The 57671-nt window shown below is 55.7% G+C and carries 53 protein-coding genes and 1 pseudogene (1 of these 54 only partly in view); 44 read left to right on the forward strand and 10 right to left on the reverse strand.

The genetic code is table 11. The features are described from left to right. The 8 genes from JUE67_RS05825 to lepB form a co-directional block, all read left to right on the forward strand. On the forward strand, positions 1–1265 hold the 3' portion of the coding sequence (locus tag JUE67_RS05825; RefSeq protein WP_203626500.1) for an ABC transporter permease/substrate-binding protein. The gene continues 265 nt to the left of window position 1, outside the view; only the last 1265 of its 1530 coding nucleotides appear in the window; its start codon lies beyond the left edge, outside the window; the stop codon is at positions 1263–1265. After that, positions 1265–2275: an ABC transporter ATP-binding protein gene (locus tag JUE67_RS05830; RefSeq protein ID WP_203626499.1), complete on the forward strand. Its 1011-nt coding sequence runs from the start codon at positions 1265–1267 to the stop codon at positions 2273–2275. The genes JUE67_RS05825 and JUE67_RS05830 overlap by 1 nt, the downstream gene beginning before the upstream one ends. Further along, positions 2272–3594 (forward strand): dihydrolipoyl dehydrogenase family protein, encoded by a 1323-nt coding sequence (locus tag JUE67_RS05835; protein WP_203626498.1) that lies wholly within the window; start codon positions 2272–2274, stop codon positions 3592–3594. Before JUE67_RS05830 ends, JUE67_RS05835 begins: the two co-directional genes overlap by 4 nt. A 731-nt stretch (positions 3595–4325) precedes the next feature. Beyond that, complete coding sequence (gene trpS, locus JUE67_RS05840; protein WP_203637055.1) at positions 4326–5342, forward strand: tryptophan--tRNA ligase; 1017 nt, start codon at positions 4326–4328, stop codon at positions 5340–5342. A 92-nt stretch (positions 5343–5434) separates the two neighbouring features. Further along, on the forward strand, positions 5435–6025 hold the full coding sequence (locus JUE67_RS05845; protein ID WP_203626496.1) for a LemA family protein: 591 nt from the start codon (positions 5435–5437) through the stop codon (positions 6023–6025). A gap of 17 nt (positions 6026–6042) precedes the next feature. Beyond that, positions 6043–6978, forward strand: a complete 936-nt coding sequence (locus JUE67_RS05850) for a TPM domain-containing protein (protein ID WP_203626495.1) — start codon at positions 6043–6045, stop codon at positions 6976–6978. 287 nt (positions 6979–7265) lie between these two features. Beyond that, positions 7266–8645, forward strand: a complete 1380-nt coding sequence (locus JUE67_RS05855) for an MATE family efflux transporter (RefSeq protein WP_203626494.1) — start codon at positions 7266–7268, stop codon at positions 8643–8645. A gap of 187 nt (positions 8646–8832) precedes the next feature. Next, complete coding sequence (gene lepB, locus JUE67_RS05860; protein ID WP_373300900.1) at positions 8833–9372, forward strand: signal peptidase I; 540 nt, start codon at positions 8833–8835, stop codon at positions 9370–9372. A gap of 193 nt (positions 9373–9565) precedes the next feature. Here the strand turns inward: lepB and JUE67_RS05865 are convergent, their stop codons facing one another. Beyond that, positions 9566–10486, reverse strand: a complete 921-nt coding sequence (locus tag JUE67_RS05865) for an aldo/keto reductase (RefSeq protein WP_203626492.1) — start codon at positions 10484–10486, stop codon at positions 9566–9568. Positions 10487–11031: 545 nt separating this feature from the next. Between JUE67_RS05865 and JUE67_RS05870 the strand changes: the two genes are divergently transcribed. The 9 genes and pseudogenes from JUE67_RS05870 to JUE67_RS05910 all read left to right on the forward strand — a co-directional run bounded on the left by JUE67_RS05870 (position 11032) and on the right by JUE67_RS05910 (position 20973). Next, entirely contained in the window at positions 11032–12558 is a 1527-nt protein-coding gene (locus JUE67_RS05870; RefSeq protein WP_203626491.1) for a Ppx/GppA phosphatase family protein, read from the forward strand. Further along, positions 12555–14729, forward strand: a complete 2175-nt coding sequence (locus JUE67_RS05875; protein ID WP_203626490.1) for an RNA degradosome polyphosphate kinase — start codon at positions 12555–12557, stop codon at positions 14727–14729. The genes JUE67_RS05870 and JUE67_RS05875 overlap by 4 nt, the downstream gene beginning before the upstream one ends. Then, positions 14722–15655 (forward strand): annotated as a pseudogene (gene ppx / locus JUE67_RS05880) (exopolyphosphatase). Before JUE67_RS05875 ends, ppx begins: the two are co-directional and overlap by 8 nt. 397 nt (positions 15656–16052) lie before the next feature. Then, complete coding sequence (locus JUE67_RS05885; protein WP_125698356.1) at positions 16053–17039, forward strand: DUF1002 domain-containing protein; 987 nt, start codon at positions 16053–16055, stop codon at positions 17037–17039. 498 nt (positions 17040–17537) lie between these two features. Further along, positions 17538–17969 (forward strand): DUF2712 domain-containing protein, encoded by a 432-nt coding sequence (locus JUE67_RS05890; RefSeq protein ID WP_203626489.1) that lies wholly within the window; start codon positions 17538–17540, stop codon positions 17967–17969. Positions 17970–18235: 266 nt separating this feature from the next. Then, complete coding sequence (locus JUE67_RS05895; RefSeq protein ID WP_203626488.1) at positions 18236–18898, forward strand: hypothetical protein; 663 nt, start codon at positions 18236–18238, stop codon at positions 18896–18898. Continuing rightward, positions 18885–19688, forward strand: coding sequence for a hypothetical protein (locus tag JUE67_RS05900; RefSeq protein WP_203626487.1), 804 nt, complete (start codon positions 18885–18887; stop codon positions 19686–19688). The genes JUE67_RS05895 and JUE67_RS05900 overlap by 14 nt, the downstream gene beginning before the upstream one ends. Beyond that, positions 19685–20314, forward strand: coding sequence for a hypothetical protein (locus JUE67_RS05905; RefSeq protein ID WP_203637056.1), 630 nt, complete (start codon positions 19685–19687; stop codon positions 20312–20314). The genes JUE67_RS05900 and JUE67_RS05905 overlap by 4 nt, the downstream gene beginning before the upstream one ends. Next, positions 20314–20973, forward strand: a complete 660-nt coding sequence (locus JUE67_RS05910) for an ATP-binding cassette domain-containing protein (protein ID WP_203637057.1) — start codon at positions 20314–20316, stop codon at positions 20971–20973. The genes JUE67_RS05905 and JUE67_RS05910 overlap by 1 nt, the downstream gene beginning before the upstream one ends. Before the next feature lie 135 nt (positions 20974–21108). On the opposite strand, the gene JUE67_RS05915 is transcribed toward JUE67_RS05910, so the two are convergent. Next, positions 21109–21720 (reverse strand): DUF975 family protein, encoded by a 612-nt coding sequence (locus tag JUE67_RS05915; RefSeq protein WP_203626484.1) that lies wholly within the window; start codon positions 21718–21720, stop codon positions 21109–21111. A gap of 90 nt (positions 21721–21810) precedes the next feature. Here JUE67_RS05915 and JUE67_RS05920 point away from each other — a divergent pair, with 90 nt between their 5' ends. Next, positions 21811–22266 (forward strand): GNAT family N-acetyltransferase, encoded by a 456-nt coding sequence (locus JUE67_RS05920; RefSeq protein ID WP_203626483.1) that lies wholly within the window; start codon positions 21811–21813, stop codon positions 22264–22266. A gap of 22 nt (positions 22267–22288) precedes the next feature. Here JUE67_RS05920 and JUE67_RS05925 read toward each other — a convergent pair whose 3' ends face one another. From JUE67_RS05925 to JUE67_RS05935, 3 genes are all read right to left on the reverse strand, one after another. Next, a complete protein-coding gene (locus JUE67_RS05925; RefSeq protein WP_203637058.1) occupies positions 22289–22597 on the reverse strand; it encodes a hypothetical protein in 309 nt (102 codons plus the stop codon). Between the two features lie 188 nt (positions 22598–22785). After that, the gene (locus tag JUE67_RS05930) at positions 22786–23316 is read right to left on the reverse strand and encodes a dihydrofolate reductase family protein (protein ID WP_125698348.1); all 531 of its coding nucleotides are present in this window, start codon (positions 23314–23316) and stop codon (positions 22786–22788) included. 229 nt (positions 23317–23545) lie between these two features. Then, positions 23546–24727, reverse strand: a complete 1182-nt coding sequence (locus tag JUE67_RS05935) for an NADH-dependent flavin oxidoreductase (protein ID WP_203626481.1) — start codon at positions 24725–24727, stop codon at positions 23546–23548. A gap of 141 nt (positions 24728–24868) precedes the next feature. On the opposite strand from JUE67_RS05935, the gene JUE67_RS05940 reads away from it, so the two are divergent. Next, positions 24869–25240: a winged helix-turn-helix transcriptional regulator gene (locus JUE67_RS05940; protein ID WP_203626480.1), complete on the forward strand. Its 372-nt coding sequence runs from the start codon at positions 24869–24871 to the stop codon at positions 25238–25240. Between the two features lie 3 nt (positions 25241–25243). Here the strand turns inward: JUE67_RS05940 and JUE67_RS05945 are convergent, their stop codons facing one another. Further along, entirely contained in the window at positions 25244–25753 is a 510-nt protein-coding gene (locus JUE67_RS05945) for a YbhB/YbcL family Raf kinase inhibitor-like protein (RefSeq protein WP_203626479.1), read from the reverse strand. Between the two features lie 80 nt (positions 25754–25833). Here JUE67_RS05945 and JUE67_RS05950 point away from each other — a divergent pair, with 80 nt between their 5' ends. The 5 genes from JUE67_RS05950 (at position 25834) to JUE67_RS05970 (ending at position 30075) form a co-directional block, all read left to right on the forward strand. Beyond that, entirely contained in the window at positions 25834–26610 is a 777-nt protein-coding gene (locus JUE67_RS05950; RefSeq protein ID WP_225877889.1) for a PHP domain-containing protein, read from the forward strand. Positions 26611–26619: 9 nt separating this feature from the next. Beyond that, positions 26620–27570: a hypothetical protein gene (locus tag JUE67_RS05955; RefSeq protein WP_203626478.1), complete on the forward strand. Its 951-nt coding sequence runs from the start codon at positions 26620–26622 to the stop codon at positions 27568–27570. Positions 27571–28055: 485 nt separating this feature from the next. Next, positions 28056–28757: an NAD-dependent protein deacylase gene (locus JUE67_RS05960; protein WP_203626477.1), complete on the forward strand. Its 702-nt coding sequence runs from the start codon at positions 28056–28058 to the stop codon at positions 28755–28757. Positions 28758–28831: 74 nt separating this feature from the next. Further along, positions 28832–29419: a TMEM175 family protein gene (locus JUE67_RS05965; protein ID WP_203626476.1), complete on the forward strand. Its 588-nt coding sequence runs from the start codon at positions 28832–28834 to the stop codon at positions 29417–29419. 242 nt (positions 29420–29661) lie between these two features. Next, a complete protein-coding gene (locus tag JUE67_RS05970; protein ID WP_203626475.1) occupies positions 29662–30075 on the forward strand; it encodes a VOC family protein in 414 nt (137 codons plus the stop codon). A 312-nt stretch (positions 30076–30387) separates the two neighbouring features. Here the strand turns inward: JUE67_RS05970 and JUE67_RS05975 are convergent, their stop codons facing one another. Next, entirely contained in the window at positions 30388–31536 is a 1149-nt protein-coding gene (locus JUE67_RS05975) for an ABC transporter ATP-binding protein (protein WP_203626474.1), read from the reverse strand. Positions 31537–31721: 185 nt separating this feature from the next. Between JUE67_RS05975 and JUE67_RS05980 the strand changes: the two genes are divergently transcribed. From JUE67_RS05980 to metG, 4 genes are all read left to right on the forward strand, one after another. Beyond that, a complete protein-coding gene (locus JUE67_RS05980; protein ID WP_203626473.1) occupies positions 31722–32186 on the forward strand; it encodes an NUDIX domain-containing protein in 465 nt (154 codons plus the stop codon). After that, a complete protein-coding gene (locus JUE67_RS05985; protein ID WP_203626472.1) occupies positions 32183–33016 on the forward strand; it encodes a DUF72 domain-containing protein in 834 nt (277 codons plus the stop codon). Before JUE67_RS05980 ends, JUE67_RS05985 begins: the two co-directional genes overlap by 4 nt. A 717-nt stretch (positions 33017–33733) precedes the next feature. Then, on the forward strand, positions 33734–34372 hold the full coding sequence (locus tag JUE67_RS05990) for a TetR/AcrR family transcriptional regulator (RefSeq protein ID WP_203626471.1): 639 nt from the start codon (positions 33734–33736) through the stop codon (positions 34370–34372). A gap of 1744 nt (positions 34373–36116) precedes the next feature. Next, positions 36117–38093 (forward strand): methionine--tRNA ligase, encoded by a 1977-nt coding sequence (metG, locus tag JUE67_RS05995; RefSeq protein ID WP_125698522.1) that lies wholly within the window; start codon positions 36117–36119, stop codon positions 38091–38093. A 110-nt stretch (positions 38094–38203) separates the two neighbouring features. Here the strand turns inward: metG and JUE67_RS06000 are convergent, their stop codons facing one another. Further along, positions 38204–38965, reverse strand: a complete 762-nt coding sequence (locus tag JUE67_RS06000; RefSeq protein WP_203637059.1) for a DeoR/GlpR family DNA-binding transcription regulator — start codon at positions 38963–38965, stop codon at positions 38204–38206. Positions 38966–39329: 364 nt separating this feature from the next. Between JUE67_RS06000 and JUE67_RS06005 the strand changes: the two genes are divergently transcribed. The 13 genes from JUE67_RS06005 (at position 39330) to JUE67_RS06065 (ending at position 51418) form a co-directional block, all read left to right on the forward strand. Beyond that, positions 39330–39647 (forward strand): hypothetical protein, encoded by a 318-nt coding sequence (locus tag JUE67_RS06005; RefSeq protein ID WP_203637060.1) that lies wholly within the window; start codon positions 39330–39332, stop codon positions 39645–39647. 60 nt (positions 39648–39707) lie between these two features. After that, positions 39708–40289 carry a hypothetical protein gene (locus tag JUE67_RS06010; RefSeq protein ID WP_203626469.1) on the forward strand — a complete coding sequence of 194 codons (582 nt, stop codon included), beginning with the start codon at positions 39708–39710 and terminating at the stop codon, positions 40287–40289. A gap of 607 nt (positions 40290–40896) precedes the next feature. Next, positions 40897–41676: a TatD family hydrolase gene (locus tag JUE67_RS06015; RefSeq protein WP_203626468.1), complete on the forward strand. Its 780-nt coding sequence runs from the start codon at positions 40897–40899 to the stop codon at positions 41674–41676. Further along, positions 41673–42239, forward strand: coding sequence for a ribonuclease M5 (gene rnmV / locus JUE67_RS06020; RefSeq protein ID WP_203637061.1), 567 nt, complete (start codon positions 41673–41675; stop codon positions 42237–42239). Before JUE67_RS06015 ends, rnmV begins: the two co-directional genes overlap by 4 nt. Beyond that, positions 42232–43119 (forward strand): 16S rRNA (adenine(1518)-N(6)/adenine(1519)-N(6))-dimethyltransferase RsmA, encoded by an 888-nt coding sequence (gene rsmA / locus JUE67_RS06025; RefSeq protein WP_203626466.1) that lies wholly within the window; start codon positions 42232–42234, stop codon positions 43117–43119. Before rnmV ends, rsmA begins: the two co-directional genes overlap by 8 nt. Before the next feature lie 140 nt (positions 43120–43259). Next, positions 43260–43511: a Veg family protein gene (locus JUE67_RS06030; protein WP_125698266.1), complete on the forward strand. Its 252-nt coding sequence runs from the start codon at positions 43260–43262 to the stop codon at positions 43509–43511. A 215-nt stretch (positions 43512–43726) separates the two neighbouring features. Beyond that, positions 43727–44575, forward strand: a complete 849-nt coding sequence (ispE, locus tag JUE67_RS06035; RefSeq protein WP_203626465.1) for a 4-(cytidine 5'-diphospho)-2-C-methyl-D-erythritol kinase — start codon at positions 43727–43729, stop codon at positions 44573–44575. Between the two features lie 176 nt (positions 44576–44751). Continuing rightward, positions 44752–45630, forward strand: a complete 879-nt coding sequence (locus tag JUE67_RS06040) for a cation diffusion facilitator family transporter (protein ID WP_203626464.1) — start codon at positions 44752–44754, stop codon at positions 45628–45630. A gap of 110 nt (positions 45631–45740) precedes the next feature. Beyond that, positions 45741–45935, forward strand: coding sequence for a hypothetical protein (locus tag JUE67_RS06045; protein ID WP_203626463.1), 195 nt, complete (start codon positions 45741–45743; stop codon positions 45933–45935). A 21-nt stretch (positions 45936–45956) separates the two neighbouring features. After that, complete coding sequence (locus tag JUE67_RS06050; protein ID WP_203626462.1) at positions 45957–46613, forward strand: response regulator transcription factor; 657 nt, start codon at positions 45957–45959, stop codon at positions 46611–46613. Next, positions 46591–47601, forward strand: coding sequence for a sensor histidine kinase (locus JUE67_RS06055; RefSeq protein WP_203626461.1), 1011 nt, complete (start codon positions 46591–46593; stop codon positions 47599–47601). The genes JUE67_RS06050 and JUE67_RS06055 overlap by 23 nt, the downstream gene beginning before the upstream one ends. A gap of 785 nt (positions 47602–48386) precedes the next feature. Further along, the gene (locus JUE67_RS06060; protein WP_203626460.1) at positions 48387–49052 is read left to right on the forward strand and encodes an ABC transporter ATP-binding protein; all 666 of its coding nucleotides are present in this window, start codon (positions 48387–48389) and stop codon (positions 49050–49052) included. 5 nt (positions 49053–49057) lie between these two features. Further along, positions 49058–51418 carry an ABC transporter permease gene (locus JUE67_RS06065; RefSeq protein WP_225877893.1) on the forward strand — a complete coding sequence of 787 codons (2361 nt, stop codon included), beginning with the start codon at positions 49058–49060 and terminating at the stop codon, positions 51416–51418. A gap of 126 nt (positions 51419–51544) precedes the next feature. On the opposite strand, the gene JUE67_RS06070 is transcribed toward JUE67_RS06065, so the two are convergent. Together JUE67_RS06070 and JUE67_RS06075 are read right to left on the reverse strand one after the other, a co-directional pair. Then, positions 51545–52306 carry an ABC transporter permease gene (locus JUE67_RS06070; RefSeq protein WP_225877888.1) on the reverse strand — a complete coding sequence of 254 codons (762 nt, stop codon included), beginning with the start codon at positions 52304–52306 and terminating at the stop codon, positions 51545–51547. Continuing rightward, positions 52296–52955, reverse strand: a complete 660-nt coding sequence (locus JUE67_RS06075) for an ABC transporter ATP-binding protein (protein ID WP_203626457.1) — start codon at positions 52953–52955, stop codon at positions 52296–52298. The genes JUE67_RS06070 and JUE67_RS06075 overlap by 11 nt, the downstream gene beginning before the upstream one ends. A gap of 219 nt (positions 52956–53174) precedes the next feature. Here JUE67_RS06075 and purR point away from each other — a divergent pair, with 219 nt between their 5' ends. The 3 genes from purR (at position 53175) to glmU (ending at position 56710) form a co-directional block, all read left to right on the forward strand. Beyond that, positions 53175–54023: a pur operon repressor gene (purR, locus tag JUE67_RS06080; protein ID WP_125698290.1), complete on the forward strand. Its 849-nt coding sequence runs from the start codon at positions 53175–53177 to the stop codon at positions 54021–54023. Then, complete coding sequence (locus JUE67_RS06085) at positions 54023–55189, forward strand: VanZ family protein (RefSeq protein WP_203626456.1); 1167 nt, start codon at positions 54023–54025, stop codon at positions 55187–55189. The genes purR and JUE67_RS06085 overlap by 1 nt, the downstream gene beginning before the upstream one ends. A gap of 132 nt (positions 55190–55321) precedes the next feature. Continuing rightward, complete coding sequence (gene glmU, locus JUE67_RS06090) at positions 55322–56710, forward strand: bifunctional UDP-N-acetylglucosamine diphosphorylase/glucosamine-1-phosphate N-acetyltransferase GlmU (RefSeq protein WP_203626455.1); 1389 nt, start codon at positions 55322–55324, stop codon at positions 56708–56710. Positions 56711–57671 lie beyond the last annotated feature (961 nt).

Genomic DNA, 57671 nt, shown 5'->3' on the forward strand with positions numbered 1-57671 from the left:
TGATCTACGCACTCCTGCCGATTTTTCAAAATACCTATGTGGGCTTGGACGAGATCGATCCGGCGTACAAGGAGGCGGCCGAGGCATTTGGCATGTCGCGCTGGCGCAAGCTCGTCAAAGTCGAGCTGCCGCTTGCGATGCCCGTGATCATCGGCGGCATTCGGACCGCGATGGTGCTGATCATCGGCACCGCCACCCTGGGCGCGTTCATCGGCGCAGGCGGGCTGGGCACGATGATCATGACCGGCATCAACGCGAACATTCCCGCGATGACCTTCATCGGGGCGCTGGCCGCGGCCTTGTTGGCGCTGGCTTTTTCGGCGGGCCTGAGTGTTTTGCAAAAATTGCGGTGGCGGCAAGTCCTTCTTGTGCTCGGCGCCGTGGTCGTCGGGTTTGGCGGCTATGGCGTGTACCAGGCGGTGGCGGCGCCCAAGGATGAGATCGTCATCGCGGGCAAAATGGGCAGCGAGCCCAGCATTTTGATCAACATGTATAAACTGCTGATCCAGCAAGCGGATCCGAGCGTGCAGGTGACGCTCAAGCCGAATTTTGGCCAGACAAGTTTTCTTTATAGCGCGGTGCAAAACGACAAGATCGACCTCTATCCGGAATTCACCGGGACGGTGGTCACCAGCCTCGTCAAGCCGAGCAAGGCGCAAAACGCGGCGATCGCGGCGGGCAGCGATTCCTATCCGATCGCCAAAAGTCTTCTGAATAAAGAGGGGCTGACGCTGCTGACGCCGATGAAATACAACAATACTTATGCGGTGGTGGTCACGCAGGCCTTTGCCAAGGCGCACAACATCAAGACGATCTCCGACCTTGCGCGTGAACGCGGGCTGATCGCAGGCTTTGATGTCGAGTTCAACAATCGCCAAGATGGTTACAAGGGATTACAAAAATTATATGGGCTCTCGCTCAACGTGAAGACCATGTCCCCGGACCTGCGCTACTCCGTTATTCACAGTGGCAAGATCCAGGTCACGGATGGGTATTCGACCGATTCGCAGATTCGCCAATACAATCTGCTCGCCCTGCAAGACGACAAGAAGCTGTTCCCGATCTACCAAGGGGCGCCCCTGATGAAGGCCAGTTTTGCGGCGAAGCATCCAGCGCTGGTCAAAGCGTTGAACAAGCTGGGCGGCCGGATCACGGAGACCCAGATGCAGAAAATGAATTACGAAGTGAACGTGCAGAAGCGCTCGGCGGCCTCGGTCGCGAAGGCATTTTTGCTGAAGCAGGGCTTGTTGAAGGAGGCCAAGTGATGGGTGAGATGATCGAATTTTCCCATGTGACCAAGCAATTTGCCGACAACACCGCGGTGGCGGACCTCAACTTGGCCATTCGGGCGGGCGAATTGTTCGTGCTGGTCGGCACCTCTGGCTCGGGCAAAACAACGACACTGAAGATGATCAACCGCCTCGTTGCCCCGACCAGCGGAACCATCACCTTCGATGGCAAGGCGCTCGGTGACTTCAACCTGCGCCGGCTGCGCTGGGACATCGGCTATGTCCTCCAGCAGATCGCCCTTTTTCCTACCATGACTGTGGGTCAGAACATTGCCCTGATTCCCGAGATGAAAAAATGGCCGCGGGCAAAAGTCAAACAGGCCGTCGATGAGGGCCTGCGTTCGGTGGGCCTCGATCCAAAAACCTACCGCGACCGGCTGCCGAGTGAGCTGTCGGGTGGCGAACAGCAGCGCATCGGCATTTTGCGTGCATTGGTCGCACGGCCGCCGGTGATCTTGATGGACGAGCCATTTTCCGCGCTGGATCCACTGTCACGCACGCAGCTTCAGGACCTGGTGCTCGAGCTCCACGCGCGGCTGGGGATGACGATCGTGTTCGTCACCCACGATATGAACGAAGCCATGCGCCTGGGCGATCGCATCGCCGTCATGAAGGAGGGCCATCTCCTGCAAGTCGGGACGCCGACGGAAATTGCCGAGGCACCCGCGAATACGTTTGTCGCCGACTTTTTCGCCTCGGCGCAACGCTCCCCGCTCAGCGTGGCCGTCGCGAGCTTGGCGCCATATGGGACGGCAGTGGCCGAAGCGGGTGAGGGACCTGGCGACAGCGATGCAGCACAGCGGTCCGGCGCGTCCTCAGCAAAGTCAGCGCCTGTCGTTTCCGGCCAAATGACGCTCAGCGAGTTGTTGCCCGAGCTCGCCGAGTCAAATCACGTGACAGTGAAGGCCCAAGAAGGTAATTTTGAATTGAGCGCAAGTGCGGTCCTGCGATATCTTGCGGACAACGAGAAGGAGCAATCAAAATGAAACAATACGACGTGATCGTGATCGGCGCCGGCCCCGGTGGCCTGGCCGCCGCGTACCAGTTGGCCGACAGCAAAAAAGTGTTGGTGGTCGAGCGTGATCTGTGGGGCGGGACGTGTCCCAATGTCGGCTGCGACCCCAAGAAAATGCTGTATTCCGCCGTTCAGGCCAAGGACCAAGCTGGCCGCATGACGCGCGCTGGGCTGGAAGGCATTCCGGACATCAATTGGCCAAACCTGATGGCCTTTAAGCGCGGCTACACTGACACCGTGCCAAGCGGGACGTTGGCCGGCTTGAAAAATGCGGGCATCGATACTGTTCACGGGGCGGCCCGCTTCCTTGATCCGCGCACCGTGGCTGTCGCCGGTGAGACCTACCGCGCGACCAATTTTGTCATCGCCACCGGCCAAGCGCCAGCGCTGCCGAAAATTCCGGGTGCCTCGCTTCTGAAAACCAGTAGCGATTTTCTCAACCTCGATCAGTTGCCCATGACCCTCGCCTTTATTGGTGCCGGGTATGTCGCGCTTGAACTCGCGAACATCGCCGCGGCGGCCGGCGCGACCGTGCACCTGATCAATCACAGCGCCCGCGCGCTTCGCAGTTTTCCCGAGGACGCCGTGGCGCAGCTACTGGCCGCGATGAAGGACCGCCGCATTATTTTCCATGACAACGTGGCCCTGACCGGCGTCATCTCAAGCCCCCGCGGCGTGATTCTGCAGGCGGCCGATTTTTCCCTGGAAGTCCAAACCGCCTTTTCCGCCGTGGGCCGCGTGCCCGCTGTGACGCTGGGCCTCGGCGACGCTGGCGTCCAAGTCGGCGCCCGCGGCATTCAAGTGGACGACCACCTGCGCACCACCAACCCGCACATTTTTGCCCTCGGGGACGTGATCGCGAAAACACAGCCGAAACTCACCCCAGTGGCGAGCTTTGAAGGCCGCTACGTCGGCGCCACCATTCTGGCCGACCGCGGCCCCATCGACTACCCAGCCCAGCCAGTGGTCGTCTACGGCACCACCGAGCTCGCCCAAGTCGGCATCTCACTGGCCGACGCCGAAGCCGCCCCGGACCGCTACACCATCAACACCCAGGACGTCTCCCGCTGGTACACCTACAACCGCCTGAAAGACGACAGCGCCACCGTGACTGTCATCACCGACAAAGCAAGCGGCGAGATCGCAGGCGCCATTGTCGTCTCAACCATCGCAGAAGAACTCATCAACTACCTGACTCTCCTAATGGACACCCACGTCCCAGGAAAAGTCGCCGCCAAACTCATCTACGCCTACCCAACCCCGGCAAGCGACCTGCAGTATTTGGTGTAAGCAAAAGCGGACTGACTGGCGCGGGAGGCTGAGCTGGGAAGTTGCAGGCAGGCAAAGCAAAATGGGCAACGCTGGCGTACCACTTCACGCACAGGCGAAAATTGCGAAGTGCAAGTTCAAAATGCAAGTGCAAAGTTCGAAGTGCAAGTACAAGTTCGAAGTGCAAGTACAAGTTCGAAGTGCAAGGACAGTAAAACCAATAACGGCAGTGCTGGATGTGAGGGCGGGCGTCGGCCAGAAACGGCTCAGCCCCCTCGTCGGTGTTAGCGGCTGTGCCGCTTACACCGAAAGTGAGCTTTAAGACCGCGCACTCTGCGGGCTTAAAGTCACTTGGGAGCGTTCCAGCCAGTTTCTGGCCGACGCCCGCCCGGGGGAGCACCATGTGCGACACTCCGCATACTGCACTGACACGACACTTGCAATCGCACCCACAGTTGATTAGACTTTCAGTAGAAGCGATGCGCGTGATGAGTAACCGCCCCTGTGGCGTTCAGGAAGCTGCCTGCACTGAAACGGCAGCCGCCTGGTGCGGTGAATTGGCTCACGCAAGCGGATAAGGTGGGTGCGCCGTAAGCCAAAAGTGGCCGCGATCGCGGCAAATTAGGTGGTACCGCGCATGAGCCGTCCTATGTCTTTGACATGGGGCGGCCTTTTTTGCGAGATGCCCGCCCAATCCAGCCAATTTTCACCTCACCCCAACCGCAGTCGACAATTTAGGAGGAACTATTGATATGAGTAAAAAAGTGATTCTGACCGGCGACCGCCCAACTGGCCGCCTGCACATCGGCCATTACGTCGGCAGTCTGCAAAATCGCGTTAAGCTACAAAATTCCGGAGATTATGAAACTTATATCATGATCGCCGATACCCAGGCGCTGACGGACAATGCCCGCAATCCGGAAAAGATCCGCAATTCCCTGCTTGAAGTCGCGCTGGACTATTTGGCGGTCGGCATCGATCCGGCGAAGTCGACGATCTTGGTGCAGTCCGGTGTGCCGGCCTTGGCCGAATTAACAATGTATTATCTGGACCTGGTCACCGTGGCGCGGCTCAACCGCAACCCAACGGTCAAGACCGAGATCAATCAAAAGGCGTTCGGGGAATCTGTCCCGGCTGGATTTTTGATCTATCCCGTCAGTCAGGCCGCCGACATCACCGCCTTCAAAGCGGATACCGTGCCGGTCGGGGATGACCAGGAGCCGATGCTCGAACAGACCCGCGAGATCGTGCGCACCTTCAACCGGGCCTACAACACGGATGCGCTGGTTGAGCCTGAAGGGTATTTTCCACCAAAAGGGGATGGCCGCCTGCCGGGTATCGATGGCAACGCGAAGATGAGCAAATCGCTGGGCAACGGGATCTACCTCGCCGACGACGCCGACATCGTGCGCAAGAAGATCATGTCGATGTACACCGACGCAAATCACATTCATGTTGAAGACCCAGGCCAGATCGAAGGCAACGTCGTCTTCACCTATCTCGACGTGTTCGATCCGGACAAGGACAAAGTTGCCGAATTGAAGGCTCAATATCAACACGGCGGCCTCGGCGATGTGAAGATCAAGCGCTACCTGGTCGACGTGATGGAAAACCTGCTCGCGCCGATTCGTTCGCGGCGTGAAGAATACGCTAAGGACATGGGCGCTGTCGAAGATATTCTGAAAGCGGGCACGGCGCGGGCCAACGAGGTCGCCAACCAGACGCTGGAAGAAGTCCGCGAAGCCATCGGATTTAATTATTTTAAATAAATCATTTAGCTAAAATTATCATTCGTAAGACTGAGGTCGCAGCCGGGGCTCATGGTAAAATATAAGTATTCAGAATGGAGTGAATACGTTATATGAATACCATTAAAAAGTTGAGTCCGACTGCGATCACGGCCATCATCATCGGCGTTGTCGCCGTGATCGTCGCGATCTTCAGCATCTCCACTTATAACGACTTGGCCAAACAGGACCAGGCTGTCAAAGCGAAGTGGAGCCAGGTCGAGAACGTGATGCAGCGACGCGCCGATTTGATTCCTAATCTCACCGCGGCCGTAAAAGGGTCCATGAGCCACGAGACAAAGATCTTTGATGATATTGCGAAAGCTCGCCAAAATTATTACAATGCTGATTCCACCACGGCTAAGGCCAGCGCGGACAATGAGGTCAACAAATCCGTCGGCACCTTGCTGAATGTCATCTCCGAGAGCTATCCGACTCTAGCCTCCAACGACAACGTGAAGACCTTGATGACCCAACTTGAAGGCAGCGAAAATCGCATTTCCGTTGAACGAAAACGTTATATCGAGGCGGTTCAGGATTATAATTCAAGCTTGGTCACTTTCCCACGGAATTTGTTTGCTAATCTGATGGGCCTCAAAGAGAAACCGGAATTCAAGGCCGACCCAGAGGCGTATAACGTGCCGAAAGTGGACCTTTCTGAGTGAAGAAAGTAGGGATGGGGATGCACAAACGCAGATGGGGCTGGCTGGTCGCATTGATCGGCGTGATCGCGCTTTTGTTTGCGGCGACACCGGTCCATGCCGCCAGCAACCTCCCCGCTGACCCGCAAGACCACGCCTATTACGACGGCATCAACTTGCTCGACAGCCAGACGCGCCAGCTGATCGACCAGAAAAATAGTTTTTACAATGAGCAAAGCGAGCGGCCCCAGATCAAAGTGGCCGCCATCAAATCGACAGACGGCGAAGCGCTTGGCGAATACGCCCCGGACCTGTTTGAGAAATGGGGCATCGGGAAAAAGGGTGAGGATAATGGTGTCCTGATTCTTTACGCCGACAATGACGGCAAGCAGAACATGCGCATCGAAGTCGGTTACGGCCTGGAAGGGGAGCTGACCGACGCGCTGTCCGGCCAGATCCTCAACCAAAATCTCGACGACATCAAGTCTTCTAATAAGGCCGACGTCAACAAGGCGATTCGCAATGTCTTTAACGCGGTTGCAACGGTCATCGACAAAAAATACGATTATCCAAAAGATGATAATACCGTCAGCGATGACACCATGAGTGATTATGAAGAAACCAATGACGAGCCGTTCGGAGATTACGATGATGATGATTCAAGCAATGGTATTTTTACCATGGCGCTTGTGATCTTCCTGGTCGTGATCATCATCTCGATCTTTGGTGGCGGTGGTCCGCGTGGTGGCGGACGCCGGCGCGGCGGAAATTGGTGGCTGTTGTGGCTACTGTCGGATCTGTTAAGCAGTGGCAGCCGCTATGGCCGCTATGGTCGCGGCGGCCGTGGCGGTTTCAGCGGCGGCGGGGGCTTTGGCTCCGGTGGCGGCTTTGGTGGCGGCGGTGGATTCGGCGGCGGTGGCGGCGGCGGCTTCGGCGGCGGAGGCGGTGCCTCTGGCGGGGGCGGCGCCGATGTCTAACCGGGACCACGCCGGATGCTTTATCCAAGACGCAGACTGCGGAAGTGAACAGAGACGCAACGAACCGGATCAACGCGCAATGCAGGGCGTTGGGCCGGTTTTTGTTTTGCCTGCAGATTGGCCAAGCAGTTGAGCGGGTAGACCAGTTGCTGGTGGGGGGCGCCGATTTTCTTTACAGTTTGTCAACATCATGCGGCCAGACAGTGGGAAGCGGTCCCAAAGTGTGATACAGTATTTCAGATATGGACAGTCGCAGACGCGGCCGTCACGCGAGAGGAGGCTGCGCGTTGCACACGCTGACCAAGGGCAATCCCCTGAAACTTGTTTTCTTCTTTACCATTCCACTTCTGATCGGGAATGTCTTCCAGCAACTATACAGCTTCATGGATACGCTGATCGTTGGGCGGACCATCGGCAAGGCAGCGCTGGCCGCTGTCGGTGCGACGGGCAGTATCAACTTTTTGATCATCGGGTTTGCGCAGGGCACCACCGCCGGCCTGTCGATTCTGACCGCTCAGGCCTATGGGGCGCGTGATTATCAAAAGCTGCGCCGGTCCTTTGGCGCCAGCATCTGGATCTCCCTAGCGATGACCATCGTGTTGACCGCGCTGTCGGTCACCTTCACCCGGCCAATGCTGGAGCTGATGCAGACGCCGCCGGAGATCATCAACGATTCCGTCTCGTTCATCCGGATTATTTTCATGGGCATCGCGGCCTCGATGGCGTTCAACCTGCTCTCAAATATGATGCGCGCGCTGGGCGACTCACGCACGCCGTTGATATTTCTAGTCATCGCAACGATCATCAATATTATTTTGGAATTGATCTTCATCCTCGGCCTGCACTGGGGCGTGGCCGGCGCCGGTATCGCGACCGTGAGCGCCCAAGTCATTTCGGCGCTGCTTTGCTGGTTTTATATTCGCAAACATATTCCGCTTCTCGTGATTCGAAAAGAGGATCTGAAATTTGATTGGGCGAATATTCGCCACCACATCGCAGTCGGCCTGCCAATGGGTTTTTCCATGTCCATCATCGCGATCGGCTCCGTCATTTTGCAGATCATGCTCAACACCCTGGGCACCGACGCCGTTGCGGCTTACACCGCGGCCGGCCGAATCGACCAGCTCGCGACACTGCCGGCCTCCTCATTTGGCGTGACCATGGCGACCTATGCCGCCCAGAACCTCGGCGCTAAGGAGTACGGCCGCATTCGCAAAGGGGTGCATCAGACCCTGATCCTGAACGTGGCGATCTCCGCCGTGCTTGGGGCGTTGATCATCATCTTTTCCAAGCCGCTGGTCAACCTGTTCCTTGGCCCGAACCAGCCGCACGTCACCGCGCTGGCCCAGATCTACTTCAAATACAACGCCAGCATGTATTGGCTCCTCGCAATTCTGTTCACAATGCGTAATCTGCTTCAGGGCCTCGGCCACACCTTGGTCCCGACCGTCGCTGGCTTCTTCGAACTGATGATGCGCTCCTTCGCTGGCCTGTTCCTCGTGTCGCGCCTGGGCTTCACCGGCGCGTCCATGGCCAACCCGCTCGCGTGGATCGGCTCCGTCTTCGTGCTCGTCAACGTCTACTTCCGCACCATGAAGCACATCCGCCAGAAACAGGATGAACAAGCCGGCAAGCTGGAGGAGGTGCCAAACGATGACCAAGGATAAAGACAAGCAGTCAACCAAGCCGACCAAGGGAAAACAGAGCGCCCAAGCACCCACCGACGCCGCCCAAACGGCAACACCGAATCAAGCGGCCACTGCGGAAAGTGCCACAAGCGGCCACCATGCCGCCGCGCCGTCTGAATCCGCTAAAAAAGGCGGCGGCCTCCGCGACCTCTTCAAGTGGGTCGGCATCACCATTGTGTTTGTCGCCATCGCCGTGTTGGGGGTGCAATATTTGACGACTGAAGTGATCGGTAACGATACCGTGGTCGGGACCTCGATGAACCCGACCCTGGCGCCCGACGACAAGGTGATCATCTTGCGCCATAAAAAGATCACCCGCAACGCGATCGTTGTCCTGGACGCCCCAGATGAACCGGGCAGCTATTACATCAAGCGTGTGGTCGGCTTGCCGGGTGAGACCGTCGAAGTCAAAGACGAAAAGCTCTATATCGATGGCAAGCAAGTCGCCCAGCCGTATCTGAATGACGCCTTCATGCGCCAAGCCGTCAAAGCCTGGCAGACGACGCACGACACGGTCGGCCAAGGCGTCAGCTTCACCGACAACTTCAAGCTGAAAGAAAAGGTGCCAGCCGGCCACTATTTTGTGCTCGGCGATGATCGCCGTGTGTCGCATGACAGTCGGGACTTCGGCTTCGTCAAGAAAAGTGCGATTCGCGGCGTGGTGGCCTTGCGCTACTGGCCACTCAATCACATGAAGTTCTTCTGATTCGCACCGAAATTGTCGGCGAAAATCGACGTCAAACCCGCACCACAACTGAGCTTAAGACGACGGTCGCCGTTTTTTTCTTCTATTAAGTAGGCAATACAAACAGGCATCTCACACTAGGCCGCAGCCCAGCGTGAGATGCCTGTTTGGTTCCTGACCGATCTGGGGGAATCGGGGAACTATTTTTGCCAAATCACGGCAGATTGTTGCCAGCCGCGAAGTAGACGTCGTACCATTCTTGCTTGGTGAGCTTGAAGTCGGCCGCTTCGGCGATCTGAGCGATCCGGTCCTTGTTCGTGGTGCCCGCGATGACCTGGAAGGCGCCTGGAATGCGCAGGATCCAAGCCGCTGCGATCGCGTTGACGTTCGTGTTGTACTTGTCCGCCAAGTCATGCAGCTTCTTGTTGAGTTCAGGGAACTTCGGGTTGTCGATGAAGACGCCTTCGAAGAATCCGTACTGGTAAGGGCTCCATGCCTGAATGGTCATGTTGTGCAGACGGGAGTATTCAAGAATGCCGCCGTCGTGATCAATGGAGCGCTCGTCGGACATGTTGACGTGAATGCCGTTGTCGATCATGCCCGTGTGCATCACGCCGAATTGCAACTGGTTGGCGATCAGATTCTGCGGCACCGCCGACTGCAACAACTCAACTTGACTCGGGTTGAAGTTCGACACGCCGAATTGACGGACCTTGCCGCTGTTTTGCAAGGTGAGGAAGGCTTCCGCGACCTCATCAGGCTCCATCAGTGGATCTGGCCGGTGCAGCAGCAGGACGTCAACATAATCGAGGCCCAGCCGTGCAAGTGACCCATCGACCGCTTCAAGGATGTGTTCCTTGGAAAAATCGTAGCGTTGGCCCGGCACAATGCCGACCTTCGTCTGCACGATCACATCATCGCGCGAGAAGCTGGCTTTCTTTAATGCGGCGCCAAAAAGCGACTCCGCCTTGCCACCATCATAAATGTCGGCATTATCAAAAAAGTTGATACCCGTATTATAGGCTGATTCCAAAAGTGCAACGGCACCGTCTTCATCAAGTCCAGTAATACGCATCACACCTAATGCGACTTCAGAGGCCTTAAGCCCGGAGCCGCCAAGATCGATCTGACGCAAAACAATCAGCTCCTAACTGTGTTTGTTTATTGGATCCATTGTCTAGCGTAGCATATTGCCAGCCGCCATGAAAGCGCACACGGCTGGTAAATTGGACCAGAATTTCGCGGGAAATACGCACGGAAATTACTGTGGTGGCGTGGCTTCTCATTGGTTGGCTGCGCGTCATGTGAGGCTGGTTTCTGGATGGGCCTGCCTGGCGAAATAGAGAACAACGATTGTGACGCCATCACACGATTGTTGCGGCCGCACCAGGGCACGCCTCTTGCAACGTCTGGACTCGGGGTCCGCAGATCTTGCCGACCCCCAGGATGCTTGAGATCAAGTTGTGTGATGGCGTCACACCGATGTGGACTTCTTTGGCCCAAGTTGCAAATATGAAACTCGTTTTACCAAAATATTGACAATGACTATTTTTTTCACTCGTTTAAGTAACCTCGTACAAGCTTGTCATCTCTAAGCGCTTTTCGGTTCATGAACAGCCTTCTGCGTGCTATGATTAAAGCGCAAGAGTCGCAGATACGACAGGAAACGAGGAGAGAAAGATGGCATCCGAGCAAGGGTTTATCGTGATCGGCGCGCAGAACATTTTTTTCAGCATCACGAATTTGCGTCATCTCGAAGAAGTAGAACGGGGACAGTATCCAGTGCCGATCGGCGAGGATATTTTTGCGACGAAAGAGATTCAGCCTGAGACCGTGGACACCGCGGTCGATGCGCTACAGGCGATCTTCCAGCTCTTTCGCGATTATGGGGTGCATCACTATGACGCGGTCGGCAGCTACAGCTTTTTTGAGGCGGCAAACGCCCAATTCGTGGTGGATCAGCTGTATAGCCGCACGGGGCTGATGGTCGCGCCGCAGACCTTGGCACAGGAGTCGTTTTACCGGACGCAGGCGGTGTTCGCGCGGTTCCCGCATTTTAAGGAGATCATCAAGGACGGCACGGTGCTGATCGATATTTCCTCTGGGTCGGTGGAGCTGACGGCGTTTCGCAATGGCAAATTCGGATTTTCGCGTAATTTATCCATTGGTCCCCTTCGCGTGTTCGAGGTGATGAGCGACGTCCAGGCGACCGTGCCGAATTATGTCGATGTCCTCCGCGACTATATCGACAGTCGGCTGCTGGATTTCATGCGCCTGTTGCCCCGAGATGTGCATTACACCAACGTGATCTTGATGGGCAGCGCGCTCAGCTTGTTTGAACGGCTGATTCCGGTGGGCGAGGCCACGGTCGAAACGGATCGTGAGGGCTTTGACCTCATTTATAATGAAGTCACGCATGCCTCAGATCAGTATCTCAGCGACGAATATGATCTGCCGATGAGCCAGACGTCGCAGGTGTTGCCGACGGTGCTCCTGCTGTATCGTTTGATCAAAAATCTGAACAGCGACAAGGTCTGGATCTCGAACCTCAACCTGCTCGATGGGCTGGAAGTCGACCGGGCCGCAGATAAGGGCTTCATGCACGCGGGCTTTGACCCCGACGAGGAGATCGTGGTGTCGGCGCAAAATCTGGCCGAGCGGTACCGGGTCGATCCGAAGCACCGCGATGCCACCGTCCAATTTTCCCTGCAGCTGTTTGATCGGTTGAAAAAGTTGCACGGCATGGGCAAACGGGAGCGCCTGTTGTTACAAATTGCGGCGACCGTCAATGACGTGGGCAGTTATATCGATACGCATCATCACTTTATTCATTCCGAGTATATTATTCAGGCGTCCGAGCTGATGGGCCTGACCTCGACCGAGCAAAAAATGGTCGCGACGATCGCTCGCTATCATTCCTCGGATCAGCCGCAAACGGATCTGTCGGATCTCGCGGAGCTCAATTCCGCGCGGCGCCTGACGATCGCCAAACTCGCGGCGCTTTTGCGGGTGGCGGACAGTCTGGATGCCTCCCGCCAGCAAAAGATCGAGTCGCTGCGGGTGTCGGTCAAGCCGGATGAGGTGTTGTTGACCGCAACGGCCAATGACGATGTGGAACTGGAACGCTGGACGCTGGCGCGCAAAGGCCGCTTTTTCGCCGCGGTGTTTGGACTGCCAATTGAACTGAAAGGGCGGACACAAGCATGAGTCAAAATCAGATCGCCGCAACTTATACGAAACCGGAATATTATACCAACCGGGAGCTGTCCTGGCTCGCCTTTAATGACCGCGTGCTGGAAGAGGCCCGTGACCACGATAACCCGCTGCTGGAGCGTGTGCGGTTCCTCGCCATTACGCAAAGCAACCTGGATGAATTTTTCAATGTGCGGGTCGCATCGCTGCGGAAAATGGTGGCCGTTGGGTATCTTGAGCCAGATGCGGCCGGCATGACGGCGTCCCAGCAACTGGCCGCGATCGCGACGCAGGCCCATGCGATGGTGGATAAGCAATACACCACCTGGACGCGCTCGCTGCGGCCGCTGTTGGCGGAGCTGTCGATTCAGCTGAAAACAGCTGAGGAGCTGAGCCCAGCCCAGGCGGATTTCATCGATGATTATTTTCATGAAGAAGTTTATCCCGTCCTGACTCCGATGGGCGTGGACCCGACGCGGCCGTTTCCGTTTTTGGCTAACAATTCGCTCAACCTGGCGCTGCGTGTGGAGCGGACCGAGGAAAAAGAGGCGGATAAGGGTCGTTCGTTTGCCTTGGTGCAAGTGCCGGATGTGTTTCCGCGAGTCGTGCGGCTGCCTGATGCGCCGAATGATTTTATCTTGCTGGAAGACGTGATTCGGCATTATGCGCAGGAGCTGTTCGTCGGCGCGACAATCAGGGAAACGGCGCTGTTCCGCGTCACGCGGGACATGGATCTGGATGTGGCCGAGGAAGACGCGTCGGATCTGATGAAGGAGATTCAGTCCCAGCTGAAAAAACGCCAGCGCGGCAAGGTCATGCGGCTGGAGATCGACGCGGGGATGAGCAAATACCTGAAGAAGCGCCTGACGCGCGGGCTGGACGTTAAGGACGACGCCGATATTTATACGATCAAGGGGCCGATCGACTTGAACATGCTGAACAAGCTGGTCAAGGGCGTGCAGGGCCACGAAGATGAGCTGTATCCGCCATACACGCCGTATCTGAATCCGGCGCTGATGGCAGGCAGCCTGTTTGATCAGATCCGCGACCACGACATTTTCATGCAGCATCCATACGACAGCTTCACGCCCGTGGTGGAATTCATTCGCCAAGCCAGCGTGGATCCGGCGGTGCTTGCGGTGAAGATGACGCTGTACCGCGTTTCCAGCAAATCACCGATCATTTCCTATTTGAAGCAGGCCGCGGAAAATGGCAAGCAGGTCACCGTTTTGGTCGAGCTCAAGGCGCGGTTTGATGAGGAAAATAATGTGCATTGGGCCAAGGAGCTTGAGCGTGCCGGCTGCCATGTGATCTATGGGCTGGTCGGCTTGAAGACCCACAGCAAGTTGGCCCTGGTGGTGCGCCGCGAAGAAGGGGGCATCCGCCGCTACATGCACATGGCGACCGGCAATTACAACGACGTCACGGCCCGCGTGTATACCGACATGGGCCTGTTCACGGCGAATGCCGAAATGGGGGCGGATGCGTCCAATATTTTCAACATGTTGTCGGGCTTTGCGGAGCCAGCGTATTTTCACAAATTGGTGATTGCACCACTGGGCATCCGCGAGTTCCTGGTCGACCAGATCGAAGGCGAGATCCGAGCCGCACAAGCCGGGCGCAAGGCGCAGATCCGGATGAAGATGAATTCGCTCAGTGATGCGGACATGATCGCCGAACTCTACAAGGCCAGCGCCGCCGGGGTGCAGGTCGAGCTGCTCGTCCGCGGCATTTGTGATCTCAAGGTCGGCATTCCGGGCATTTCGGAAAACATCACCGTGCATTCCATCGTCGGCCGCTTTTTGGAGCACAGCCGGATCTTCTATTTCTTTGCGGATGGCGAGGCGCGTGTGTTCCTGTCGTCGGCGGATCTGATGAAGCGCAACTTGAGCCGGCGCGTGGAGCTGTTGTTCCCGATCTTGCAGGACGATGTGCGCGAACATGTGCTGTCGATCTTCGACACGCTTTGGCAGGACAATGTGAAAACGCGTGTGCTTCAGCCGGACGAAACCTGGGAGCGCGTCGATCGGCGCGGGAAAGTCTTGCTGGCGGCGCAGGAGACGTTTTTGCAAGAGGCTGCCGCGAAGATCAAACACCTGGGCGACCTCACCGAGGCGGACGACCCACGCCAAACAAGGCGGTTCACCCCGATGAAGGCCCCGGAAGACGAGGCGGACAATGACTGAAGCCAAGCATTTTGCCGTGATCGACCTCGGCAGTAATTCCGCGCGCCTGACCGTGTGGGCGATCGACGCGGCCAATCAGCCTCGCGAGATCGTGCGCCTCAAGGAAATGGTGCGCCCTGTCGGAAGGCATGGGCGAGGAAAAAGTGTTACAGCCGGCCGCCATGGCGCGCACTATTGCGGCCTTGGCTGGCTTCCAGCAACAACTTGCCACCTTGCCCAATGTCACCTTGCGCGCCGTGGCCACAGCGGCGGTCCGCCAAGCGGTGAACCAGAAGGAGTTTCTTCGCCAGGTCAAAAAGACGACCGGAATCACCATCACCGTCATCACCGGCGACGAGGAGGCCACGCTGGATTACACCGGCGTGATCAACACGATGCCGATTCAAAACGCCCTGATCATGGATACCGGCGGCGCGTCCACCGAATTGATCCTCGTGCAGGAGCGAAAACTTCGCCAAGTCATTTCCCTGCCATTTGGCTCGGTCAATCTCTCGGAGCGTTTCTTGTCCTCCGACGTGGTCTCGGCCGCCGAGCTGTTTGACCTCGTCACCTTTGTGGAAAACACGCTGAATGGCGTCTGGTGGTTGCGCAAGGCCCAGAATTTGCCGATCGTCGCGCTGGGCGGCTCAAACCGGACCCTGGCGAAAATTCAACGGCGACGCGAGGCCTTTTCGAACTTTGAAGACATCCACGGCTTCCGCATGTCAACGACCGCGGTGAATGCGATCTTCCGCGACGTTTTGACGAAAAACCTGACCGAGCGCCAGGCGATTCCGGGCCTCGCCCGCGAACGCGCCGACATCATCATCGCCGGCCTGATTCCCGTCGTCACCATGATCCGCTACCTGGACTGCGACCGCCTGACCTTCTCCCAATACGGCCTGCGCGCAGGCACACTTTACAATTATCTCAATACCCCAGCATAAGAAGCAGTTAAGAATACGCCGGCCCCTAGGGAAAAGGGACCGGCTTTGTTATAACTAGGGTGCGGAGGCCCGCGGGATGGTGGGGCAGTTAGTTCGGCCTGGGTGTTTGATGGCGCACTTTGCCATCAGGCGACCGGGACGACTAAATGACCCCACCATGCGCACCGGAGCCCAACTGGAAAAGGGTGCGGAGCGCGGCGTTCAGGTCTGAGCAGCTAGTGCGGCCTGGGCGCGAATGGCGCACTTGGCCATGCGGGCCGAAGCCCAACTGGAAATCGCAGTCCCGCGCAAGGCCCAACTCAGAGGCCAACACCTCCGCAATAACCCCCCAAAACCCCAATCGACAAATCCCGCTCTCTCTATTTTCCCCAATAACGTACACGAATGGAGTCAAACAATGAAAAAACTATTCTGCTTCGCCGGTGCCTTGGCACTTGCAGTTGGCGTTTTCGCCGGCCGCACCGCAACGGTAAAAGCTGCTGATACGACTTGGCAGCCGGTCGCCACGCTTGGGGTCTCGTTGACGGACGCCCAGCGCAGCGGCACGCTGTCCACGCTGGAAAAGGCGGCCGGCCTCTCATCGCCGACCACGCTCACGGTCAACGGGAGCACGCTGGTCAAATACCTCAATCCCTCCGGCAGCACCTTCACCGCCAATTCCGGTGTGTGGTCCAGCGCGCTGGTCCAGAAGACGTCCACCGGCGGCATCAACGTGACCATCGTGCCGTATGATGGCAAGAACAACATCACCACGATCACCGAGGACCAGTACCGCAACGCCGCAGTGACGGCCGGCGTGACGAACGCCAATCTGTTCATCACGAGCGCCACCCCGATCGACGGCTCAGGTGCGCTGGCGGGCGTGTATGCTGCCTTCGCGGAAAATGGGGAGACGCTGGATGCCAGCCAGATCAACGCCGCCCAGGATGAGGTCGATACCTTGTCCAAGATCACCGACGCCAACAAGGATAAGGACGGCTATTCGGACAAACTCCTCAACAACGCCGTCGCCGGCATGAAATCCGATATGGCCAGCCAATCCAACAGCGGCAGTCAGACCTTGTCGCAAAATCAGATCGGCAACATCGTCGATTCCCAGCTTGAGAAAAATAATCTCGGGACGATCATCAACAACAATCAGCGCACCCAGATCATCAATTTACTGGTGACGATTCAAAAGTCCGGCGCGCTTCAAAGCAGCGGCTTCAAGCAGCAGGCGGAAAAACTTGCCGACAGCATTCAAGACAGTGCCAAGAGCTTGTTCTCAGATCTCAAGACCAAACTCAACTCCGAGGACACACGCAATTTCTTGCAAAAAATTTGGGATGCGATCGTCGATTTCTTCACCAGTCTGTGGAATTGGGTCGTGGCACAGTTTAACTAAAGCAAATCAAAAAAGATGTTGCTTTATCATGGCGGGACAACGTTTGCGCAATGCAAATATTGTCCCTTTTTGGATTGAGAACTCTATGTGTGTGGGTGGACCCAACGACAAACCGCAAAGGTCAGAGGTGTTCAAGACAGTAGGCGGCTTGGAAGAGGATTATCACATGAGCTATTTCGGCTATCATACGTCAACTTTTGAGATTATAATTTTTAATAATTGGGTAGTGTATAACGTTCTGATAAAAACGTCATCTAGGGTGCAGATTGTAGACTAATATTATAGAAATAAAAATAGGAGAATTTGTGGACCGAATATTGATTGACCGAGGCCATGATAACGGTTACAATATGCTTAACTATATGTGATGTAGCCATACTGAATACGGGCATTCAGTAAAGGGGGGAATGCTGGCGAAAGATGGGTGGTCATGTCCTTGCACATGTCTTTTTGTCTCGAGTAAGAAAGGGAGAAGTAAGTATGTAGAAAAGTTTGCTAATGATCTTTGGTGCGCTCTTTGCTGGCGCTATTGCGATCCAAGAAGTGGCAACGCCTGTGTCTGCCTTCACTGATTATACGATTGGCGTTCCAGCAACGACCAAGACTGCAAAACCGAATAGTAAAGATTTAAATAATCCGGAGATGGTTTCTAACCCTGCGAGATCTTTCGCTGTATGCGTACTTATGACCACTGAAGGTAGTGGCAAAGGCACTATCACAACCCTTTGGATGGAGTATCAAAATGCGACGATCAACACATCCTATGGCGCAAACGACAAACAGTCGAACGAAATAGAATATCAGTTGCGCGCGCACAAAAACCAGGGTTTGATTAAGGGGACCTGGCATAATGTAACTGCAGAAAACAATAATTATAGCGCAAAGGCATTTGTTGCAAAAGGCTGGTGGAGTGCGGATAACTCAAAATAAGGGGATATTTTGAGTATACTGGTTCATGGTCTTGGGAATTGAGCTAACTGGACTGGTATCTTTGCAGTCAAAATTTTGTCGTGGAGGTGCTTGGCACGGTAAAGCTCTGTGCTGAGTGCCTTCTTTATGTTGGAGGGGATCAAATGCTTCGCAGCTTGGGTTATCGTTTTTTTTATAGCTACCGAGTGTACATATTTCTATTGCTCGTGCTTGTTCTAGTGTCATATGACGTTGTGCTTAACATTGGCAACTTTAGAGGAGCCCCTTTGCTTGAGCAGCGAATGTTACTGTCTTCCACGTCTCAGGGACATATTGTTGTCATCGCCTTGTTCTGGGTCTATCCGCTCTATGTCCTGTTGGTGTCAGGTGAACGGGTCTTATTGGAACAGCACCAAGGCATTGACCTGATTGAGAAGACGCGCTTACGTGATCGCAAAACAATCGATCTAAGCGGCCTTGTTGAAAGCAGCTGGACTGCGCTGATCGTCTGCCTTGGACTTCTAGTTAATAGTGCGCTGGTCCATCTTCTTATCCATGACGTCGCAGGGCCAAGTAAGGTCGACAAGCAATTTATGGACATGATCGAGCTCTTTAAAAGCTGGCATTGGATGGGCCACTGGGTGTTTACCCATCCTGCATCCGCTTATCTCGTCTATGTCTTGCTTCTATTCTTTATCTTGACCGCGATTGGCTTTTTTACATTAAGCCTGATTCGGTGTTTTCCAGATCGCAAAATCGCGTACCCAATCACCTTCATTTACTGGTTAGCTTGGTGGTTCACGCCGCTTGACTTATCGATGGCGATGCAACCCTTCACGGAATATGGCTTGAGCTACGCGGTGACCACGACTGGGCTTTTCTGTGGATTGACATTATTACTGGCCTTCGGGGTCCTTTTCGTTCGGAGGTGGCATAATGATCAGATATGATCGACGAAAATTTGGTATCGCCGGTATCCTGCTCATGTTGATCTTCATTGTGATGGCGTATAACGGCTACCAAGGTTTTGGCACATTTTGGCCCGCAGTCTTGAAAGCAAAAATAGAAACGGATAAAGTCGCTTGGATGCAGTCGCTTAGTTTGGGGTTTGTTTGGGTGTCGGCACTCGACTCGCGGGTCCATGGCATCTTTCTTGCTTTGATCTTTGCGCTCTCCATTGATGTCGTTGGTGTCGAGACAACAGATATTTGGATCGCGAGGCTGAGCCGGCGGGCACTGCTCACGCGTGATACGAAGCGCGCCATGCTGCTTGTGCTACTTAATTCTGTGATGATGATGGTCCTGCTTGTTGTTGAGACCGCACTCTGGTATCCCATTGCTTTCGACAACCTTGGGAATTTTCTTATCAACTTGGTAATTGTTGGTGCCGGGTTTACAGTCTTTTATCTTTTCGTTGCGATTCTGGCCCAGACTTGTCGCTATCTCTTTATGTCAAGAGGGCTCGGATTCGTCGCGTGTGCTTTTTTCTTAGTAGGAGACTTTTACCTGCCGACAGTTTTTCATATTAACGAGATGTGGTCTGCTACCAACATTTTGGACACTTTATATCTCTACACTTTGAATCTACGCCCACAGAATGGTTTCGTCCCATCGCTATCTCAACTTGCTGATCCGGCCGCAAATGCTGGGTTTTTGTTGATCGTCATCGTTGCGTTAGTCATTGCCAGAAGAGAGATCGTTTTGCATCGCGATATGGTCTTCACGGAGGAACGCAAATGAAACGCAACTTCTTAATCTGCTGGCTTGTTTTGCTTGGCTATCTGGGACTACTTGAAGTAAGCGGCCTTGGTGCGCACACATATGGTGATAAGATCAGCGGTGTTTCGTTCTATGGCAATGCGGGCTACCCGGCCCTGTTGGCATTTACTTTTCAGGCCATGTTTACGATTCTGATATTCGATCGATCGAGAGAGTTTTTTTATCACCGCAACATTGTTCAACTCGTGAGGTATCGCTCACGAGTTCAGCTATTCTTGCGTCTGGTGCGCAATAACATTCTCGCAATTGTCTTACTCGATGTGGCACTGGCGGCTTGTAATTGGCTTGTTTATCCCGCAACACCAAGCAGGGGAGTGCTTCTTCAACTCCTGATACAGATGAACGGGTTATGCCTCTATGGGCTCGTCCAGACAATTCTTGAACTTAAAGTCTCGTCGACGTTTGCCTTGATAACAACTATGATCGGTGCGGCGGCTTTTGAACGGCTTAATTGGCTGCCGTCCCAACTCATTCACACAAGCCGGCTCACTGCCAACCCTGGAACGACATTGATTGGCGCCGCGATAGTGCTGATCTTGCTAGTTGTGCTTGGGGCGTCGCTTATTCGCAAACAGGAGATTGTGTAATGAAAATACAAATTGAGCATTACAACAAAACGATTCGGCGCCACCAGGTTCTCGAAGACGTGTCGGCGACATTTGTCTCTGGCCACGTGTATGGGCTGTACGGTCGCAACGGGAGCGGGAAAAGTATGCTGCTACGCGCGATCAGTGGGCTGATTCGGCCGACAAGTGGGAAGATCATGATCGATGACAAAACGTTGGGCGTTGATTTTGATTTTTCAGAGAGCCTCGGTTTGATCATTGAAAGCGTGCGGCTTCAGCCCTCATTTACGGCCCAACAAAATCTCGAGATTCTTCGCGACATTCGCAAGACCGCAAGCGATGAAGATATTCGATGGGCCTTGGACGCTGTAGGGTTAGCCGATTCGAGTCAAGTCAAGGTACGCGAATTTTCCCTTGGGATGAATCAGAAGCTCGCGATTGCTCAGGCAATCTTTGAACATCCCGCCATTCTACTGCTAGATGAGCCGACGAATGCACTGGATTTTCAATCTGTCCGAGAATTTCAAGATCTAATCGCGAAGTTGCGGGATCCAGACCGCATCATCATTGTGGCTTCGCATGCAAAGGAGGATCTATTGACCATTGCGGACCAGTTCCTCGAAATGGATGCGGGGCATCTCTCAGTTCGGCAGCGCGATGATCTGGCCATGTTAGCGTAGGAGTCTGATTCATCAAGCTTTCAAGAGAAACAAAAAAAGAGGTCACATGGCCTCTTTTTGATTCGTACTAGTCTTGAACTGGACGGCATGCGCTCAAACGCGCATAGTGGCGAGGAGGATGCCGTCTATTTTTCCTTAATAGGCAGGCTCGTCCGTCGCTTCCGTGAAGTGCGCGCCGACCAGGTTGCGGTAGTAGACCGCGTTGGTGGTGTGGATGTACGGGGCGAGCCAGAAGAGGCCGATGCCGAGGGTCGGGATGCACAGAAGGGCCCAGCCGATGAAGCTCAGCTGCAGGACGAAGTATTCCATCTTGTGGCCGACCATCAGCTCGCGGCTGGCGGTGATGGCATCGGTCGCGTCGATCTGGCGGCCCGCGGCGATCCAGTCGCGCAGGATGTAGTTGGCCTGCGAATAGCTAAGCCCCTTGATGATCCCCGGCACGAAGAACAACAGGGTCCACAGGAACGTGAAGACCTGGGTGAGCAGGGTGGTCAGAAAAACGGCCATCGCGTTGCCACTGGTGAAGCCGGAAAACATGCCGTTGATGATGCCATTTGGGCGGCGCTGATCGACCAGATCCAGGAAGGAAAAGGCGATACCGGCGTCGATCATCAACGCGACGATGCCGATCGTGATGCTGCCGATCAAGCTGGCCATGATGCCACCGACGAAGACGATCAGGACCCCCCAGCCCCAATTGCCGCGGAGTGACGCTTTTGCTTGTGCTTTGATTTCTGCGCGTGTCATATGAAGATCCTCCAAGTATTGAATTTAGGGCGATAATACCATAATTTAGGTTCGAATAACAGAAAAACGTTGTGCGAAAGGGTTAACGACATGAAGATGAGACCAGTGAGGCCGGGCGATGCGGCCATTCTAACAGAATTGAGAGAAAAAACGTTGGCCGCGTTGACCTTAGCGCCAGAAGTCCAGGCTTTTATCGCCCACACTGAACCGGTTGACGAGCGGGTGCTGGCCCGTGATCTGGTCGGGCGGGTGCTGATGGTGGCGAAACGCCCGGTCGCTTTTTACCGGGTGACGGCGCAGGACAGCGCGACCGCGGTGTTAGACGAGCTGTTTGTGGACCCCGCCTTTCAGAACCAAGGCATCGGCCAACTGCTGTTTACGGATGCGGTGCGCCAGGCGCGGTTGGCCGGAAAAACAGAATTGAGCCTGCTGGCACTGCCGACCGCTGAAGGTTTTTACCGCAAGATGGGGATGTTCCCGGACCGCGGTTTTTCGCCGATGGCTCAGCCGGAGTTGCAGCTGCTGGTTTATGCCATGCGGTTGTAGGCGGGGACTGGGCGACGCCGCATTAGTGGCCGCGGGCATCCGACGCCCATTTGTGCGGATGGGGATGGCGCGCACGATACCGTTCTTCCAGTTTGTCCTCGATCAGGATGACAACCAGCAGGGGCGGCCCAAACAGCATGAACGCCTGCAGGATACTCGTGGTGAAAAACATGCCCAGCGTCAGACACGGAATGATGACGATTGCGACCAGGCGGACAAGCAAGTCGATCTTGCGTTTGCGAAGCCAGCGTTTGTCGGCAGCTGTGGCTTCAACCGATTGTTTGGCGCGAATCTGTTCAGTGGCTTCTTCGATGGTGCGACGTTTGGTCATTGTCACGGGGCATCCCTTCCTTTGAATTAGATGATAGCGCATTTGGGGTCGTGACACCGTCATTTTTTTCGGATGTGGCCCTCATTATTTTCGGAAGAGACACGGTGATTATTTTCGCCCCCGGTCCACGGTTTTCAGCCCACGCAAAAGGCGGCCATTTTGTCGGCCGCCTTTTGTGTGGAAATGAGTTACTTGAGCACTTCATAGGTCAGGGTGACGAACTGGTCGTTTTGCTTGGCGTTGAGCAACTTGAGCGGAATGTCGGTCAGGTTGCTTGCGACCAAGCTGACACCGTCGCCCAGCAGCACTGGCGCGATCGTGATGATCAGCTTATCGATCAATTTTTCCTTGAGCAAGTCGGTGAAGATATCCGCCCCGCCGACGAGCCAGATGCCCTTCCCCTTTTTTTCCTTCAATTGCCGGACGAATTGCGGGATGTTGCCCGCGACCACGGTGGTCGGATCGTCGGTATCATGCAGGGTGGTCGAAAAGACATAGCTCTCTTTATCGCTGTATGGGTAGGTGCCTGCAAGATGCAGCTTCCGCTGATACGTCATGCGGCCCATCAATACAGTGTCGATGCTGCTATAAAAATCCTGATACGCAGCGTCTTGGGCACTGGAGTCGAACTTACTGAGGAACCCGGTGCCGCCGTCCTTTTCGGCGATGAAGCCGTCGAGACTTTCGGCCAAGTACAAGATCACTTGTCGTTCTGCCATAAATGCCACCCTCTTCTTTCTTGATACGTTCAGTATAGCACAAAAGAAAGCGCATTCACTAGGGGCGCGGGAAAAAGGGCATGCGTCAGTGGGTTTACTTCACGCCGCCTGGGGTGACTGGGCATTTTTCAGTCAGCGAGCCCCTTCGGAGTGAATTTGGGCATTTATTGTTGAGGCTGGTAACCTGAGTTCTTCGTCGCTCTGTTGCTTCTATTAAAGTGCCTACCGCTCACAATTTTTCCTCAAATCCCTCCATTGGCGCCAGGCGGGCTTGGTAGTCTGTTGGCTTGGCGGCGTCTGTCGTGAAGTGCATGACGGACTTGAAGGCGGTGCTCAGGTAGACTTGCATGACGGGCGGAATCGCGAGGCGGGTCATGTCCGCCGGAGACAGGGTGGTGCGGATGCTGGCGGCGTCTCCGCGCTCGACTTTTTGTACCCAGTTGGGCTCACGCAGAAGCTCGCGGCCCAGCACGGCGAAATCGGCACCGGTTCTCAGCGCATCATCAGCGTCCTCGGGCTGCTCGATCGCGCCGACGCCCAGCAGTGGCAAGTGGCCCTGCGTGATCTCGGTGAAGTGGCGCAGAATCGGCGTGGTATCTGTTTTGTCACTCAGTGAGGTCCGCTTGTAGCTGCCCATCGACAGATGCAGGTAATCCACCTTGTCGCGAATCTGCTCCGCGAAAAATAGGGAGTCGGCGAGGCGAATGCCCGGGGTCTCGATTTCCTCTGGTGACAGCCGGTACCCAACGATAAAGGGCTGGGTCGCGGTACTGGCCGCTTTACGCACAGCCGCGATCACGGCGAGGGCAAAATGCATGCGGCCGGCGCGATCGCCGCCCCATTGATCGGTGCGCTGGTTGGCGTTCGGCGAGAAAAATTGTTGCAGGAGATACGTATTGGCCCCGTGCAACTCCACGCCATCAAAGCCGGCCTTGATCGCGCGAGTCGTCGCTTCCCCAAAGGCGGTGATGGTCGTCTCGATCTCCGCTTCGGTCATCGCGCGCGGGGTGTCGGAGTCGGCTGGATATGAGGCCGCAATGGCGCTGGCGCTGACGGGCTGGGCGCCGCGCAGGACTTTGCGCGTACTTTTCCGGCCGGCGTGAAAGATCTGCAGAATCGCCTTGGTGCCATTTTGGTGAATGGCGGACGCCACGCGGGCAAGCCCGGGAATCATGTCATCGCTGGCGACGGACAGCTCGCCTTCAAAGCCTTTGCCCAGCGCAGTCACATTGGCCACCCCGGTGATGATCATCCCAGGTCCGCCGGCACGCGTGGCATAATAATTGACCTCGTCGCTGGTGACCATGCCGTTATAGAAGCTGGTCATCGTGGTCATGGGACTCATTACGATGCGATTTTTCACCGTGAGCCCATTCTTAAATTGGTACCCGTTTAGAAAATTGTTAGTCATTTGACCCTCCATAAACGCGGACTTATTTTTCGTTAGTAACACCGCGATGTTTTCAGTATAATGGGAGCAGATAAAAAGGCCAGTACCCACTTTTGAGTCGGATACCCACCTTTTGGAAAGAAATGGGACGCGGAGGCGAACATGACAACTTATCATATGGGCATCGAAGCAACACTTGCGGTGATCGGCGGCAAATGGAAGCCGCTGATTCTATGTTTTCTGGGCACCGGCGCCAAACGCCCTGGCGAGTTGCGCCGGCAGATGGCGCCAATTACAGAGAAGATGTTGACGCAGCAATTGCGCGAGCTCGCGCGCGATGGCATCATTTCGCGGACGGTTTTTCCGCAGGTTCCGCCGAAAGTCGAATATGCGTTGACCGAGCGGGGCAAAAGTCTGCGGGAAGTCCTGATCGCGATGTCCAAATGGGGCGAAAACGCGATCGCGGCGCGGCAGGCGGCGGGGGAAGCAGTGACCTTGCAGCACCCGGACCACAACGGCTACCTGCAGTATTGACGCTCAGTTGCGAGACGGGATGTCGCGGGTCGCGGTGGCCAAAATGTGGCCCTGCATCGCGTGGCGCAGCTCGTTGAACCAAAAGCCGGTGGTCAGCGGCAATGCGGTGTCCAGCGCGAACACGATCAGCGTGTAATCGTGCACCTTGTCTGGGGGCTGTGGACCCACGTAGCCGATCTTGATCTTGTCATCCGGGTTGTTGACTAGGTGGCCGGCGTTTGAGTTGCGGCCATTGATCAGCGCGATCTCACCGCTGCGACTGGCGTTTTCCGGCAAGGTCGTTTGCGCGGCGGAAATGTTGGCCGCGGTCCAGTGGATCCATGGAAAACCGGAGACCGGTACGGCATCAAAATCGATCAGAAGCAGCGCAAACGTTTTGGCGTCTGCCGGGGCGTCTTCGATGGTGAACGGAAAACTGGTGATCGGGTGGGCCGCATACAGGTCGGCGCCGGTCGCGTGTTTGCCATAGCGGTCCGGTAACAATCCATTTTCTAATGCAATGTTTATCTTCATTTATTGTGCTTCCCTTCTTGAAACGGTACCCTTATTATACCGCAGCAAAACCGCTGCCACCCACAGTCAGGAGGGTCATCATGTACTATGACCAGCATGTGCACACCTATTTTTCCTTCGACTCGCAGGCGCCATTCGAGGGCTACTTGCACCAGAGCCAGGCGCCGCTTGTTACCACTGACCATCTCGAAATGGCCAATCCCGATGATGCGGGGCACAACGATCTGCCGGATCAATTGGCCTATCAACAAAAGCGCGCCGAGCTGCGTGGGGCGTTTCCAAACCGCATTCTGACGGGCGTCGAGTGCGGATACTATGCACCTTGCCTCAAAGAGACGTATGATTACCTGCGGCGCGCCGACTACGATCTGGTGCTGTTGTCATTTCATCACGATGGGCACCATGATTTCCAGGATGATTATTTTAAGTCCGTGCCCAAGCGCGCCCATGTGGAAAATTATTACCAGCTGATGGCCGCCGGGGTGGCCGAATTCGAAGGCGCGGATGTGCTGGCCCATTTTGATTATGGGTTGCGCGTGCTGGATGTGACACCGGCGGAGCTGACCGCCTGGGTGAAACCGCAATTGATGGCGATCTTTCGCATGGCGGTGGCCAAACACCTCGCCTTTGAGGTCAACACCAAGTCGATGTTTTTATGGGGCAATGAGGCGCTGTATGAAACGGCGCTGCCGTGGTATCAAGAAGCTGGCGGGACGCTGTTCACGCTTGGGTCGGACGCCCACAGCAATGATAAGTATGAGATGGATTTTGACCGGGCCAAGGCGTTTTTGCACCGGCATGGCGTGACGCAATTGGCCACGTACCAGCAGCACACGCCGCATCTGGTCGATTTTTAGGAGGAAGCTATGGCAGAGATCGAGAATCCGCAACTACAGGAACTGTTTGACGAGGTGCAAAAAGGGTATGCGATGCCGATTCATGTCGAGATCGCCGGCCCGGCTAGCGGTGTGTTGACGCATGACCAATCGCACCAAAAACTGGAAGCTGATGGCAGTGTGACCGTCCAGATCACCGACACGACCGCGGTGGATTACACGCTGAGCCATGAGCTCTTGCACATGTATTTCACTACCCAAGATGTGCCACTGCCGCAATATCAATTATTGACAGGCGACCCGAGCCTCGACCGCCAATTTTACGCGACGTCGACGGCGCTGTACGATGCCGCGATGCATGTGCTGGTCACCGGCTGGCAACGCGACCACGGGCTGATCACGGAAGAAGTCGAGGCCCAGGTTCAGGCCGGGTTTGATCAGCTGACGCCAAAAGAGTCCCCGGAAACGGAAAATTTGGTGGTCTTTCGCATTATGTCCCTGCTGGATCTCATGGTCTTTCGCCAGGGCGGGTCGGCCGCGGACCAAGATCGGTGGCGTACCGATTTTCCAGAGACGGCGCCGCTTGCCTTTGGGTTGTTTGGCGTGATCATGGATAAGCCGCTGGATGCGCCGACGCGGGTGCGGCGGACGGTCGTGAATTTGTTCAAGATGTTCGAGGAGATCGTCCAGCAGCTGGGCTACGAACCGCCGGCGAACACGGAATTTGTGTCTCTGCCGCCGATTTTGTCGCCCCGGCAGTTGCGGCTGTCTTTGAATCAGCTGTTTGATCTGAAGCACAGCGATTTCCGCAACCGCGAGACGAAGCACCGGGGGTATGTTGCGCTGGGCAAGGGCGACGACCAAAACGCGTTCGTTCTGCCGCTTGTCGACCCGAAGCCAGAAGACTTCCGCAAGATGTACCAGCAGCCTTTGGAAGATATTTTGAAGAAGTATGATGTGTTGTATGGGGTTCGGAATTAAATCTTTGTAGGGCGCCCGGTGGGCTTACGGGTGGGCGGCGGCCAGAAATCGGCTGGCGACCGTAGTAGAGCGCCCAAGTGACTTTGAGCCCGCAAAGGTCGCGGTCTCAAAGCTCACTTTCGGTGTAAGCGGCACAGCCGCTAACACCGACGAGGGGGCTTGATTCGGGCGTTAGGCGTTTACGCCTTACGCCCGGACATGCGAAGCGAGCCGTTTTCGGCCGGAGCCCACCCTACATCCAGCACTGAAGTTATGGAGTTCGAATCCTGCCATACAGTCATACTTCTGTGGGATATGTTACTCCTGGTTACTGGTACATCTTCCGGCGTTCCGGTTCAAAATGGGCATCGTCTTGCGTCGTTCCTTTGGCGATTCGATGTGTCTTCGCAGCTTTTGTCTTCAAGCCGAACTTGCCAACTTATTTCTTCCTATCACTTCACTCATGCCGACAAGTCTTGTTGTATTCACCTAAGGAGGGGCCGTTGATGTTTGATCTTCAAGGGGCGATCGATCAGGCGCAGTTTGTCACGTTTTTGACTGGGGCCGGGGTGTCCACTGCTTCTGGGATTCCGGATTATCGCAGTAAGGGCGGGCTTTACTCGGATATGGTCAGCCCGGAGTATGCGTTGTCGGCGGATAATCTCAGGGATCATCCGGATGATTTTTACCAATGGGTCAAGGCGCATATGTATTATCCGGAAGCGCGGCCGAATATTATTCATGAAAAAATGGCGGCGATCACGAATGCCAAGGGGGCGATCGTGACGCAGAATGTGGACGGGCTCCACACGCAAGCGGGCGCGAAAAATGTGGTCGAGTTTCACGGCAACTTGTATCGGCTGCATTGTCAGACTTGTGGGCAGGCAATCGATTATCAGACCTATCTGGCCAGTGAGTTTCATACGGCGGATGGCGGGGTGATTCGGCCGGATATTGTGTTGTATGGCGAACAGATCGCGCCCCGAGTGATCGATGCGGCACTTGAAGCGGTGAATGCGGCGGACCTGATCGTGGTGGTCGGGACGAGTTTTCAGGTTTATCCGTTTGCCGGGCTGATTCAAGGCGTAGATCCGATGACGACCTTGGTTGCGGTGAATCGCGAAGCCATTGATCTGCCGTATGGCGCGCATATGGTGGTCGGGGATGCGGTGAAGGTTTTTGAGGACCTACAAGTCACGCCGGCATAACTCGATTTATCAAAATATGACGGTAAGCGCCGTTATTTTTCTGATATGATTGGTCATACTGTGAGGTGAAGCGCATGTCCAAGCAACGACTCGAGGCCTTTACTGACGGGGTCATCGCCATTATTATCACGATCATGGTGTTGGAATTACGGCCGCCAGAAAGTGGCCAGCTCGGCGCGTTATGGGGCGAGCGGTATGTGTTTTTGATCTATGCGATCTCCTTTTTTAACGTGGCCGTTTATTGGAACAATCATCACCATTTATTTCAGATCGTGAAACGCGTCAGCGGTGGCGTGTTATGGGCGAATATGTTTTTCCTGTTCGGACTGTCCCTGATTCCATTCGTGACATCCTGGGTCGGCGCCAATCATGTCGCGGATTACGGGCCGGAGATGTCATACGGGATCGTGATTCTCGTGATCGATATCGCGTATTACATCCTGATTCGGACGCTCATCCGGTTGGACCGGCGGAATCAGGACATCATGAGCCTGGTTGGGCGCGGGTATTACAAGCCGATCGCCTCGATCATTTTGAACGTGATCGCGATCCTTGCGGCGTTCATTTGGCCGACGCTCACGATCATCTTGGACATGGTGACGTTGCTGTTGTGGATCAAACCGGAGCGGCGCATCGAGCAACACCTCCAGAAAAATGACTAGGAGGACATTCGGATATGGGAACGCCATTCTTGGCAATTTTGATCGTTTTGGCCATCGCAATCGTCGCGCTTGTCGTGACGCTGGTGATGCATCTGAAACGGCGCAAGCAACAATAAGAGACCGGCGCATCTTTCGCGAGGTGCGCTTTTTTTGCTCGCATTTTGCGAGATTTGGCTTAGCGAAAAATCGGGTGGTGACGGATAATTGAGGGAGCGTTATATTTTCGGAGGAGGACGATCACCATGACCACAACAAAACAAACAAAACCGACTCAGGCAGCCACCCGCTTGGCCGGTATCAATATCATTTCCGCAGACCCATTGCGGCTCGCGGATTTTTACCAGCGGGTGCTCGGCGCACAGGTCGTGAATGATCCGGCACATGGCGGCCCGGATCGCATTGAGATCTGGTTTGGCGGGCCCGATGACGGCCATGTATTTATCACGGTCAACCGTGATCCGGCCTTTTCGCCAACGCAGACGCAAGCGTGTCAGGGCTTTGAGCTGCGTGTCAGCGATGCGAACGCCGAGTACGCGCGCATCACGGCGATGGGCGTCGCAGTGCCCGAAGCGCCGCGTGATCTGCCGTGGGGGTATCGGTATTTTGAGGTGAAGGACCCGGATGGCAATGGGGTCGATCTGGTGCAGGCGCTGTGAGCTGAGTGATTGGGATTTTACCCGAGGCTTCGCCTAGAGGTGGGCGGAGATCTGGCTATTTTTTCAAAAAGCCCAAGACGCAAAAATCCCTGTACGGGTGCATTAATGTTACTGCAGTGTCGTGGGCCAAATGTCTGGGTCCGAGCAGCTAAGGTTCCAATCACCTGGTCCAAAGAGCGGACCTGGCGCTTGGAACACTTACCTGTCGGACCCAAGAACGACATTTGGCCCACTTCCATAAAAATAGCACCCGCAAGCCGACACTTGCGAGTGCTATTTGTTTAAGGGGTTTAGCTGGTTTGAAACTCGGAATTAAGCCTTTGCCTGTTCGTCAGTCATGGCTTGTTCTTCTTCTTCGGTGACGATCGCAGCGGTCGTGTCCTTGTCGAAGAAGTGCGCCTTGTTGATGTCAAAGCCAAGGTCAACCTTGTCGCCAGGGTTGTGGAAGTCACGCGCGTCAACAGTCGCGGTGAATTCGGTGCCATCTACACGGCTGTACAGCTGGGAAGTTGCACCGAGCAATTCGGAAACAACAACTTCGACGTGAACCGTTGCGCCAGGCCAGGTCTCGATGAAGGCTTCTTCAGCATGGATGTCTTCTGGACGAATACCGAAGACAACTTCCTTGCCATCGTAGCCGCGATCGTTCAAGACTTTTGCACGACCTTCTGGCAGGGTCAGGTTCAAACCGGTGCCATCGGAGATCTTGCCGTCTTTGTAGGTGACGTTGAAGAAGTTCATCGCAGGGGAGCCCATGAACCCGGCAACGAATTCGTTGCGAGGGTTGTCATAAACTTCAGCCGGGGTGCCGATCTGCTGGATCTTACCAACAGACATAACAACAACACGGTCCGCCATGGTCATCGCTTCGATCTGGTCATGGGTAACATAGATCGTGGTGGTGTTCAGACGCTGGTGCAGCTTGGCGATTTCGCTACGCATGGAAACACGGAGCTTGGCATCCAAGTTAGACAGCGGCTCGTCCATCAGGAAGATAGGTGCATCACGGACGATCGCACGGCCCAGGGCAACACGCTGACGCTGGCCACCAGACAAGTCGGCAGGCTTGCGTTCCAGGAATTCGGTCAGGCCCAAGATGTTAGCCGCATAGTCGACCCGCTTCTTGATATCGTCCTTGGCGTATTTACGCAGCTTCAGACCAAAGGCCATGTTGTCGAACACGGTCATATGCGGATACAGCGCGTAGTTCTGGAAAACCATCGCGATATCGCGGTCCTTTGGTGCAACGTCGTTCATGATCTTGTCGTTGATCTTCAGTTCGCCTTTGGTAATGTCCTCCAGCCCGGCGATCATACGCAGGGTGGTGGACTTCCCGCAGCCAGAAGGGCCAACGAAAACGATGAACTCTTTGTCCTTAACGTGAAGGTTGAAGTCCATAACAGCGTAGTCGTCGCCGTCATCGTACTCCTTATAAATGTGCTCGAGATCGATATTAACCATGATTAGCTCTCCTAACAAAATTAGAATAGGAACCTTGTTTACATGACTAAGTATACGATGTAAGCGGTTCACCTCGCAGTGGCAACCCTTACAATATTTGCCGGCGCATTTTGGGCACATTGCCGAAGAATTCGCCAAAGTGCCCAAGGGGGATATGCTACACTGGGTCGTGGAAGGTGAAAAAGATGAAGCAACTGACTTTGATTCTGGTGGCCACGCCGACCGGACTGCTCGTGATCAACCGCAAAAAGCCCCCGTATCAAGGCTGCTGGAATGCGCTCGGCGGCAAAGTTGAACCGGGTGAAACACCGGCAGTTGGGGCGGCGCGCGAACTATTTGAAGAAAGCGGCCTGCGCGTGTCGCCAGAAGCGCTCACCACATGCGGGCTGGTCCACTGGCACGTCGATGGCAAGCCCCGCGGTGATCTCTTCCTATATACATGCACCACGGCGACTGCGATGTCCCTGCCGACCGCCACGCGTGAGGGCGTGCTCATGACTTTTTCCCCGGATTGGTTGGCGGATCCACGGAATCTTGGCGTCGTGCCGGATCTGCAGGCGATGCTCCCGCTATTTTTCGCTGGCAAAAACGGGGAGTGGACCAGCCGCTTCGCTGGTGACCAGTTCCTCGGCTTGGAGGCGACGTCATGATCCTCGTTGGCCTGACCGCCGTTGCTGAGCATCCCGACCTCGCGCCGAATGGCAAAGCGAGCACGCTGAGCGACATCGCGACCGTTTTCCCCGTGGTTGAAATGGACACGACTTTCTATCATATTCCAGGTGAAAAAACGGTGCGGAATTGGCAGCGGCAGGTGCCGCCGACGTTTCAGTTCATCGTGAAGGCGACGGCCACCATGACCCAACACGAACCGCTGCCTGCCGACACCGACCGCCGCGAGCCATTTATTCAGCTGCGCGCCAGCCTTCAGTCGTTGATCGACGCCAAGCAGCTGACCGCGATCTTGTTTCAACTGCCGCCGTGGTTTGGCGCGACCGCCGACAACATCGCCTACCTAAAATGGGTGCGGACGCAGTATCCGGACTTGCCGATCGCAATCGAGTTGCGGGACGGCTCTTGGCTCAGTCCTAAATTTCGCAATTCGACCCTCGCATTGTGGCGTCAGCTCGATTTTATTAATGTGGTCGTCGACGAGCCTCAGGTGCCAGGCAATCCTGTCCCCCTGGTTCCCGAAGTCACGAATCCGACCTGCGCGATCATGCGCTTGCACGGGCGCAACTTGATGGGTTGGCTCAAACAGGGCGCAGCTTGGCGCGGCGAGCGCACGAATTACCGCTACTCGGACGACGAGTTGACGGTGCTTGGTGAAACGGCCATGAAGCTTGCGGCGGGCGCCAAACAGGTCTTTGTCATTTTCAACAATAACGGCCACCAAGATGCCTCACCCGACGCCCAGCGATTTATTGCCCAGCAGGGATTGCAGTTCACCGGATTGGCCCCGCGGCAGCTGGACTTGTTTTGAGGATGGGACGCGGACGGGCGGCGAGGGAAGTAATGTGATGGCATCACATTTGGGCATACTCGGAAAGTATTGTGACCGCATCACACATGGGTGCACGCGAGAAGTAATGTGATGGCGTTACACCCGGGCGCACGCGAAAAATAATGTGATGGCGTCACACTCGGGCGTGCGCGAAAAGTCAGGTGATGACGTCGCCCCCGGACGTGCACAAAAAGTAATGTGATGGGGTCACACGCCCACGATCGCCCGCGAAAAGTAATGTGATGGCGTCACACACGGGCGTCGCGAGAAGTAATGTGACCGCATCACACTGGGTAGGCATGGAAAGTAATGTGATGCCATCACACCTAAGACGTACGACCAAAAGTCGGGTGTGATCGCGTCGCTGCGAACCCCCAACAAAAATGGGATACCATCACACCCTGTGCTGTCCTCAAAAAAGTAATGTGACCACATCACACTGATCTTGCCCCTGCAAGTTCGGGTGTGATGTGGTCACATTTTTGTTTGTCTCGATTGCGGAAAAGATGGCACGGGGCGCTACTTTTTCGTGAGACCCCAAAAAGTTTTGTGATGGCGTCACACCGCATCACAACTGGATTTCTTGGGTCTTTGTCTCGCCACACGACTTTCTGTGAGCATATTGTTAGGTATTTTTCGAAACTGGCGGTACATTCAGGTCGGAGACATCAAACAGTGACTAGGAGGCGAGTTGTGATGGCAGATAACAAAACAAATTTCGCGCCGACTGGCATGAACAGTCAGCTCGAGGCAATACTGAACGCGACGATCGATGCGTTGCGAACACAGGATTATGCGCAGATCACTTTTCATGACCTCGAAAATCGGACCGGCATCAAATATATGACGATCAAAAGGCGATTTAATTCAAAGGCCGAGTTATTCGCAGCGGTACAGTTACACGAGTTGAAACGCGTTGGACCGGCATTTGTCAAAGTGCTGGATCCGGAGAATGATAATCTCTTGCGCAGCTACGTCAACCGTGCTGTGAAGGAAGAGGTCCCGCTGTTCAAAGTCATGATCACACTGCCGGGACTATCGCTGGATGATTTTTCCTTGGCGGCGCGGACTCGGTTGGATGAAGAATTAGGCCCACAGTATCAGAAATTGGTCACACAGCTGAGGACGGCGCATCGCTATATCGGCAAAAATGAGGCGATTGGGCTGGTGCATTTCGGGCTTGCCCTGATGGCGATCGCGTGCGAGCAGAACCGGCATCAACAAACTGATTACCAGATCGCGGACACGTTACTGGCGCTGTTGCATCTTTATCAAGGGCGCATCTATAAAGGATTAGAGACGCCGGGTTTGCGGCAACCCCGGCGTCCGCAGTAAAAAGTTTTGGCTCTCCTCCTGTTTGGTTGGCAAACTCTTTCGTATAAAAAATGGTAGTGGCTGGTCGAGTCAGTGGCCAGCCTTTTTGGTGTGATGGCATCACACTATCTCACACGCCCGAGCCTTGGGGGATGTGGTCGGTAGCGTTCGGCTGACCGCTTTTTCGGTGCCGATTTTGCCATCGAAAACGTTGATCTGACGGCATTCTTGACTCGTCGGTGAGCCAATGAAGAATGCGTGTTACGAGCTATTTGTTAAAACCGCGCTAGACCGGCTTTTTGAGCCACACAAACCGGTCGTCAGAGACGCATTAGAAGGTGTGATTCGGGGGATTATTCAGTTTTTGGCTTGAACGTGACCTTTGAATGCGCGTGGGACGTTTCAGGCGACGACTTGAGAACGGGCGCTACCGGCCGAACTTTTGTGAGGGCATCACACTAGTTCGCAGACGATTGCAGTGGCGGCGTCAACACTTGCATACTCCTGGTATATAGGTGTTGTGATCCGCTCTCAAAAGAGGCCAATCGACATACCCGGGGTACGCGGCCTGGATTTCCCCGATGCGCCGACGACAAATAATGTGATGGCATCACACTTGTTTGAAGGGAGTTCACCGGGCACGGGTGTCTGACTGACGTACTCCCGGTATGCGGGTCTCGATTTCCCGGGAAATGGCGAAAAGTAATGTGACCGCATCACACCAGCGCAACGGCTCTGCCCGGGGCAGTAATGGGATCGTATGGACTTTGAGCCTGCGAATATCGCAATATCCAACAATAACTCGCGTACTCAGGGTATGCGAATGTCGTTTTTGCTGTCAAAAGAGGTCGATCGGCATATCAGGGTACGCGGCTTTCGATTCCCCGATACACTGTAGCAAAATGGTGTGACGGCATCACACCAACATCAAAGTGCAGGGCTCGGTCGTGCAGATCTTATGGACTCAGAGTCCGCGAATATGACAATATCGAACGGAAACCCCGAAATTCGCGGACCCGGGGTTCATAGAGTAAAAAGGCCCCGGGGGTCTGCGCTAACAAATAATGTGATGGCATCACACCGGTTTGAAGGTGTTCAATGCGGGCGTGACTGACTGGCAGACTCCCGGTATGCGGATGTCCTAATTTACTGTCAAAAGCAGTCCATCAGCATACCCGGAGTACGCACCTCCGATATGGAGGTAAAAACAATGTGATAGCATCACACCGGTTTGTCCATGGTGGCGTAGGGCGCAACTAATGTCACCGCATCACACAAGATCCGGACGCGCCCGAAAGCGCACGCAACTATTGTCACCGCATCACACAAGATACGCACGCGGCCGAAAGCTCACGCAACTAATGTCACCGCATCACACAAGATTCGGACGCCCCCCAGAAAGCTCGCGCAACTAATGTCACCGCATCACACAAAATCCGGACGCCCGCCGAAAGCTTACGCAACTATTGTCACTGCATCACACAAAATCAGCACGCTCCCCCGAAAGCTCACGCAACTAATGTCACCGCGTCACACTAGATGCCCACCCGCCAGAAGACTCCGCAAATAATGTGACCCCATCACACCAGTTACCAGCGCACGCCTCAAATTATCCCCAGCGAAGATTCACCGCCGCGCCAATTTCTGGAAAGCCACTGAAAACAAGCGGCGGCCTATGCTATACTGAAAGCTAACTAAGACTTTTTTGTCGGGCGGCGCGAGTCATTTCCCGCGTCGTACCTTTTGCTGCAGGAGGCACATTTTCATGGCTAAACCTACGTTCTATGTCACGACGCCGATCTATTATCCGTCGGGCAAATTGCACATCGGCAACGCGTACACCACCATCGCGGCGGACGTTTTGGCACGTTACAAGCGGCTGATGGGCTACGATGTCTTTTTCCTGACCGGGACTGACGAGCACGGTCTGAAGATCGAGCAGAAAGCGGACGAGCTCGGCATCACCCCGCAAGCTTATGTCGACGGCATGGTGACGCAGATCAAACAGCTGTGGAAAATGCTTGAGATCACCAATGATAAATTTATTCGTACGACGGACCCAGAACATGTGGCCGCGGTGCAAAAGATCGTTGAGCGCCTGATCAAACAGGGGGATGTTTACCTCGGCGAGTACACGGGCTGGTATTCGGTCGAAGACGAGGAGTATTTCACCGAACCGCAGCTGGCGGAAGTTTATCGCGACAAGGACGGCAAAGTGATCGGCGGCAAGGCACCATCCGGCCATGAGGTGCAGCTGGTCAAGGAAGAGAGTTATTTCTTCCGGATGAGCAAGTACAGTGAGCGGTTGCTCCAGTTCTATGATGAGCATCCTGATTTTATTCAGCCAGCGTCCCGCAAAAATGAAATGATCAATAATTTCATCAAGCCGGGTCTGGAAGATCTTGCGATGAGCCGCACCAGTTTCAACTGGGGCGTGCCGATTCCGGAAAATCCAAAGCACGTGGTCTACGTGTGGGTCGATGCGCTGCTCAACTATATCACCGCGCTGGGTTATGGCTCGGATGACCAGACGCTGTTTGATAAATATTGGCCGGCTAATATTCAACTGATCGGCAAGGAGATCGTCCGCTTCCATACCATCTATTGGCCAATCATTTTGATGGCGCTGGGCCTGCCGATTCCAAAGAAGATCTACGGCCATGGCTGGCTGGTGATGAAGGACGGCAAGATGTCCAAGTCCAAGGGCAACGCGATCTATCCTGAGATGCTCGTGGAGCGTTACGGGCTGGATGCGCTGCGGTATTATCTGATGCGCGCCATTCCGTTTGGCAACGACGGCATCTTCACGCCGGAGGACTTCATCGATCGCATCAATTTTGATCTGGCAAACGACTTGGGCAACTTGCTCAACCGGACCGTTGCCATGATCAACAAGTATGAAGGCGGCGTGCTGCCGGAATTGCTGGCGGACAAGACGCCATTTGATAGCGATCTGGAAAAGGTGGCCGCCCAAACTCTGGGTGACTACAACAAGTTGATGGATAACCTGCAGTTCTCCGACGCATTGGATGCGGCGTGGAAACTGGTGGCCCGCGCGAACAAGTATATTGATGAGACTGAACCGTGGACGCTGGCCAAGGACCCGGCGGACAAGGAAAAACTTGATTCTGTCATGGGCCACTTGGCAGAAAGTCTGCGGCTGATCGCGCTGCTCGTGCAGCCGATCATGACGCACGCACCCCGTCAAATGTTCGGCCAGCTTGGGCTGGACGATCAGGACGAGGCGCAAGAGACGCTTGAGTGGGGGCATCTGCCGGCCGGCAACAAGGTAGCCGAGCAGGGCACACCTATTTTTCCGCGGCTTGACGCGGAGGAAGAGGTCGCGTTCATCAAGTCGCAGATGCAGCCGCCGAAGAAGTTGGCGACGGTCGATGAGAAGACGCGCAAGGGCGAGATCGGCATCGAGGCGTTCGACAAGAGCGAGATCCGGGTCGCGGAAATTCTGAATGTTGAGAAGGTGCACGGCGCGGACAAGCTCTTGAAGTTCACGCTGGACGCCGGCGACGAGGGCACGCGGCAGATCTTGTCGGGCATCGCCAAGTTCTATCCGGAATTCACGAAGCTCAAGGGTAAAAAGGTGCTGGCGGTGGTCAATCTCAAGCCGCGCAAGCTGAAGGGCGAGATGTCGGAAGGCATGTTGCTGTCGGCCGAGGACAACGAGGGCAAGATCACGTTGGTCGAGGTTCCGGCTGGCCTGCAAAATGGGTCGCTGATCGGGTAGTTTAAGTTGAATGGATATGAAAAAATCGACTCGCGGGTGCGGGTCGATTTTTTGTGTGGATCTTGAGGCGCGGGATATTGGCTTGGGACCTAAGCGCTCGGCTACGCACCCTATTTTGCCATGTGCACGGTGGTCAATGCGGCGTATGGGGCGAGGGCGGCTTCGTCTGCGCCGTCGTCTGTGATCAGGCCGCTGATCTGGTCGAGGGTATAGAAGGTATAAAAATCTTGCTGATCGAGTTTGCTATGGTCGCATACGACGAAGGTGGCGTGCGCATTTTTCAACGCGATGCGCAGGGTCTGGCCTTCTTCGGGACTGGTGGTGGTGATCAGCTCCTTGTTGATGCCATTGGCGCCGACGAAGGCTTTGTCAAAGCGCAGGCGTTCGAGGACCTCGTTGGCAAGGCTGCCGGCAAAGGCGCCTGAGCGTGCGCGGTAGGTGCCACCGATCAGCTGAAGGTCGACGCGACGGCCCAAGCGCTGAAAGCTTTCGAACACTTGCAGCGCGTTGGTGATAAAACGTACATCAGTTGCCTCGATGTAAGGGGCAATCAATTCCAGCGTGGTGCCGGAGCCGATGAAGATCGTGTCGCCGTCATCGATCATATCTGCGGCGAGGCGCGCAATCGCCGTTTTGGCAGGGACTTCCAGTTGGCGTTTTTCGTCGTGACTGCGCTCGGGCATGTGCGCCAGTCCGCGACTTTGCGCGCCGCCGTGGATCCGGATCAGCGCATTTTCCGCCGCGAGTTCATCGAGGTCCCGCCGCACGGTCATGGTGGACACCCCAAGCGTTTCACCGATTTCGCTGACGGTCACGATTCCCTTTTTTTCAACCAGCGACTTGATCGTAATGAGCCGTTCGCGCTTGAGCATTGTCGTCACACCTTTTCCATTGTTTGTGAGTTCTTGTTCGTTCCTGTTGACGTTAGCACGCTTTTCTCAAAATCACAAGTAAATTGCGCCAAACGAACAATGGGGCGAGATCTTCAAATACGGAGACGAGTGACCAGTCTATTACTTCAGTTGACACAGGCAAAAACTGCTCACGCTACAACGCTGCCTGGGGAAATCGGGCGCTTGCTTGATAGCGTTGAGATTCTATTATTCGGAGCCACAGCGAAAGAGCGAGAAATCGCGTCAAGGATTCCTAAATCGTCGTGCCGGCCGAAACTGTTCGTAGAATCTCGATGGAGCAAGAATAATAAAGGCAAGCCGCTGTTAACTCGTCGTGCTCGCGGTGGCTATTCTGCTTATCGTCGACACCACGCTTCAAACGGTGTGGCAAATTGCCGGGGAAAATGCGACGATTGTGTGCCAATACGAGCGCGGCGCGATGTCCCTGACCAGCCTCTTGTTAGATGTGCCCGTCAGCCAAAAAGTAATTGCCAAAAAGGATGCAACATACTGGCAACTGATCCACGCCGAACATTCACGGCAGGCGGCACGTACTCGCCGCTTTCACCGGTGGTTTGGCTATGTGGGTCGATGCCCGCGTCCAGTCAAATCACTTTTGCGAGTGAGGCGACACCTCAGAAAAAATAGTTTCGGCGGCTGACTAATCTTCACACACACGCCACATTTGCGGGGTACACTTGCCCTACATATGGAGGCAATCATGACAACAACAGCGAATCTTATTTTTCAAGGCGCCATGCTTGTGGCGATACTGTGCGCATTTCTCAGCCTGCGCCTCAAAAAACAGGCGGACAAACAGGCACCATCCCTGACCAAGACGCTTGGCCTCTCCAAACTCGAGACGTGGCGCTACAACCAACGCCTTCAACTCGCGCTCGTCGACCTCGATAACGCGCTGTTCACAAGCCAAACCCGTCTTGGCCTTTCAGCAATGGCCATGATGGTCACGCTCGGCGGCTGGCTTGCCGTGACCCTTGAACTGGAAGTCCACCTCGCGCGCCTGTGCGTCTGGTCGGTGCTCGTCATGGCTGGTTATCTCTGGTTCACCCGCACCAGCTGGACACGTCGAGCCAAAAACCTCGCCGCCATCGACCAGATGCTTGAAAAAGACCCAGACCAGGCCGCCAGTTTTTCCATCACCAAAGCGGGCCAGGCAAAAGGCAAAGCAGTCGAAGGTAAACGCAAATTAGCCGCGATTCTGGTCATCATTGGCCTCACCGTTATCGTCCTCGCCCGCATCTACCTCGACATCGCCACCATCCAGGCAAACACCTTGCATTGATCGCCTTTATAATAGAAGAAAAAACGCGCACACAACCGAAAAACCAGCCGCAAAGCCTTGTAGGAAAAGGGCTTGCGGCTGGTTTTTTGCGTGTGGAACGTGTCGAATCCGTGGCGATTGCGACAGATTATGGCGCGTGAGAGATAGGCGGAAGGCGGCGTAGGGCGAAGAAATGCGCCGACAGAAGGGGACAGCAAGCGAATTTTAGAAACAGTATCAATGCGTAAATGTCATTTGATTTCTGCCAAGCATCTTCCACAACCGGGAAGGCAAATCTACTTCTGTATTTCTGCAGTGCTGGATATGAGGTGGGCTTCGGCCGAAAATGGCTCGCTTCGCATGTCTGGGCGTAAGGCGTAAACGCCTAACGCCCAGAGCAAGCCCCCTCGTCGGCGTTGGCGGCTATGCCGCCTACGCCGAAAGTGAGCTTTGAGACCGCGACCTTCGCGGGCTCAAAGTCACTTGTCCGCTCTACTCCGGTCGCCAGCCAGTTTCTGGCCGAAGCTCACCCGGGCGCTTTCTCCAAATCCGACAGTGAAAATCCGGGTCGATTTGCCGGCCCGGTTGCTGGCAAGTATAATGGCAGGAGACGAATGAGGTGTACAACATGGAGATCTTTGATTCACATACCCATCTAAACGACACGCCGTACTTGGGCCACGAAGCAGAATACGTCCAGCAGGCACACGACCTAGGCGTCACCGAAATGGCGATCGTCGGCTCAGACACCGTGCTGAATGACGGGGCCCTGCGCCTGGCGCACAGCTTTTCAAACCTCTACGCGATCATTGGCTGGCATCCCGAATCCAGCAAAGATTACGATCAGGCCAAAGAAAATCAGCTGATCCAAGACCTCGCCGATCCAAAAGTGGTCGCACTAGGGGAGATCGGACTGGATTATCACTGGGACACCAGCCCGCGTGAGACCCAGCGCCGTGTTTTTGCCCGCCAGCTCGCCATCGCACGTGACTTGCACATTCCCGTGTCGATTCACACCCGCGAGGCCTTCGACGACACTTATCGCATCATGCAGGAAGCACATTTTGACCAGATCGGCGGCATCATGCACAGCTTCACCGGCGACGGCGAATGGGCCAAGAAGTTCCTTGACCTCGGCGCGTATGTCTCCTATTCCGGCATTGTCAGTTTCAAAAATGCGCCTGAGGAACACGAAAGCGTGCAGGTCATTCCCGAAGACCGCTTGCTGGTCGAAACGGACGCGCCTTATCTAACCCCGGCGCCGTACCGCGGACGGCCGAACCAGCCAGCCTATACCCGCTATGTGGTTGAGGCCGTGGCTAACTTGCGCGGCGACACGCCGGAACATATCGCCGCGATCACTCGGGCAAACGCCCACCGTATTTTTAACCTAAAGGAGAACAATTGAGTCCATTTAAACAGATCATCGTGGTCGAGGGCCGTGACGACACGAAACGACTGACCGAGGCATTCGGCAAGATTGATACGATCGAAACGCGCGGCAGCGCCATCGATGACAAAACGCTGGATGTGATCAAAAAGGCGCAGGAAACGCGCGGCGTGATTGTGCTCACGGATCCGGATTTCCCGGGCGAAAAGATTCGCAAAACCATCAGCGCTCATGTGCCCGGCGTTCAGCACGCTTTTTTGCCAAGAGGCGAGGCAGCCCCGGATGGTCCAGGCTCGCTTGGGGTCGAGCACGCCAGCCCGGCTGCGCTGAAGGCTGCGCTGGAGGCGGTGGCGACGCCGAGTGAGGACGCGCCGCAACTCTTCGACCAAAGCGACTTACAGGCAGCCGGGCTGATCGGCGGTGCCGGGTCCCGCGCCAAACGTGAGCGGCTGGGGGAGCTGCTCCACATCGGCTACACCAATGGCAAGCAGCTCGTCCATCGCTTGCAGGCATTCGGCATCACACGCACGCAATTGACCGACGCGCTCGCCCAGCTCGACAAGGAGGCTTCACATGACTGACGTATTACCGATCGTCGCGCCCGAACGCACCCGCGCGATTTTGAAGGCCCATGGGTTTCGCTTGAAAAAACGGCTCGGGCAAAATTTTCTGACCGTCCCCAAAGTCTTGGCGCGCATCGTGACCGCGGCGCAACTGACCGAAGCGGATGACGTGATCGAGATCGGACCCGGAATCGGCGCGCTCACCGAATTTTTAGCTGGTAGTGCAGGCCGGGTGCTGGCCATTGAGATCGACCCGCAGCTCCTGCCTGTTTTGGCCGACACCATGGCACCGTATGATAACGTGCAGGTGGTGGAAGGCGACGTGCTCAAGCTCGACTTGCCGGCGCTGGTCGAGGAAAAATTGCCGGGATCAACGCGCCTCAAAGTGGTCGCCAACCTCCCGTACTACATCACGACGCCGATCTTGATGCACCTGCTTCAAAGCGACCTGCCACTCGCCGGTCTGACCGTGATGATGCAAAAAGAAGTCGCGGATCGCTTGACGGCGCGGCCGAGCACCAAAGATTACGGTAGTCTCTCCATCGCTGTGCAACAAAACATGCATGTCGCGGTGGCGTTTGATGTCAGCCGCAAGTCCTTTGTCCCAGCCCCGAATGTCGATTCGGCCATCGTGACGTTGACTCGCCGCGCCCAGCCACTGGCCGAAGTCACTGATCAGGAATCCTTTGATAAGCTGGTCCGAGGCGGCTTTGCGGCCCGGCGCAAAACACTTTGGAATAATCTTATCAACCTTTATGGAAAAACGGACGCGGTCAAAGAAAAAATTTCTTTGGCACTGCAGGATTGCAATATTGAGGCAAGCACGCGGGCTGAAACACTTGATATTCCGGCATTTGCGGCTCTTAGCAACGCCCTTTTTGCCCGCGACGTTCGATAACGCAAAATGATGAGAAAAAGCTAAGAAAAGCGACCACGGCGCGGGTTTGCGAGCGTTTTTTGTTGCGCGGCTTGCATGGCAATGGTATAATTGCAAATTTCTTGCGAATCTGTTATGATGTTAACTAAGAGGTGAAGTGCATGCCAATCACGTTAGCGAGCATCAAGCAGCAACTCGATTCCAAGATCGGTGAAAATGTCACAGTCGTCGCCCAAGCAGGTCGCAAAAAAGTGACCCGCCGGCGCGGCACGCTCAAAGAAACTTACCCGGCCGTTTTTGTTGTCGCACTCGACCAAGACGAGAACTCATTCGAACGCGTTTCCTACAGTTATGCCGATCTTCTCACCAAATCAATTCAGATCACATTTGATGACGAAGAGAAAGCATCCTAAAACTAAATACCGATTGACCCGCAGCGGAAGTTGAAGCTGCGGGTTTTTTCGTGGGGAAATTGTGAATGCCAATGGGGGAGTGTTGATGGGCAAAGAAGAGACACAAAACGCACGCGCATTTTTCCCAATGCACTTGCAGTGGGCCAGACTTCCATGGTGCACGTCGCCGAGGAAAACAGTATACTGGTAGTAATAGAATGCGAGCTGGTGAAGCGATGACGATCATTGAAAAAGCGCCAGCCAAGATCAACCTCAGCCTGGATGCCCTCTATCGCCACCCCGGCGGCGAGCACGAGTGGAAAATGGTCATGACATCCGTTGACTTGGCGGATTATGTGCATATCGACAAAAGCGCCGCGATTCATGTCACCACAGACAGCGGCTTTTTACCCGAAGACCCGCGTAACCTGGCTTACCAGGCGGCGCAGGCATTACGCGCCGCGGCCCACGTGAATGCCGGTGCGAAGATCTACATTGAAAAACATATCCCCGTTGCGGCGGGACTGGGCGGCGGGTCATCGGATGCGGCCGCCGTTTTGCGCGGGCTCAATCAACTCTGGCAACTCAATTATTCGCCGGAGAAGCTTGCGAAAATTGGCCTGGCGGTGGATTCCGATGTCCCGTTTTGCGTCTATTCGCAAACGGCGCTGGTCACGGGACGCGGGGAAGTCGTGCAGCCGCTGGGGCCGTTGCCGAATTTTTGGGTGGTGCTGGCCAAGCCGCGACTGTCGGTGTCAACGAACACCATTTTGAACGCGCTGGACTATCGCGATGACCTCGCCCGCCCGGAAACAGAGACGGTGGTCGCCGGCATTCGCCAGCAGGATTTTCCCTTGATGATCAGCGGCATGGCCAACGCCTTGGAGCCGGTCACGGCGGCGCGGCACCCGGAGATCTCGGAACTCAAGCGCCGCTTCCTCCGCTATGGCGCGGCGGTCGCGCAAATGTCAGGCAGCGGGCCGACCGTGTTTGGCCTGTGCCAAAATGAAAGTCGCGCGCACCGCATTTATAACAGCATGAAAGGCTTTTGCCAGGAGGTCTATCTCCTGCGGCCACTTCATTAAGGCTTCTCGCGACTTGTGGGGGCTTTTTTTCTTGCCCGTAATTCGGGAAAAGTGTTTCTCAAAGCCCCGCCTGGTAAACGCTAACGCCTTAATCGGTGGCGGTTACGCTAACTTTTGATGCGTTGACTTTGCGTTTTTAATTGACCAGAATGAAGGTAATGAAGGAGGTTCGAGGAATGATCAAACCGAAACCGAATCAGGCTTTTTTCTGGGGCATTTTGCTCAATGCACTTTACATCATCGCCGAGGTGACGTTTGGCGTGGTGGTCGGCTCGATCGCGCTGGTCGCCGACGCGATGCACAACCTCAGCGACGTGTTGGGGCTGGGCATCGCGTGGTTTGCCGACTGGTTGTCCGGCCGCCAGCCGACGATGAAACGCACCTATGGCTATAAGAGTTCGTCGATCATGGCCGCCTTGATCAACGCCGTGTTTTTGTTGGTGGCGATGGGGGCGATCATCGTCGAAGCGGTCGGGCGACTCGCGAACCCGGCGCCGATCGCGGGCGGCACCGTGATGCTGGTGGCGGGCGTTGGCATCTTGATCAATGGGGCAACGGCCATGCTTTTTCACGCGGGCCAGCAACATGACCTCAACATTCGGGGTGCGTTCATGCACATGGCCGCGGATGCCGGCGTGTCGCTGGGCGTGGTGCTCGCCGGGGGGCTGTACCTCCTGACCGGCTGGGAGTGGCTCGACCCGATCGTCTCGATTCTGGTCGCGATCGTGGTCCTGGTCGGCACATGGGGCCTGCTGCGGGACGCGATGAACCTCGCAATGGCGGCGGTGCCCAAGGCGATCGACACGGTCAAGGTGAAAAAAATGATCACCGACTTTCCGACCGTGGTGGCCTGCCATGACTTGCACATCTGGGCGCTTTCGACAAAAGACGTCGCGCTGACGGTGCATGTGATGCGCAACACGAACTGCAACAACGACCAATTTTTGGAACAGCTTGGACATGACTTGCGCCACACGTTTGATATCGCGCATGTGACCATCCAAGTCGAGTACGGCGATTACCAGCCGCTCAAACAGACGGACAATCCATATTGATCCTGGTAGCGATTCTTTTGGGAATCGCTTTTTTGATGCAACTCGCAGCCAACTCAGCTAGACTTGGGGAAAAGGTGCCGCTTATTGGCGACAGCAAAGGGGGACTCGTAATGGCAGACGAACAGGAAAGCAAGTCGCGGCCAGCTGAGCTTTCAGCGGACGAGGCATTTTTGCAGGAACAGCGCCTCGCCCAGCGCCAGGCGGCCGAGACGTTTATTCGCAGCCAGGCGACTTTGGATGATCTGGATGCGCTTGAGCGTTTGATCGAAAACAGGCGGCGGGCGATGCTCCCGCGTTTTTGCTGAAAACACACGGAGGTGGCCGCGATGCGGGTGTTGATCGTTGAGGACGAGCCGGCGCTGCGCGAAAGCATGGCGACGTTTTTGGGGCGCAAGATGGCGGTCGACATCGCTGGCACGCTGGGTGAGGCGGACGCATCGATCGCCGAAAGCGCGCCGGATGCGGTGGTGCTGGATCTGACCTTGCCGGACGGGGATGGGCTGACCTGGCTAAAAACCTGGCGCCCGCTGCTTGCCGCAAAGGTCTTGGTGGTGACCGCCAACGATCAGGAAAGCGCGATGCTGACGGGACTGGCCTTGGCCGACGATTATGTGGTCAAGCCGGTCAGTTTGCGTGTGCTTGTGGCGCGGCTGGAAAAATTGCTGCCTTCAGCCGTTTTGGCGATGGGCCCGCTGACCGTGGACTTAGCCCGAGGCGAGGTCCGGCGCGGCAGTGAACTGGTGCCGTTATCGGCAACGGAATGGCGACTCGTCAGTTTTCTCGCTCAGCATCAAGGCCAGCTCTTGACGCGCGACCAACTGCTTGCGCTATGGGATGCCTCTGGGAGTTTTGTCTCGGACAACACGCTGACCGTGACGATGCGCCGCTTGCGTGAAAAATTGGAACAGCCGGGCGAGCTGCCGCTGATTCGGACGGTACGGGGAATGGGGTATTTCATCAATGGCGAAAATACATTGGCTTGAGGCACCGGAAACGCGCAGCATTGTGGGCCTCGGCGCTGGGCTGAGTTTCATCGCAGGGGCGGTCTGCGTCATCGCATCTTCCTACGCCCCGGCTGCAGGCTGGCAGCTCTTGGGGCTGTTCATCTTGGCGGTGCTTGCGATCGGGCTGACTTGCTGGCTGTGGCTCCGCCAGCTTCAGGAGCGTTTTGCCGCGATCACGCAGCGATTGGCCGACGCGATGCAGGACAAGCCGGATTATCAGATGGCGCTCAACGACGAGGGCCTGTTTTCGGACCTGCACAACCAGCTGTTTCAATATGTGCGGCGGACCACGGCGCTGCGGGCGGATCTTGAGCGCGACCGGGCGCAGCTCAGTCGGGCGATCACCGACATCGCCCACCAGTTGCGCACCCCGATCGCGGCCAGCGACAACCTGCTTGAGCTGCTCGACGAGGCGAACGCGGCCAAGACTCGCGACGCTCTGCTCGCGCAAAATCAGCGGCTCGCGGCTCTTGTGAACCAGATGATTCTATTGGCCCGGGTGGACACTCACACGCTGAGTCAGGAAAAAACGTCGCAGCCGCTGAATGACTTGGTGCGCGGTGCGGTGAATCTGTTGCTCAACCCGTTGGCCGATCGCGACTTGCAACTGGATTGGCAGAGCGATGACGGCCTGCTGGTCAATGTAAACGCACAGCTGACACGCGAGGCGTTGATCAATGTGTTGAAAAATAGTCTTGAGCATGCCGCGCCGCACAGCACGTTGACGATCGCCGCATCGGCCACGGCAATCGCGACGCAGCTGACCGTCACCAATCAGGGACCGGCGATTCCCGCTGCGGAGCTGCCCCATTTGTTCGAGCGCTTTTATCGCGGCAGCCAGACCGGCCCCAACAATTTGGGCATCGGCCTCGCCATCGCGCAGGGCATCATCGCGGCAAGTGACGGCCGCCTGACCATCGCCAACGTGAAGGGCGGCGTGCAATATCGGGTCGAGTGGTTCAACTAAGGACGTGGATTGTGTGTCGCCCGCTACGGGGCTCGGCAGAATAGGCTGGAACGGGGTGGGCGCGACTTTTTGCCTTTTGCAAAACCGGCAAAAGGCAAAAAGCTCGACCTTATTCTAGGTGGTAAACCGCCAAGAATAATTTCACCCCTGAGCCTATTCTGCCGAGCCCCTTCGCTACTGGTGTGCTTCGCCGGCATGGTTGAATTAGTGCAATCCGGTACTTCATGCGCGCTGTCAGATCTGGGTAGTCATGAGTTGTCAGCTCGAGTGCCTTGATGATTGGCAGCAAATCGCGGATGGCAGGCATTGGTTCGCGGCTCTTATTCTGGCCGACGACTGCAGGAGGCCGAAAGAAAATGGGCGCGCCGTCCCATCCGATAACCAGTCGTTGGCAACGTCTGTCCAGGGCCGCCGCAAGTTTGTCTCTTCAAGTAGGACGCTCGAACAGATAAGCTTTCGACTTAGCGAGAAGGATGCCGAGATAGTTACTGTCCAAACTCTGCTGTAGCGAAGGACCCCGGCAAAATAGGCTCAGGGGTGAAATTGTTGTTAGCCGGGGGCTTTTCCCGGCGTACAACAAGGCCGAGCTTTAAGACTTTTGCTGGTTTTGCAAAAGGCTCAAAGTCGTGCCCACTCCGTTCCAGCCTATTTTGCCGGGGACCGAAGCGGCCTCTTCCGCATTAGCCGAGCTGTCCGGGTATGAACGCCCCGCTATGCATCCTGCACCCTGTCACTTACCTGTCACTTTGAATCGTTATGCTTGGGCTATCTTGGAGGTGGACGAAATGGCAATTTTAACAGCGGACCATTTGACCAAAAAATATCCCGGCGAGGATACGCCTGCGCTGGATGACGTGAGCTTGTCGATCGAAGCGGGGGAGTTTTTGGCGATCGTCGGGCCAAGCGGGTCGGGCAAATCGACGCTGCTACATTTGCTCGGCGGGGTCGATCGGCCGACGAGTGGCAGCGTGCAGCTTTACGACACGGATATCTACAAATTAAATGAGACCCAGCTGGCGATTTTTCGGCGGCGCCAGGTCGGCTTGATCTATCAATTTTACAATCTGATGCCGGAATTGACGGTGGCGGAAAATATCACCCTGCCAACTGAGCTGGATGGCAAAACGGTGCCGGCCGCGATCTTGGATGAGCTCCTGGCGACATTGGGGTTGCAGGAAAAACGGGGCGCACTGCCGAGCCAGTTGTCCGGTGGCCAGCAACAGCGTGTCGCGATCGGGCGCGCACTGATCGGACAGCCGGCGATCGTGTTGGCCGATGAACCGACCGGCAACCTCGATCAGCGCAATTCGCAGGAGATCATGGACGTGTTGCACCAGGCCAATGCGAAGTCCGGTCAGACGATCGTGGTGATCACGCATGATCCGGCGATCGCCGCGCAGGCTGGGCGCGTCATCACGATCGAGGACGGCCGCCTGAAGGAAGGGCGGTGAGCGCGATGGGTATTTTGACCAAACTCTCACTGCGCAGCCTACGCGAGGAAAAATCGCGGACGATCTTGACTATTGTGGCGATGACGATCGCGGCCACGTTGGCTGTGGCAACTCTGGTTGGGCTGCGTTCGGTGCAGATCAGCATGTATCAGCGTGCGGTCCAGTCGGAAGCGGGGCTGGTCGTGCGGTTCCCCGGGGTGACGGCTGAAAAAGCAGAGAAGCTGCAAAATAGTTCGCAGTTCAGTAAGACCGCCGCCTTCGAGGAGGTCGGCGAAAGTCAATTGACCGGGATGACCGACCAGCAAGATAGCGGGGTGCAAGTCTATCGGCTGACCGCCAAAGATCTCAAATTGATGGCGACGCCGATCTTAGCGGCTGGCCGCTTGCCGCAAACCAGTGATGAGATCCTCGTGCCGAGTTATGCGATCGGCGACGGCTCGGCCATTGGTCAACGTGAAACGGTTCACATCAACGGGCAAAAGCGCCGGCTCCTTGTGGTCGGGACGATCGATATGTATGCGATGTCGCCGATCGCGGGGAATTCGCTTGTGATGCTGACGAAAACACTGACCGGAAAGCGCACGGTGATGGTTGCGCCGGCAAGTTTTGGCGGGTTGCATGCCCGCATGTCGGCCCTAGCGAAAACGGCTGGTATTCATCCCAAAACTGTGACCTATGACGAAAGTGCCTTAATGATCATGGGCGCAAGCGGGAATGCAAAATCGCAAGCAATTCTCGTCAGCGTGGTGTTGGCCGCATTGCTCGTTATCGGCGGGGTCGCGTTGATCATGATCTATATGAGCATCAATCTGACGGTCAAAGCGCATCGCGAACGATATGGCCTACTGCGGTCTTTGGGGACGACGCCAAAACAGTTGCGCCGATTAGTCTATGAACAGAGCCTGACGTTGGCATTGCCTGCACTGCTGTTTGGTTACCTGTTTGGTATTTTTGGAATCAAATTGACGATGACAGGCATTAATCAGATGATGCGCCGGACACAAATGGGGTTCACGTTTGTTTTCCGAGCGGATTGGCTACCGCTTGTGATCGCAGGTCTCTTTATGGCGGGCGTCACTTTGTTGGCGGCGGCGCGCCCGGCTTTCCGTGCGAGTCGAATCAGCCCGATCGCCGCGATCAGGACCGCAGAAACATCACCGATGCTGAGCCGGTGGCGGTTGCACGAAACGTGGCTGATGCGGCATCTGCATACCTTGGCGCTCAAACGTGACCGCCGCAATACCGCACGCGGGACGATGCTGGTCCTGCTCACGCTGACGGTCGCGCTGTTTATCGGGATGACGGGCTTCATGCACAATCTTTTGGCCAATACCGAGCAATCGCGGGACACTGACTTGATGGTGGCCATCACCGGTAGCGACCAGCGCACCGCAGTCCGCAAGCTGATCACCCAGCAGGCGAAGACAAAGCAACTGGCGGTGGTGCTGGAAAGTAGCGCGATGGTGCTCAAGGAACCATACGCCCTGACGGACAGTTCGATGACGGTGGTCGCGGTGCCGGACGCGCAGTTCAAGAAGAATTTCAACAGCACGCCGACCTATCTCAACACGCGGGTGCAGGGCACAGATGCAAACGGCAAAAATCACAAGGAGTGGTTGGTGCCACCGACTTATGATGGCACCTACGCGCTGGGCAATGCCGATCACATGACGAAAAAGGCCGGCGTAACGACTCAGGCGACACTGGTGCCGGCGACCGAAGAGCCGGGCTTGGCCCAGCTCATCTATCACGATGGTTTTGGTGCGATGATCGTTTCGGAGACCTTATTTGCCCAGTGGCAGGCCAAGCTTGGCAACAAGGCGAGTGATATGCAGACGGTGGCCGCGGTCAAGTTGTCGGACCCGCAAGACCATAAGGCGCTGGTCAAGGCCTTATCCACCCAGTTCAAAGGGAGTCGGGTGACTGATTATATTGCCTACGATGAACAGAATATCGCGATCATGACGGCATTTCGGGTGATCTCGTATGGTTTTATCACGCTGCTTGCGCTGGTCAGCCTGGCGACGATCATTAACCACGTTTTCGCCGCGCTGCTCGAGCAAAAACGAAGCCTGGCGATGCTTCAGTCGATCGGCACGACATCCGGTCAGCTGACGGGGATGCTGAATCTGCAAAATGCATTGCTGCTGGTCAAAGGCGGGGTGCTCGGGACGCTCTTGGGCAATTTGCTCAGTTATTGGCTTTACAGACTGATGACGCACGAGTTCCTGAAAAGTTTTCTCTGGCCCTGGCAAGAAACGCTGGCCGCTTTGCTCGGCCTGGCTGTGATCTGGCTCGCCTTTGCGATCACGACGCGGCGGATGCTGCGGCATCAGGATATCGATCAACTGATTCGAGCGGTGTAACGGTGGTGCCGCGCAATTAGTAAAAAAGAAGGCCATCGTAAAAAATTCGGCTCGTCCAACCAGGGCGGGCCGAATTTTTGATGGATGCGAGGCGCGCCAGCGTGGGCCTCAGGCTGCGCCCTATTTTCAGCGCAGCTGGAGATCTTCGTTGTAGTAGCGCGGATACGCGAGGTAACAGGCGATCACACTGCCGAGGCTGGTGGCCGCCAGCAGCATGAAGGTCACCATGATCTGATACATGATTGCCTTGGTCGGGTCGACGCCGGCGAAGATCAGACCGGACATCATTCCAGGTAGGGAGACCAGGCCAACTGTTTTCGCCGAATCGATGGTCGGCGACATGCCGGTCCGAATCGCTTCGCGGACGATGCCGATTGAGGCCTGCTTGAGGGTTGCGCCGAGTGCGAGCCGCTCGAGCACGGCCTGCCGTTGATCATGGAAGCTGGTGTTCATATTGCGGTAACACAGCCCGATCGCGACCATGGCGTTGGAGGCGATCATGCCCGAGATCGGCACGATCTGCGACGGCGTGAATTTCACCGCATGCGCCAGGACCAGCAGCACGATCGTCACGCCGGTCGCCACGGTGATCGCCAGCAGACTGATCGCAAACGCGTGCGGAATCCCGTTGGCGCGTTTGCGAGCGTTGAGTGCAGCGTTGAAGATGATGATCGCCATCATTAAAAAGGTGAGTGGCGCGCGGTCGACTTTGATAATGTAGGTCAGCACGTACCCGACGACGGTGAGCTGAATCACCGCGCGCACGACGCCGACCAGCATCTCTTTTTCCAGGCCGATCTTTTCGTGAAAATTGATGATGAGCGCGATGGCGACCAGCGCGACCGCAAATAGCAAAGCGGTGGGGGAAACGATCAGATCATTTGTCACGGCGAATGGCCTCCTTGTCCAGTGTGCCGTCGCGCAGCGCAAGTAGGTCATGCGCCACTGCGATCTCGCCTTCGTCATGGGTGACGGCGATCACGGTCATGCCGTTGCGGTTGCCGGCTTCGATCAGCTGATGGACGATGGCCTTGGTGTCGTGATCCAGGCCGGTCGTGACCTCGTCGAGCAGCAGCACTTTTGGCGGAAAAAGCAGATTACGGATCAAGGCGACCCGCTGTTTTTCCCCGCCGGACAGCTCGGTGATCGGCTTGTCCAGCATCTCGGCAGGCAGATCGACATCGCTCAGTGCCGCAAGCGCCTTGGCCGCATCGAAGGGCCGGCTGCGGAGCTCGAACGGAAACGCGAGGTTGTCGCGGACTGTTTCGCCAAAGAGACTGGGCTGCTGAAAACAGTAGGAGACTTCGCGGCGATAGGCGATCTTGTCAAAACTGCTTTGCGGTCGATCTAAGTAGGTGATGGTGCCAGCGGTGGGCGTCAGAAGAGTCGCCAAAAGCCGCAAGACGGTGCTTTTGCCCGCCCCGGATGGCCCGACGATCGTTAAATACGCCCCAGGTTCCACGGTGAAGGAAATATCATGTAAAATTGGGCGGTCGCCGACGGTCAAGCCGACATCCCGCAGATCAAAGACTGCCATGTGCGCACCTCGTATTCATTACTTTATAATCATTCTAAACAATGTGCGATGAGAACGCTAGCATTCTTCTTATTTCCTTAATTTATGCGAGGGAAACGAACAATCAAAACAGATGTGAGAAAATATCTAGGAATTTGCAAACAAATCCCGTATAATTGGGAAGATTAAATCACCTTGTGTTGTGATAATCCAAATATTCGGAGTTAAGGAGACTTCATTATGAAAGTTCGTCGCAGCGATCGGCTGATCGACATGACCCGTTACTTACTCGAGCGCCCCCATACCCTGGTGCCGCTGACCTATTTTTCCCGGCGTTATGACAGCGCCAAGTCCTCGATCTCAGAGGACCTTGCAATCGTCCGCCGTGTGTTTGCCCAGCGCCAGACCGGCCTGCTTGAAACGGTGCCCGGTGCCGCTGGTGGGGTGCGCTACATCCCAATGGCCGGCAAGGAAGAAGCCGAAGCATTCGTGACTGGCATGGCCAAGCGCCTGTCCGAAACGGATCGTCTTTTGCCAGGCGGTTACGTGTACCTGTCTGATCTGCTCGGCACGCCAGAAGTCTTGCGCGAGATCGGCCGGCTGATCGCCACGCAATACGTGGACCAGCATGTTGACGCCGTGATGACCGTCGCCACCAAGGGTATTCCGATCGCGCAAAGCGTCAGTCAGTACCTCAACGTGCCGTTTGTGATCGTGCGGCGCGATAGCAAGATCACCGAGGGCTCGACCGTTTCCGTCAATTACGTGTCCGCCAGCAGTGCCCGCATCGAGAAAATGGAGCTGTCTAAGCGCAGTTTGCCGGCGAACTCCGGGGTCTTGATCGTCGACGATTTCATGAAGGGCGGCGGCACCGTTAACGGGATGCGCAGCTTGATCGAGGAATTTGATGCGAAGCTCGTCGGCATTTCCGTCTTCGCCGAGGGCAACTTCTCGGGCGACCGGATGGTATCCGATTACACCAGCATCATTCGCGTCGATGAAGTGGACACTAAGGCCAACACGTTGCATGCCATTCCGGGCAATTATCTGGCGAAAAATGCGGCGCACTTCGACCATTTTAAAGCGTAATGAGTACCTATCTGTTTCCGGTGAAAATGGCGCTGATGCTCTTTCCGTTTTTGGCGCTGGTCCTCGCCTTGCCAGTTTTTGTCGGCCAATATCGCCGCTACGGCAGTTTCGTGTTTTGGCGGGCAGTCGTGATCTACACTTTCATCTTCTATTTGCTGACGGCGTATTTCATGGTGATCTTGCCGCTGCCGACCGTGGCCAGTGTGGCAAAAATGACCGGACCGACCTATAACCTGGTGCCATTCAAGGTGGTCAGTGACTTTTTCAAGCAGACCGTGTTCGTCTTGAGCGATCCGGCCACGTGGCTTGCAGCCTTGAAGCAAAACGTGGTAATTCAGCCGCTGTTTAATCTGCTATTGACCTTGCCGTTTGGCGTCTACCTGCGCTATTACTTCAAGCGGTCCTTGAAGCAGGTGCTCCTGTTGTCGTTCGGGCTCAGTCTGTTTTTCGAATTGACCCAATTGACCGGGCTGTACGGCATCTACCCACGGCCGTATCGGTTGTTTGACGTGGATGACCTGATGCTGAATTCACTGGGCGGGCTGCTGGGCGGCTTGCTGGCGCCGGCGTTGATGCGGCTTTTTCCCACCCGTGAGCAAATGGACGCGAAAGCCTATGAACGCGGGCAGCGCGTCACCTTCACCCGGCGCCTCGTCGCGTTTTTGATCGACAACGTCATCGCGGTCGGCCTTTTCACGATGGTGGTGGGGCTGGTCGCGCAACTGCTGCATGTAACGGCTTTCGTCGACGCCTCGGGGCTGGGCAATACCATTCCCCAGCTGATGGTTTTCCTGTTCTGGCCGGCAGTGGCAGGCGGGCAGACCTTGGGTAAAAAATTGGTCCGCATCCGCATCGTTAAACGCGATGGCGCTGCGTGCGGCTTTTGGCGGCTGGCGTGGCGCGAATTTTTGCTCTACGGCGTCGCGTATTGGGCGCTGCGCGGGCTGATCTGGAGCACCACCGAACTATTTTCCAAAATGCATCAGACGCCGGTCGATTGGCTGTTGTTTGGCCTGACGCTGGGCGCGACGCTGTTTTTCCTGGTAGATATTCTGGTGGTCGGGCTGCGGCGCACGCGGGCCTTTCACGATGTGTGGGCCGGCACGACGCAGATCAGCACGGTCGAGCGGCCGGTTGAAACTGAGTCGGGGTCTTCCGCCAAATAAATGTCTCGCACAAGTAGCTCGGCCAGACGCCGGGCTATTTTGTATTGGTCTACACCGGAAAACGCCGTGTGTTGCGATTTTCGGCCAGCTGGGCTATGATGAAAACGAGTTTTCAGATGGGAGCGTTTTGGAATGGCAGGGAAATACACGATCATCCTCGCAGCCGGCAAAGGCACGCGGATGAAGAGCAAATTATACAAAGTGCTGCATCCCGTATGCGGCAAGCCGATGGTGGATCACGTCTTGACGGCAATCGAAAAGACGCAGCCGGACAAGGTCGTGACGATCGTTGGCCACGGCGCCGAGGCAGTCGAGGAAACGCTGGGCGACCGCTCGGAATATGTCGTTCAGGAATCACAGTTGGGCACCGGCCACGCTGTTTTGCAGGCGGAACCGCTGCTCGGCGACAAAACGGGGATGACGCTGATCGCAAGTGGCGACACGCCGCTTTTGACCGCCACCACTTTTGAAAAATTATTCGCCTACCATAAAGATAAGGGCGCCAAGGCCACTATTTTGACCGCGACCGCCCCGGATCCGACCGGTTATGGCCGCATCGTGCGCAACGACCTCGGCATTGTCGAGAAGATCGTTGAGCAAAAAGATGCGAGCTTGGAAGAGGCGCGGATCACCGAGATCAATACCGGCGTCTATTGTTTTGACAATCAGGCGCTGTTCGAGGCGCTGCACAAGGTCACGAACCATAACGCGCAAGGCGAATATTACCTGACCGACGTGATCGAGATCTTGAAAAAAGAAGGCGCGATCGTGGCCGCTTACAAGATGGCCAACTTCGAGGAGTCGATGGGCGTCAATGACCGCATCGCCTTGGCCGCCGCGACGAAGGTGATGCAGCAGCGCATCAACACGCGTCACATGCAAGACGGTGTCACGTTGATCGACCCGGCCACCACATACATCGACACGGATGTCCAGATCGGCAGCGACACCGTGATCGAGCCGAGCGTCAGCCTCAAAGGGCACACGGTGATCGGGGAGGATTGCGTGATCGGCACACATTCCGAGCTGATCGACGCCACTCTAGAAGACAATGTCCACGTGGTTTCCTCAACGATCGAGCACGCGGTGATGCATAGCGGCTCCGACATCGGTCCGAATTCCCATCTGCGGCCGAAAGCGGAGATTGGCGAAAATGCGCATCTGGGCAATTTTGTTGAGATCAAAAACGCGACGATCGGCGCCCGCACCAAGGTTGGTCATCTGACTTATGTCGGCGATGCGACCCTGGGCACGGATATCAACGTGGGCTGCGGCGTGGTCTTCGTCAACTATGACGGCGTGCAAAAGTTCCACACCACGATCGGCGACAAGAGTTTCATCGGCTCAAACTCTAACATCATCGCCCCGGTCAACATGGCGGATCACAGCTTCATCGCCGCCGGGTCCACGATCACCGACGACATTCCCAAGCACGCGATGGCGATCGCCCGCGCGCGGCAAACCAACAAACCCGACTTTTGGCAGCGCCTGCCGCTGGCCAACTCGAAGGATTGGGATTAACTGAATTGAAATGGAAGAGGCTGGCGCTGCAAGGTGCTGGCCTTTTTGTTTTGGGGTTTGGGGCGCGGGGAAAGCGTGGAAAAGTAATGTGATGGCGTCACACCAGTTTCTGGGGGTGGAGGTCGGAAGCCGTCAAACTTGCGTACCCCCGGCATGTGGATGTCGCGATATCGCCTCACAAGATGTCGATCAGCGGACTCCGGGTATGCGCTTTTCAGATTCTCGGGGCGTGCCAGGACAAACTCGTGTGACAGCATCACACCAATGTTGAAGCCGGCCTCTGGGCGTGCGAATTCAGCAGGACTCTCGGTCCGCGAATATCGAGATTTTTGCAAAAAGCGGAACAATTCGCGGACCAGGAGTCCACCGCGCGACCCCGGTATGCAGCTAGTCAGTTATGTGACGGCATCACACAAATATCGACGCCGACTCGGGGGGGTGCGGAATTCAGATGGACTCCCGGTCCGCAAATGTCGAGATTTTTGACAAAAGCGGAACAATTCGCGGACCGGGAGTCCAAGGGCACCACCACGCCCACAGTATGCATTTATCAAGTTGTGTGATGGCGTCACAAAAGGTCAAACGATTCTTCCGAGGGCGTGCTCATACATCCGCGTACTCCCGGTATGCGACTTTCAGATTCTTGGGGTGCCAGGACAAACTTGTGTGATGGCGTCACAAAAGTTCAAAAAGATTTTTCCGGGCACCCCCACATTCGCGTACCCCGGGTATGCGTATTTGGCGATATCGCTTTAAAAGATGTCGATCGACATACTCCCGGTATGCGACTTTCAGATTCTCGATGTCCCAGCACGAACTCGTGTGACGGCATCACACCAATATCGAGGCCCTTTTGTGGGGCGTGCGCGGGAACGCGTTCAAACTAATGTGATGCCATCACATTAGTTGTCGGCGAAAGTTCTTGGGCGTCCAAATCCGTGAACCCCCGGTATGCCTATAA

It is taken from the genome of Lacticaseibacillus mingshuiensis, from assembly GCF_016861785.1.
Classification (GTDB): Bacteria; Bacillota; Bacilli; order Lactobacillales; family Lactobacillaceae; genus Lacticaseibacillus; species Lacticaseibacillus mingshuiensis.

What these genes read in the sequence shown, in the direction of transcription:
- JUE67_RS05830 (WP_203626499.1), top strand. Translation starts at nt 1,265, where the DNA reads ATGGGTGAGATGATCGAATTTTCCCATGTGACCAAGCAATTTGCCGAC.
- JUE67_RS05835 (WP_203626498.1), top strand. Translation starts at nt 2,272, where the DNA reads ATGAAACAATACGACGTGATCGTGATCGGCGCCGGCCCCGGTGGCCTG.
- trpS (WP_203637055.1), top strand. Translation starts at nt 4,326, where the DNA reads ATGAGTAAAAAAGTGATTCTGACCGGCGACCGCCCAACTGGCCGCCTG.
- JUE67_RS05845 (WP_203626496.1), top strand. Translation starts at nt 5,435, where the DNA reads ATGAATACCATTAAAAAGTTGAGTCCGACTGCGATCACGGCCATCATC.
- JUE67_RS05850 (WP_203626495.1), top strand. Translation starts at nt 6,043, where the DNA reads ATGCACAAACGCAGATGGGGCTGGCTGGTCGCATTGATCGGCGTGATC.
- JUE67_RS05870 (WP_203626491.1), top strand. Translation starts at nt 11,032, where the DNA reads ATGGCATCCGAGCAAGGGTTTATCGTGATCGGCGCGCAGAACATTTTT.
- JUE67_RS05875 (WP_203626490.1), top strand. Translation starts at nt 12,555, where the DNA reads ATGAGTCAAAATCAGATCGCCGCAACTTATACGAAACCGGAATATTAT.
- JUE67_RS05885 (WP_125698356.1), top strand. Translation starts at nt 16,053, where the DNA reads ATGAAAAAACTATTCTGCTTCGCCGGTGCCTTGGCACTTGCAGTTGGC.
- JUE67_RS05890 (WP_203626489.1), top strand. Translation starts at nt 17,538, where the DNA reads ATGATCTTTGGTGCGCTCTTTGCTGGCGCTATTGCGATCCAAGAAGTG.
- JUE67_RS05900 (WP_203626487.1), top strand. Translation starts at nt 18,885, where the DNA reads ATGATCAGATATGATCGACGAAAATTTGGTATCGCCGGTATCCTGCTC.
- JUE67_RS05905 (WP_203637056.1), top strand. Translation starts at nt 19,685, where the DNA reads ATGAAACGCAACTTCTTAATCTGCTGGCTTGTTTTGCTTGGCTATCTG.
- JUE67_RS05910 (WP_203637057.1), top strand. Translation starts at nt 20,314, where the DNA reads ATGAAAATACAAATTGAGCATTACAACAAAACGATTCGGCGCCACCAG.
- JUE67_RS05915 (WP_203626484.1), bottom strand. Translation starts at nt 21,720, where the DNA reads ATGACACGCGCAGAAATCAAAGCACAAGCAAAAGCGTCACTCCGCGGC.
- JUE67_RS05920 (WP_203626483.1), top strand. Translation starts at nt 21,811, where the DNA reads ATGAAGATGAGACCAGTGAGGCCGGGCGATGCGGCCATTCTAACAGAA.
- JUE67_RS05925 (WP_203637058.1), bottom strand. Translation starts at nt 22,597, where the DNA reads ATGACCAAACGTCGCACCATCGAAGAAGCCACTGAACAGATTCGCGCC.
- JUE67_RS05930 (WP_125698348.1), bottom strand. Translation starts at nt 23,316, where the DNA reads ATGGCAGAACGACAAGTGATCTTGTACTTGGCCGAAAGTCTCGACGGC.
- JUE67_RS05935 (WP_203626481.1), bottom strand. Translation starts at nt 24,727, where the DNA reads ATGACTAACAATTTTCTAAACGGGTACCAATTTAAGAATGGGCTCACG.
- JUE67_RS05940 (WP_203626480.1), top strand. Translation starts at nt 24,869, where the DNA reads ATGACAACTTATCATATGGGCATCGAAGCAACACTTGCGGTGATCGGC.
- JUE67_RS05945 (WP_203626479.1), bottom strand. Translation starts at nt 25,753, where the DNA reads ATGAAGATAAACATTGCATTAGAAAATGGATTGTTACCGGACCGCTAT.
- JUE67_RS05950 (WP_225877889.1), top strand. Translation starts at nt 25,834, where the DNA reads ATGTACTATGACCAGCATGTGCACACCTATTTTTCCTTCGACTCGCAG.
- JUE67_RS05955 (WP_203626478.1), top strand. Translation starts at nt 26,620, where the DNA reads ATGGCAGAGATCGAGAATCCGCAACTACAGGAACTGTTTGACGAGGTG.
- JUE67_RS05960 (WP_203626477.1), top strand. Translation starts at nt 28,056, where the DNA reads ATGTTTGATCTTCAAGGGGCGATCGATCAGGCGCAGTTTGTCACGTTT.
- JUE67_RS05965 (WP_203626476.1), top strand. Translation starts at nt 28,832, where the DNA reads ATGTCCAAGCAACGACTCGAGGCCTTTACTGACGGGGTCATCGCCATT.
- JUE67_RS05970 (WP_203626475.1), top strand. Translation starts at nt 29,662, where the DNA reads ATGACCACAACAAAACAAACAAAACCGACTCAGGCAGCCACCCGCTTG.
- JUE67_RS05975 (WP_203626474.1), bottom strand. Translation starts at nt 31,536, where the DNA reads ATGGTTAATATCGATCTCGAGCACATTTATAAGGAGTACGATGACGGC.
- JUE67_RS05980 (WP_203626473.1), top strand. Translation starts at nt 31,722, where the DNA reads ATGAAGCAACTGACTTTGATTCTGGTGGCCACGCCGACCGGACTGCTC.
- JUE67_RS05985 (WP_203626472.1), top strand. Translation starts at nt 32,183, where the DNA reads ATGATCCTCGTTGGCCTGACCGCCGTTGCTGAGCATCCCGACCTCGCG.
- JUE67_RS05990 (WP_203626471.1), top strand. Translation starts at nt 33,734, where the DNA reads ATGGCAGATAACAAAACAAATTTCGCGCCGACTGGCATGAACAGTCAG.
- metG (WP_125698522.1), top strand. Translation starts at nt 36,117, where the DNA reads ATGGCTAAACCTACGTTCTATGTCACGACGCCGATCTATTATCCGTCG.
- JUE67_RS06000 (WP_203637059.1), bottom strand. Translation starts at nt 38,965, where the DNA reads ATGCTCAAGCGCGAACGGCTCATTACGATCAAGTCGCTGGTTGAAAAA.
- JUE67_RS06010 (WP_203626469.1), top strand. Translation starts at nt 39,708, where the DNA reads ATGACAACAACAGCGAATCTTATTTTTCAAGGCGCCATGCTTGTGGCG.
- JUE67_RS06015 (WP_203626468.1), top strand. Translation starts at nt 40,897, where the DNA reads ATGGAGATCTTTGATTCACATACCCATCTAAACGACACGCCGTACTTG.
- rsmA (WP_203626466.1), top strand. Translation starts at nt 42,232, where the DNA reads ATGACTGACGTATTACCGATCGTCGCGCCCGAACGCACCCGCGCGATT.
- JUE67_RS06030 (WP_125698266.1), top strand. Translation starts at nt 43,260, where the DNA reads ATGCCAATCACGTTAGCGAGCATCAAGCAGCAACTCGATTCCAAGATC.
- ispE (WP_203626465.1), top strand. Translation starts at nt 43,727, where the DNA reads ATGACGATCATTGAAAAAGCGCCAGCCAAGATCAACCTCAGCCTGGAT.
- JUE67_RS06040 (WP_203626464.1), top strand. Translation starts at nt 44,752, where the DNA reads ATGATCAAACCGAAACCGAATCAGGCTTTTTTCTGGGGCATTTTGCTC.
- JUE67_RS06045 (WP_203626463.1), top strand. Translation starts at nt 45,741, where the DNA reads ATGGCAGACGAACAGGAAAGCAAGTCGCGGCCAGCTGAGCTTTCAGCG.
- JUE67_RS06050 (WP_203626462.1), top strand. Translation starts at nt 45,957, where the DNA reads ATGCGGGTGTTGATCGTTGAGGACGAGCCGGCGCTGCGCGAAAGCATG.
- JUE67_RS06055 (WP_203626461.1), top strand. Translation starts at nt 46,591, where the DNA reads ATGGCGAAAATACATTGGCTTGAGGCACCGGAAACGCGCAGCATTGTG.
- JUE67_RS06060 (WP_203626460.1), top strand. Translation starts at nt 48,387, where the DNA reads ATGGCAATTTTAACAGCGGACCATTTGACCAAAAAATATCCCGGCGAG.
- JUE67_RS06065 (WP_225877893.1), top strand. Translation starts at nt 49,058, where the DNA reads ATGGGTATTTTGACCAAACTCTCACTGCGCAGCCTACGCGAGGAAAAA.
- JUE67_RS06075 (WP_203626457.1), bottom strand. Translation starts at nt 52,955, where the DNA reads ATGGCAGTCTTTGATCTGCGGGATGTCGGCTTGACCGTCGGCGACCGC.
- purR (WP_125698290.1), top strand. Translation starts at nt 53,175, where the DNA reads ATGAAAGTTCGTCGCAGCGATCGGCTGATCGACATGACCCGTTACTTA.
- JUE67_RS06085 (WP_203626456.1), top strand. Translation starts at nt 54,023, where the DNA reads ATGAGTACCTATCTGTTTCCGGTGAAAATGGCGCTGATGCTCTTTCCG.
- glmU (WP_203626455.1), top strand. Translation starts at nt 55,322, where the DNA reads ATGGCAGGGAAATACACGATCATCCTCGCAGCCGGCAAAGGCACGCGG.